The following is a 57,671-nucleotide window of genomic DNA, read 5'->3' as shown; positions in this document are numbered from 1 at the left end:
AGTCGAGCGACATGATCATCGACACGTCCGACCTCAACATCCACCAGCTCGCGACCACCATCTCCGAGACCTTCGCCACCGCGCAGGCCCCCGGACTGCACCTCACGCTGCTCAGCTTCGGGTTCAAATACGGACTGCCGGCCGATGCCGATTTGGTCGCCGACATGCGGTTTCTGCCCAACCCGTTCTGGGTGCCCGCGCTGCGCGGGCTGACCGGGCTCGACCCCGAGGTGAGCAACTATGTTCTCACCCAGGAGGGCGCCGAGGAATTCGTCGACAGCTACGCTCATGCCCTCGAGCCGGTCTTCGCCGGGTATCAGCGCGAGAACAAGAGACACGCTACGATCGCCATTGGATGTACTGGCGGAAAGCACCGATCGGTTGCGGTCGTCGAGAAGCTGGCCGGCATCCTTCGTCGCCAGCCGGGCGTCGCGGTAAGCATCAAACACCGCGATCTCGGTCGGGAGTAGTGTCTCGAGTCAGAACCACGCTCGAGCTCTGACCCGTTCTCCGTTGGCGCACCACACCGCACGATTCACAGGAAAGTAAGGACACGGATTGGCTCTCACCGCCGACGTCAAGGACGAACTCGCTCGCATCGACGTGAGCAAGACGACAGTGCGAGCAGCGGAGCTTGCGACCATCCTCCGCTTCTCCGGTGGACTGCACCTCATCTCCGGACGCATCGCCGTCGAGTCCGAACTCGACACGGCGCAGCTCGCCCGCCGGGTGCGCAAGGACCTCGCGGAGCTCTACGGCGTGAAGAGCGAGATCTCCGTGATCTCCGCCTCGGGCCTGCGCCGCACCAGCCACTATCTCGTGCGGGTGCTCGACGGCGGCGAGACCCTCGCCCGCCAGACCGGACTCCTGGATGCCCGGCGCCGGCCCATCCGCGGCCTGCCCAACAAGCTCACCACCGGCAGCCGCGAGGAGCTCGCCGCCGTCTGGCGCGGAGCCTTCCTCGCCCACGGCTCGCTCACCGACCCGGGCCGCTCGGCCGCCCTCGAGATCACCTGCCCCGGCAACGAATCGGCGATGGCCCTCGTCGGCGCGGCCGGCCGGCTGAAGATCTCCGCGAAGGCCCGCGAGGTGCGCGGCGTGCACCGCGTCGTTATCCGCGACGGCGAGGCGATCAGCGCGATGCTCGTGCACATGGGCGCCCACTCCACGGTTCTCAACTGGGAGGAGCTTCGCCAGCGCCGCGAGGTGCGCGCCACGGCCAACCGGCTGGTCAACTTCGATGATGCGAATCTGCGCCGCTCGGCCCAGGCGGCCGTCGCGGCCTGCGCCCGGGTGGAGCGCGCGCTCGAGATCCTCGACGGTCACGTTCCGGAGCACCTGCGCTACGCGGGGGAGCTGCGCCTGCGTTTCCGTGACTCCAGCCTCGACGAATTAGGCCACCACGCGGACCCGCCGATGACCAAGGATGCCGTGGCCGGACGCATCCGTCGACTGCTCGCGATGGCGGACAAGCGCGCCGTGGATCTCGGAATTCCGGGCACCGACGCTAATCTGCCGCCCGACTACGAAGACGCCTGAGCCGATCCCGCGTCGCTGGGAAGCATCTGGGAACCAGCCGAGTTGACGCTAGTAGACTGAAAATGTCACCCGGTTGCCGCGCCATCTGGTGCCCCGGGTTGGAGACAAGGAGATCGGAATATGGCTGATTACACGCTGCCCGAACTGGGTTACGACTATGGCGCCCTCGCGCCGAGCATCAGTGGAGCCATCATGGAGCTTCACCACTCGAAGCATCATCAGGCCTACGTCACCGGGGCCAACACCGCCCTCGCCCAGCTCGCCGAGGCACGCGACAAGGGCGACCTCACCTACGTGAACAAGCTGCAGAAGGACCTCGCGTTCAACCTCGGCGGTCACGTCAACCACTCCATCTTCTGGACGAATCTCTCGCCGGACGGCGGGGACAAGCCCACCGGCGAGCTCGCCTCGGCGCTCGACGACAACTTCGGGTCGTTCGACAAGTTCACGGCCCACTTCACCGCCGCCGCCCTCGGCGTGCAGGGCTCAGGATGGGCCGCGCTCGTCTGGGACTCGATCGGGCAGAAGCTCATCGTTCAGCAGTTCTTCGACCAGCAGTCGAACTTCGCCGCCGGCACCGTGCCGGTGCTGCTCCTCGACGTCTGGGAGCACGCGTACTACCTCGACTACAAGAACGTGCGCGCCGACTACGTCAAGGCGTTCTGGAACATCGCCAACTGGGCGAACGTGCAGCAGCGCTTCGAAGTAGCCCGCGAAAAGACGAACGGCCTGCTGGTACTGTCATAGCGCCAGCGTAAAACCACCGGTTGTGGCCGGGGCGACGCCCCGGCCACAACTCTGCACCAGCTTCACCACCCCCCCCCCGATAAAAGTCGCGCCGTTGGGCGCCTCAGCAACAGGAGTTCTCTTGACCGTGAAGATCGGCATCAATGGCTTCGGCCGCATCGGCCGCAACTACCTCCGCGCGGCTCTCGCGCAGGGCGCCGACCTCGAGGTGGTGGCCGTCAACGACCTCACCGACCCCAAGTCCCTCGCGCACCTGCTCAAGTACGACTCCGTTGCCGGCCGTCTGGCCGAAGACGTCTCGGTCGACGGTGACTTCATCGTCGTCGGGGGCAAGCGCATCAAGGTTCTCGCCGAGCGCGACCCCGCCAACCTCGGCTGGGGTGACCTGGGCGTCGACATCGTGATCGAGTCGACCGGACGCTTCACCCACGCCACCGACGCCATCAAGCACATCGAGGCCGGCGCCAAGAAGGTCATCATCTCCGCTCCGGCGACGGAGGACGACGGAACCTTCGTCATGGGCGTCAACGAGCACCTCTACGACCCCGCTACGCAGCACATCCTCTCCAACGCGTCCTGCACCACCAACTGCCTCGCGCCGTTGGCCAAGGTGTTCCTGGAGGCGTTCGGCATCGAGCGCGGCCTCATGACCACGGTTCACGCCTACACGGCCGACCAGAACCTGCAGGACGGACCGCACAGCGACCTGCGTCGCGCGCGCGCCGCCGCGATCAACATCATCCCCACCTCGACGGGCGCCGCCAAGGCTCTCGGCCTCGTGGTGCCGGAGCTCGTCGGCAAGCTCGACGGCTATGCGCTCCGCGTTCCCGTGCCCACCGGTTCGATCACCGACCTCACGGTCGAGGCGGGCCGTCCGGTCACCGTCGCCGAGGTCAACGCGGCCTACAAGGCGGCGGCGGAGAGCGGCGCACTCAAGGGCTTCCTCAGCTACACCGAGGACCCGATCGTCTCGAGCGACATCCAGGGCGACCCGCACTCCTGCATCTTCGACGCCGGACTCACCAAGGTGATCGGCACCCAGGTCAAGATCGCCGGCTGGTACGACAACGAGTGGGGCTACTCCAACCGCCTCGTCGACTTCACCGAGTACGTGGCCGAGCGCCTCTAAACGGCGCCGCAACCGGGTTCAGTAACCATGCCGCTTCGCACAATCGAGAGTCTCGGTTCGCTCGCGGGCAAGAAGGTCATCGTTCGCTGTGATCTGAACGTTCCCCTCGGGGACGGTCAGATCACAGACGACGGTCGCATTCGCGCCTCGCTGCCCACCATCAACGCGCTGCTCAACGCCGGCGCGCGCGTCGTCGTGATCTCCCACCTCGGCCGCCCGGACGGTGCACCGGAAGCGAAGTACAGCCTCGCTCCCGTGGCGCAGCGCCTGTGCGAACTCCTGGGCAAGGAGGTCACCTTCGCGACCGACACCGTGGGGGATGCCGCCCGCGAGGCGGTCGACGGTCTCACCGACGGCGGAGTGGTGCTGCTCGAGAACCTGCGGTTCAACCCGGGGGAGACCGCGAAGAACGAGGAGGAGCGTGCGGCGTTCGCCGCCCAGCTCGCCGCGTTCGGTGACGCCTTCGTCTCCGACGGCTTCGGCGTGGTGCACCGCAAGCAGGCGAGTGTCTATGAACTCGCGAAGCTCCTGCCGAGCGCGGCCGGCCACCTCATCGCGACCGAGCTCGACGTACTCGACCGGCTCACCGAGTCGCCGAAGAAGCCGTACACGGTGGTTCTCGGCGGGTCGAAGGTGTCGGACAAGCTCGGCGTTATCGCCCACCTGCTTCCGCGGGTGGATTCGCTGCTCATCGGCGGCGGGATGCTGTTCACCTTTCTCGCGGCCCAGGGCCACAAGGTCGGGTCGAGCCTGCTCGAGGCCGACCAGCTCGACACGGTGCGTGGCTACCTCGACAAGGCGAAGGAGCTCGGTGTCGACATCGTGCTTCCCACCGACGTCGTCGTCGCCTCGAAGTTCTCGGCCGACGCCGAACACGAGGTGCGCCCGGCCGACTCGATCGAGGACAGCCCGTGGGGCGCGTCCGGTCTCGGACTCGACATCGGGCCGGACACGGCCGCACGCTTCGCCGAGGTGATCCGGGCATCCGAGACGGTGTTCTGGAACGGTCCGATGGGCGTCTTCGAGCTTGCGCCGTTCGCGGCGGGCACGAAGACTGTCGCCGCTGCCCTCACCGAGGTCGCCGGGCTCTCCGTCGTCGGGGGCGGAGACTCCGCAGCCGCGGTTCGCGCCCTCGGATTCCACGACGAACAATTTGGGCACATTTCGACCGGCGGGGGTGCCAGCCTCGAATTCCTCGAGGGCAAGAGCCTGCCGGGACTTGAGGTTTTGGGATGGCAAGCATGACCGGCACGACTCGTACCCCGCTGATTGCGGGCAACTGGAAGATGAACCTCGATCACCTGCAGGCGATCGCGTTCGTGCAGAAGCTGGCCTGGAGCCTCAAGGACGCCCGGCACGACTTCGACGCGGTCGAGGTCGCGGTGTTCCCGCCGTTCACGGATCTTCGCTCGGTGCAGACTCTCATCTCGGCGGACAAGCTTCCGTTGAAGTTCGGCGGCCAGGACCTCTCGGCCTACGATTCTGGTGCATACACCGGCGAGATCTCCGGCGCATTCCTCTCCGCGCTCGATTGCCAGTACGTGATCGTCGGCCACTCCGAGCGACGGACCCTGCACAACGAGGGTGACGACGAGGTGGCGGCCAAGGTCGCCGCCGCCATCAAGCACGGCCTGGTGCCTGTGCTCTGCGTCGGCGAGACGGCGGAAGACCTCGAGAAGCACGGCCCGAGCGCGGTGCCCGTCGCTCAACTCAAGGCCGCCCTTGCCGGTGTGAAGGACGGCGCGAACATCGTGGTCGCCTACGAGCCGGTCTGGGCGATCGGCTCCGGCCAGGCGGCCACCCCCGAGCAGGCCGAACAGGTCGCCGCCCAGCTTCGCGCGGTTCTCGTGGAGCTCATCGGGCAGGAGTCGGCCGCGGCGACGCGCATCCTCTATGGCGGTTCGGTGAAGGCGGCGAACATCGCCGGCTTCATGCGCCAGCCCAATGTGGACGGCGCCCTTGTCGGCGGCGCGAGCCTCGACCTCACGGAGTTCTCGAGCATCGCGCAGTTCCAGAAGCACGTCGGCACCTAGCCGTCGTCCCCTTCGGGGGCCCACCCCTGTGCGCCAAGGCAAGTTATACTAAACAGCGGCCAGATGCACCCGACTCTGGCGCGCCCCAGAAAGGCTCTTCGTGGATATTCTTCAGGTCATCCTGCAGGTAGTGCTCGGTATCACCAGTCTCCTGCTGACTCTGCTCATCCTCCTTCACCGGGGGCGTGGCGGCGGTCTCTCCGACATGTTCGGTGGGGGTGTGACGAGCAATCTCGGAGCGTCAGGTGTTGCGGAGCGAAACCTCAACCGCATCACCGTGATTCTTGGGCTGGTGTGGGTCTCATCCATCATCGTGCTCGGGCTCATCACGAAATTCGAAGGGGCTTAGGACTCGACATGGCTTCAGGTGGTAGCGCTATCCGTGGTTCCCGTGTTGGTGCGGGACCCATGGGAGAACAGGATCGCGGTTTTCACGCCGAACGTCTCCAGGTGTTCTACTGGTGCGTCAACGGCCACGAGCAGAGCCCGTATTTTCTCGCCTCGATCGAGCCGGAAGAGATTCCGGTCACCCTGGACTGCCCCAATTGCGGGCTGCCGTCCGGGCGTGACAAGGAGAATCCTCCCTCGGTGACGAAGCTCGAACCGTACAAGACGCACCTCGCCTACGTGAAGGAGCGCCGCACCGAAGAAGAGGCGGCCAACCTTCTCGACGAGGCGCTCGAACAGCTTCGCACGCGCCGCTCGCGGCTCACGGCGCAGTAGCGCGTCTCGTCCCGCTGGCGGCGGGGGATACCGCGTCCCGGACCGCTAGGCGGGCCCGGCCCACGTGTCGCTCGGTCGCGCCCGCGTGGCGCGCCGCCCGCGCATGTGCCCCGCACGTGCCCGGGATCCGAAAACGCAGGACATTGTGCCTGAACGTGGCCGCGAAGCGCCGAATTCTGGCGTCCGGCATCGGATCTCCTGCGTTTTCGGAGAGAGCACGAGCGCAGTTTCGGAGGGCGCGAGCGCAGTGTCCGGCGAAAGCGCGGGTCCGCGGCGAAGAGCGGGTCAGTACTCGACAGCGATGAGGTCCGCCGGAACCTCGGCCGCGGCATCCCGGTCCACGAAGAACACGGTCCTCAGACGTCCCTCGACGCCCGCCGCCGGAACCTCGAGCGTGCTCGCGCCCGCGAGGGCGAGTCCGAGAGCGGATGCCTTGTCCGACCCGGCCAGGGCCAGCCAGACCCGGTCGGAGCTGTTGATCACCGGGAGGGTGAAGCTCAACCGCTCGGGCGGCGGCTTGGGCGAATTGCGCACCGCGACGACCGTGGCATCGGTGACACGCACGCCGGCGGATTCCGGAAACAGCGAGGCGACGTGCCCGTCGGGCCCGACGCCGAGGAAGGTGACGTCGAACCGAGGGAAGTCCGAGCCCTCAGGTGCCGCCGCCGCCAGTTCGGCCGCGTAGAGCGCTGCGGCCTCGTCGAGGGAGATGCCGTCATCCGGGGCGGGCAGCCAGTGGATGTTCTCTGGCCGCAGGTTCACGTGGTCGAGCAGAGCGGCGCGCGACTGGGTGTCGTTGCGTTCGGCGTCGCCGCGGGGGAGCCAACGTTCGTCTCCCCACCAGATCACGACACGGGACCAGTCGATGCTGTCCCTGGCCGGTGACGCGTTGATCGCCGACAGCACGGCGGCGCCGACGGTGCCGCCGGTGAGCACGACGTTCACCTCGGCCTGTTGGTCGAGCAGGTCCACGACCTTGGTGATGAACCGGGCGGCGAGGGAGCCCGCGAGCGTGTCCCTATCCTGATGAATGAGAACCCTGCGGGCGTTAGTCAATTCGAGGTGTCCCTTGCTGTGGTCGGCGACGACTTCGCTGGTGCCTGCCGAGATGGTTCATCCAGTTGGCCGAGACCGCTCTGGATGACCTCGCCGAACAGGTCGTCGGGGTCGAGCCTACGCAATTCCTCGGCCAGGCAGTCACGCAGGCTCCGGCGCGGCAGGGAGATGTCGTGCGCGGGCTGCTTCGGTTGCAGCAATCGCGCGATTCCGCCGTTCGTGCGCTCGAGTTCGATAACGCCGGACTCGCGGTGCAGCCGCACGCCCTGGATTCCGCTCGAACCGTGAGCCGGAGTGACGAGCTCGTGCTTCGCAGGCACGTCGAGCTGCAGTTGGAGCCACGCCGCGAGCAACGACGTGGACGGCGAGTCGGACGACCCATGAACCTCGACCCCGGTGATCGGCTCGTACGGCGGCTGGTCGAGCACGGCGGCGAGCTGGGCGCGCCACAGGGTGAGCCTCGTCCAGGCGAAGTCGGTGTCTCCGGGGGTGTAGCAGGTGGACAGGTGCGCCAGAAAACTGCGCGGGTCCGTCTGCGCCGCGGCATCCGTGATCCTGCGTTGGGCTATGCGTCCGATCGGGGACTGGGAGACGACGTCCGGCGCGTCGCCCGGCCACCAGGCGACGACGGGCGCGTCGGGCAGAAGCAGACCGGTGACGAGACCCTCCTCGTCGCTTGCCGTGTCGCCATACGCCCTGAGCACGATGACCTCACTCGCGCCGGCGTCCCCGCCCACGCGGATCTGGGCGTCGAGACGGGAGGCGTCGTTCGTGTCGGGGTGGTCAGAGCCGGACGAGATCACGATGACGCGCATCGGATGCTCGCGAGAGGCGTCGTTCGCCGCCTCGATCGCCTCCTCCTCGTGACCGAGACGCGTGGAGATCACCAGGGTGAGCACCCGCCCGAGGGCAACCGCCCCACCCTCCTCGCGGATCTTGACGAGCGTCTTGGAGATCTTGCTCGTGGTGGTGTCTGGCAGATCGACAATCATGGGCGTCTCCATACTCTGCCGTCGCGGGCAAGTAGTTCATCGGCTGAGCTCGGACCCCAGGTGCCCGGCTTGTACTGCTCGGGCTGGCCCTGGCCCGCCCAGTACTCTTCGATCGGGTCGAGGATCTTCCAGCTCAGCTCAACCTCTTCGTGCCGGGGGAAGAGCGGCGGATCGCCGAGCAGCACGTCGAGGATGAGGCGCTCGTAGGCCTCGGGGCTCGCCTCGGTGAAGGCGTGCCCGTAGCCGAAGTCCATGGTGACATCGCGCACCTGCATGCCTGCGCCCGGCACCTTCGAGCCGAAACGGATGGTGACACCCTCGTCGGGCTGCACGCGGATGACCAGGGCGTTCTGGCCGAGGGCCGAGGTCTGGCTGTCGGCGAAGAGGTACTGCGGAGCGCGCTTGAAGACGACCGCGATCTCGGTGACCCGTCGCCCCAGCCGCTTTCCGGCCCGGAGGTAGAAGGGCACGCCGGCCCACCGACGCGTGCCGATGTCGAGGCGGATCGCCGCGAACGTCTCGGTGAGGGACTCGGGGTTCATGCCGTCCTCGTCGAGGAAACCGACGACCTTCTCGCCGCCCTGCCATCCGCTCGCGTACTGTCCCCGTGCGGTCGAGTGGGAGAGGTCCTTCGGCAGCTTGATCGCCGACAGCACCTTCTCCTTCTCGGCGCGGAGGTCCTTCGCGTTGAACGACACCGGCTCCTCCATCGCCGTGAGGGCGAGGAGCTGAAGGAGGTGGTTCTGGATAACGTCGCGCGCGGCGCCAATGCCGTCGTAGTACCCGGCCCGCCCGCCGACGCCGATGTCCTCGGCCATCGTGATCTGCACGTGGTCGACGTAGTTGGCGTTCCAGATCGGTTCGTAGAGGTTGTTCGCGAACCGGAGAGCCAGGATGTTCTGAACCGTCTCCTTGCCGAGATAGTGGTCGATGCGGAATACGCTGTCGGGCGGGAAGACCGATTCGACGACGTTGTTCAGCTCGCGCGCCGTCTTCAGGTCACTGCCGAACGGCTTCTCGATGACCACGCGGCGCCAGGCACCATCCACCTCGTCCGCGAGCCCCGAGCGACGAAGCTGCTCGGTGACCTGCGGGAACGACTTCGGCGGAATCGACAGGTAGAACGCGTGGTTTCCCATGGTGCCGCGCGAGCGGTCCAGCTCGGCGAGGGTCGACTTGAGTTCGGCGAACGCGTTGTCGTCGTCGAATTCGCCCTGAACGAAGCGGATGCCCTCGGCGAGTTGCTTCCAGACGTCCTCATCGAAGGGCGTGCGCGCGTACTGCGCGACCGCGTCGTGCACGACCTGCGCGAAGTCCTGGTCGACCCAGTCGCGCCGGGCGAACCCGACGAGGCCGAAGCCGGGGGGCAGGAGTCCGCGGTTGGCCAGGTCATAGACCGCCGGCATGAGCTTCTTGCGAGCGAGGTCGCCGGTCACACCGAAGATGATGAGGGCGCTTGGTCCGGCGATTCTGTTGAGTCGTCGGTCTGAGGGCAACCGCAGCGGGTTGAACTCCGGGGTAATCTCCACCGGGGACATTCGGCTCCTTGGCGATCTAGCGGGCCGCGCTGAAGAGCGTGGCCTGGTTCTGAGCCGGGTTGGTCAGGTTGAGGGTGACGACGGGTCGACCGAGATCGGCGAGCACGCTCGCGTCACCGGCGGCCTGGGCCTTGATGAGGTACCCGAAGGAGAAGGGGCTGTCCGGGATGTCCAGGTCGGCAGGGGCATCCGCCGTGATCTGAAGGAACACACCCACGGCGGGTCCACCCTTGTGGAACTGGCCGGTGGAATGCAGGAAGCGCGGACCCCAGCCGAAGGTCACCGGTCGCCCGCTCTTCGCCGCGAGCAGGTCGCGGAGCTTGGCGAGTTCGTAGTTGGCGTGACGGTCGACATAGGCCTGCACGGCGATGTAACCGTCCGGGCCGACCTGGGCGAGGAGGGCGTCGACAGCGCCTTCGATCGTCGAGACGCCGGAGAGCACGGATTCCGGCCCGCTCACCTCGATGCCGTCGGCCACGAACAGCGGCGGAACGGGCTCCGGGCGGGCGTCGAGCAGCGCACGCGTGGCGATCTTCGCCGATTCGACGTCCGGCTGGTCGAAGGGGTCGATCCCGAGCAGGCGACCGGCCACGACGGTGGCGTATTCCCAGACGAGCATCTGCGCGCCGAGGGTGCCGCTGATCTCGATCTCGCCGTCGATCACGTCTTCGGTGGCCCGGGCGCTCTCCACGAGGCGCACGATCTGCACGTCGTCGAGGTTCTCGGTGAGCTCGGGGGACTTGAGGTCGAGCACGACGGGCAGAATGCCCTTGCCGAGCTTGCCTGTCGACTCCGCGATCAGCTGCTCGACCCAGTCGCCGAAGCCGACGATGTAGGTGCCGTCCGAGACGATGCCGAGCTTGTTCTTGAGCGGACGGGTGCCCGCGATCGCGGCGCCGAGGATCAGGCCGGGGTTGTCGGAGCGGTCGACCATGAGCTGGCCGGTCACCGCGGAGGCCTCATCGAGGAGCGCGCGGATGTCGACCCCGGCGAGACCGGACGGAACGAGTCCGAAGGCGGTCAGCGCCGAATATCGGCCGCCGACGTTCGGGTCGGCGTTGAAGACGCGGTAGCCGGCGGCCCGCGCGTCGACGTCGAGCGGGGAGCCCGGGTCGGTCACGACCACGATTCGCTCCAGCGGGTCGATGCCGATGTTGTGGAACGCCTGCTCATACGCCTTGCGCTGGCTCGCCGTCTCGAGGGTGGACCCCGACTTGGACGAGATGACGACGACCGTGGTGTCCAGTCGGTCGTTGAGTGCAGCGAGCACCTGGCCGGGATCGGTTGAGTCGAGAACGGTGAGTTCGACGCCGGCCGTACGGGTGATGACCTCCGGGGCGAGAGACGAGCCGCCCATTCCGCCGAGGACGACGTGGTTGACCCCCTCGGCGTGCAGGCGGTCGCGCAGGGCGATGATGTCGTCGATGAGGGGCTCGGAGATGACCACGGCCTCGGTCCAGCCGAGACGCTTCGCGGCCTCCTCTTCGGCATCCGGTCCCCAGAGCGACGGATCCTGGCCGGCGATCCTGGATGCGACCAGGTCGCTCACGAGCTGCGGAACTATGCGGTCGACGGCCTCGGCGGCCGCCCCGCTCACCGTGATGTCGAAGCTCATTTGGTGTCCCCGGTCTTCGCGGACTCGAGAGCGGCGGCGACGGTGTCGAGTAGCTCGTTCCAGGAGACGATGAACTTCTCCACGCCCTCCTTCTCGAGCAGCTCGGTGACCTCGACGTAAGAGACGCCCTGGGCCTCGAGAGCGTCGAGAACCACGTTCGCGTCGTCGTAGTGGTTGGTGACCTGGTCGCCGTCGATCACGCCGTGGTCGAAGGTGGCCTCGAGGGTCTTCTCCGGCATGGTGTTGACGACGTCGTTCACGGTGAGCTCGGTCACGTAGAGGGTGTCGGGGAGCTTGGGGTCCTTGACACCGGTCGAGGCCCAGAGCGGCCGCTGGCGGTTGGCGCCGGCCTCGAGCAGTACGGCGGCGCGCTCGCTCTCGAAGGCCTGCTCGAACACCTGGTAGGCGAGGCGCGCGTTGGCGATGCCGGCCTTGCTCTTGAGCGCGAGCGCCTCGGGCGTGCCGATCGCTTCGAGGCGCTTGTCGATCTCGGTGTCGACGCGGGAGACGAAGAACGAGGCGACCGAGTGGATTGTCGAGAGGTCGATGCCGGCGACCTTCGCCTTCTCGAGTCCGGTCAGGTAGGCGTTGATCACCTCGCGGTGACGCTCGAGGCTGAAGATGAGCGTCACGTTCACGCTGATGCCGGCGCCGATCGTCTCGGCGATGGCCTCGAGTCCGGCGATGGTGGCCGGGATCTTGATCATGGCGTTCGGGCGGTTGACCTTAGCCCACAGCTCCTTGGCCTCGGCGATCGTGCCGGCGGCGTCGTGCGCCAGCCCCGGCTCGACCTCGATCGACACGCGGCCGTCCTTGCCGCCGGTGGCGTCATAGACGGGACGGAAGATGTCGCTCGCGTTCGCGACGTCGTCGGTGGTGATCTCGAAGACCGCCTCGGTGACCGTCTTTCCGGCGGCGGCCAGTTCGGCCACCTGGGCGTCGTACGCCTCGCCCTTGGCGAGGGCGGTCGCGAAGATGGTCGGGTTGGTGGTGACGCCGACGACGTTGCGCTCGGCGATGAGGCGGGCGAGGCCGCCGGAGTTGATTCGTTCGCGGGAGAGGTCGTCGAGCCAGATGCTGACGCCGGCTGCTGACAGTGCCGCGGTGGGGGTGTTCTCAGTCATTGCGATGGTTCTTTCTGTAGAAAACGCTTGGGGTGGTGAGCGCGTGTGAAACGGCCGGAGTTCAGACGGCGGCCAGTGATTCCTTTGCGGCGGAGATCGCGTGCTCGGTGGTGATGCCGAACTCGCGGAACAGCGTCTTGTAGTCGGCGGAGGCGCCGAAGTGCTCGATCGACACGCTGCGGCCGGCATCGCCGACGTACGAGCGCCACGTGAGGTCGATCCCGGCCTCGATCGAGACGCGGGCCTTCACGGCCTTCGGCAGCACGGACTCGCGGTACTCCGCGCTCTGCTCCTCGAACCACTCGAGGCTCGGGGCGGACACGACTCGGGCGTTGATGCCCACTGCCTTGAGCTGTTCGCGGGCGTCGACGGCGATCTGTACCTCGGAACCGGTCGCGATGAAGATCACGTCCGGGGTGCCGTTCGGCGCCTCGGCGAGCACGTACGCCCCCTTCGCTACGTGCCGTGCGGAGGCGAAGGTATCGCCGCTCGCGACGTCGTCACCCCGCTCGAACACCGGGATGTTCTGGCGGGTGAGCGCGATTCCGGCCGGACCCTTGCGACGCTCGAGGATCGTCTTCCAGGCCCACGCGACCTCGTTGGCATCGCCCGGGCGCACGACATCCAGACCGGGGATCGCGCGCAGGCTGGCGAGCTGCTCCACCGGCTGGTGGGTGGGTCCGTCCTCGCCGAGCGCGACGGAGTCGTGGGTCCAAACGAAGATGGATGGCGCCTTCATCAGGGCGGCGAGTCGAACCGCCGGCCGCATGTAGTCGCTGAAGATGAGGAAGGTCCCGCCGAACGCGCGGGTGTTGCCGTGCAGCACGATGCCGTTGAGGATGGCGCCCATGGCGTGCTCGCGGATGCCGAAATGCAGCACGCGGCCGTAGGGGTTACCGGTCCATTCGTGGGTCGAGCGCTCGGCCGGGATGAACGACGGCGCGCCCTCGATCGTGGTGTTGTTCGACTCGGCGAGGTCCGCCGATCCACCCCACAGCTCGGGGATCACCGGTCCGAGGGCGGCGAGCACCTTGCCGGAGGCGGCGCGGGTCGAGAGCTCCTTGCCGGCGGCGAACACCGGGAGCGCCTCCTCGACGCCGTCCGGCAGGTCGCCGGAGAGGATGCGGTCGAGCAGCACCTTGCGGTCGGGGTTGGCGGCGGCCCACGCGTCGAGTTGCGTATTCCACTCGGCGTGCGCGGCCTGGCCCCGCTCCACGGCCTTGCGGGTGTGCTCGATGACGGCCGGGTCCACCTCGAAGTTCTGCTCGGGGTCGAAACCGAGGACTTCCTTGACGGCCCGCACCTCGTCGGCGCCGAGCGCCGATCCGTGGATCTTGCCCGAGTTCTGCTTCTTCGGGCTTGGCCAGCCGATGATCGTCTTGAGGATGATCAGCGACGGCTTGCTCGTCTCGGCCTTCGCGGCCTCGATCGCGTCGTTGAGGGCGGCGACGTCCTCGATGTACTGGCCGGTCTTCTTCCAGTCGACAACCTGCACGTGCCAGTGGTACGCCTCGTAGCGCGCCTTCACGTCCTCGGTGAAGGCGATGTTGGTGTCGTCCTCGATGGAGATCTGGTTGCTGTCATAAATCGCAATGAGGTTGCCGAGCTCCTGGTGACCGGCGAGCGAGGAGGCCTCACTCGTCACACCCTCCTGCATGTCGCCGTCGCCGGCGATCGTGTAGATGAAGTGGTCGAACGGGCTCGTGCCGGTGGGGGCATCCGGGTCGAAGAGGCCGCGCTCGTAGCGGGCGGCGTAGGCAAACCCGACGGCGGAGGAGAGTCCCTGACCCAGCGGGCCCGTCGTGATCTCGACCCCGTCGGTGTGGCCGTACTCGGGGTGACCCGGAGTCTTCGAGCCCCAGGTGCGCAGCGCCTTCAGGTCGTCGAGCTCGAGGCCGTAGCCGCCGAAGTAGAGCTGGATGTACTGGGTCAGCGAGGAGTGTCCGACCGAGAGGATGAAACGGTCACGGCCAATCCAGGTGCTGTCACTGGGGTCGCGGCGCATGACCTTCTGGAAGAGGAGGTACGCGGCGGGAGCGAGGCTCATCGCGGTACCCGGATGGCCGTTTCCCACCTTCTCCACGGCATCCACGGCAAGCACACGAGCCGTGTCCACTGCCTTGTTGTCGATGGGATCCCACTGGAGAGCTGCCACGAGATTGATGACCCTTCTGTTGCCGCGGACAACTCGGCTGAGCCGTGCCGCTGTGGAGGTTACACACTCGCCTGACGTCATCGGCACTACCGCGGGCACACCAGTTCGCAGCGAACAAGCGGCGGGGGACTGGTTGTGTGGCCTGCGGCTGGCAAGCACATCCAAGTATAGAGAAACACCGGCTGGCCCCGCGTATTCCCGTTCGGCCGGGCGATCACGCAGCCGACAACAGCCTAGAATCGGTGGCGAGGAACACCAGTCGTTAGAGGAGCAATGAACGTAGCGGTCGACACCCAGCTACCCGTGCAGCGCATCGGGTTCGCGCGCAAGTCGAAGGCCTACTTCGCTCTCACCAAACCGCGGGTGATCGAGCTGTTGCTCGTGACGACCGCTCCGGTGATGATTCTCGCGCAGGGCGGCATTCCCAACCTGTGGCTGGTGCTCTGGACCCTGGTCGGCGGTTCGCTGAGCGCGGGGTCCGCCGGCGCCTTCAACTGCTACATCGATCGCGACATCGACCGCGTGATGAAGCGCACGAGCAAGCGGCCCCTCGTCACGGGGGAACTCACGGATCGTGAGGCCCTCGTGTTCGCCTGGGTGCTCGGCGTGGCCTCCATCGTCTGGCTCGCCGTGCTGGTGAATCTCCTCGCCGCCGTGCTCTCCCTCGCGGCGATCCTCTTTTATGTGCTCGTGTACACGCTCGTGCTCAAGCGGCGCACCCCGCAGAACATCGTCTGGGGCGGGGCGGCCGGCTGCATGCCGGTGCTGATCGGATGGGCGGCGGTCACCGGTTCGCTCAGCTGGACCCCCGTGATCCTCTTCGGCATCGTCTTCCTTTGGACGCCCCCGCACTACTGGCCGCTCTCCATGCGCTATCGCGCGGACTACGCGTCGGTCAACGTGCCGATGCTCGCCGTCGTGCGCGGGCGCACCGTCGTCGGGCTGCAGGTCGTGTTGTACGCCTGGGCGACCGTCGCGTGCTCGCTGCTGCTCATCCCGGTCGCACCGATGGGAATCCTCTACTCGGTCGTGGCGGTGCTCGCCGGCGGGTGGTTCATCTTCGAGGCACACCGGCTCTACTCGATGGCGATCCGTCACGACGAGGTCAAGCCGATGCGCGTGTTCCACAGCTCGATCAGTTACCTCACGCTGCTGTTCGTCGCGGTCGGCATCGACCCGCTGCTGCACTTCTAGGTCGCGCGACCCCTCGTCACGGCTCCGCTCCCCGCGGCTCAGCCCGTCGCGGCGGGAGAAACGTGGCCGCGGCGGGAGGCACGTCCCCCTCCGCGAGGGAGTATTCCCGCCGCGGACGGTCACAACTCCCTCCGCGAGCGCGGCGAGGGACGCGGGAACGGGGTTCCGCTCAGCGCTGCAGTTCGCGGTCCTGCGGGCTGGTCGCCTCGGCGGCCGGCGACCCGTCGGCGGCCCGGAGGGTGAGCACCACGGTGGTGATGCCGGCGACGAGCACACAGGCGAGCACCATGTGGGTGGCCACCAGCAGTTCCGGCAGGCCGAGGCGCGCCTGACTCACGCCCACGATCACCTGCAGGGCCTCCACGGCGAGCAGCACGATCGCCGCCGCCCGCAGCCGCCCGAGCCGCAGCACGATCGCGGCGGCGAGGAGCGCCACGGTGAGCGCCACGGTGAGGTAGGCGGGCCAGCTGTGCACGTGCTGAAGAATCTCGGGGTTGAGCCCGTTCCTCGGCGCGAGGTGCTTGTCGTCCGAGTTGTCCCCGGCGTGCGGGCCCGATCCGGTGGTGAGAACCCCGACCACCACGGTGATCGCCACGACGGCGACGGTGACGAACGTGAGGCCGGTCAGCCAACGCGGTACCGTGCGGGCCGGCGGCCGCTCGCCGAACCGGATGCGGTAGACGAACACCGTGGCGATGGCCACCAGGCTGATCGAGACCACGAAGTGCATCCCCACGACGTAGGGGTTGAGCCCGGTGAGCACCGAAATGCCGCCGATGATCGCCTGAGCGGGGATGCCGAGCCCGAGCGAGAGGGACAGCCAGAACAGGTCGCGGCGCTCTTTTCGCATCCTGACCACCGAGAGGAATGCGGCGATCGCCACGAGTACGAGCACAAAGGTGAGCATGCGGTTGGTGAATTCGATGATGCCGTGGATCCCGAGCTCGGGTGTGGTCACGAAGGAATCTGCTGTGCACCGCGGCCAGGTGGGGCAGCCGAGACCGGAGGCGGTGAGTCGCACGGCGCCCCCCGTGCCCACCAGCACCACCTGGAACAGCAGCGAGAGCCAGCCCAGAACCCGCACCCGGCGATCGACAGTTCCCGGCAGCCAGCGGCGCGCGGCACGGACGATCGGTGAGGACTGCTGGGGGAGCGGCGATGCCTGATTCACGGGGTTCTGGATCCTCTCGGGACATGGGAAGCCGGACGGGTCTCTGTGACCTCGCCGCGTATCCCCAACTTGCGGGACGCGTCCCTGTAGAATTGCGTTGTTCGGGACCGCGCCGACGAGCGTGCTCGGCAGTTCGGTAGACGAGGGCGATGGGGCCCATGCCCTCGGACCAGTTTAGGTATGTGCTGTATTAGATAAATGCAGTGTGAGCCCTTCACGCTCTCCTCTCAGCTTGCATCAGCCGGATGCGGGGCCGGGGGAATGCGAAGCCCGCCAGCCGGGTTGTGGAGGGTGGAGAGAGGTTACGACATGTCAGACATCCTGATCGATCGCCCGGAGCTCGAGAGCCTCGGCATCTACGAGTTCGGCTGGTCCGACTCCGATGTCGCCGGGGCGTCAGCGAAACGCGGAATCTCCCCGGAGGTCGTCGCGGACATTTCGGCGCTCAAGGGCGAACCGGAGTGGATGCTCAAGAATCGTCTCAAGGCCCTCGCGCTGTTCTACAAGAAGCCCATGCCCGCCTGGGGCGCTGACCTCTCCGGCATCGACTTCGACAACATCAAGTACTTCGTGCGGTCGACCGAGAAGCAGGCCCAGACCTGGGACGACCTCCCGGACGACATCAAGAACACCTACGAGAAGCTCGGCATCCCCGAGGCGGAGCGCCAGCGACTCGTCTCCGGCGTCGCCGCGCAGTACGAGTCCGAGGTGGTGTACCACACGATCAACAAGGATCTCGAGGAGCAGGGCGTGCTCTTCCTCGACACCGACACCGCGCTCAAGGAGTACCCGGAGCTCTTCAAGGAGTACTTCGGCACCGTGATCCCGTCCGGCGACAACAAGTTCGCCGCGCTCAACACCTCCGTCTGGTCCGGCGGCTCGTTCGTCTACGTGCCGAAGGGCGTGCACGTTCAGATCCCACTGCAGGCCTACTTCCGCATCAACACCGAGAACATGGGCCAGTTCGAGCGCACGCTGATCATCGCCGACGAGGGGTCATACGTTCACTACATCGAGGGCTGCACCGCGCCGATCTACAAGTCGGACTCGCTGCACTCCGCGGTCGTCGAGATCATCGTGAAGAAGAACGCGCGCGTTCGGTACACGACCATCCAGAACTGGTCGAACAACGTCTACAACCTGGTCACGAAGCGCGCGATCGCCCATGAGGGCGCCACCATGGAGTGGATCGACGGCAACATCGGCTCCAAGGTCACCATGAAGTACCCCTCGATCTACCTCGTGGGCGAGCACGCCAAGGGCGAGACGCTTTCTGTCGCCTTCGCCGGCCCGGGCCAGCATCAGGATGCCGGAGCCAAGATGATCCACATGGCCCCGTACACGCAGTCGTCGATCGTCTCCAAGTCGATCGCCCGCGGCGGCGGACGCACCGGCTACCGCGGCGAGGTGCGGATCGCCGAGGGCGCCCATCACTCCGCCAACACGGTTCGCTGTGACGCACTGCTCGTCGACGCCATCTCGAGGTCGGACACCTATCCGACCACCGACGTCCGCGAGGACGACGTTCAGATGGGCCACGAGGCCACCGTGTCCCGCGTGAGCGCCGAACAGCTCTTCTACCTGCAGTCCCGTGGCCTGCCCGAAGACGAGGCGATGGCCATGATCGTGCGAGGATTCATCGAGCCCATCGCGCGCGAACTGCCGATGGAGTACGCCCTGGAACTCAACAAGCTCATCGAAATGGGCATGGAAGGCAGCGTCGGATGACCCGCCTCGTCACGTCGGAAGGAACCATCGGCTAGATGTCTGCCGTAGCTACACCCACCATCTCCCCGGCAGAACCCGATCACTCGAGACTTGGCTCGAAGCAGCACAGCGATGGCGGCTGGGGTCTCGTGCCCGTTCAGGTGCGCTCCGCCCGCTTCGGCTCGTTCGATGTCGGCGACTTCGAGGCCGTCACGGGCCGCGAGCTCGAGTGGAAGCACACCCCGATCGCGAAGATCCAGCCGCTGCTCGACGCCGGACTCGACGGATCGGCCCTGCCGATCGTCACGGATGTCGTCTCCACCGGTGACGCCGGTGCCGTCGTCGAGCCGATCGGCCGCGACGATGACCGCATCGGGCGCGCCGGAAGGCCGGAGGAGTTGGCCTCCGCGAACGCGTGGAGCAGCTTCGAGGAGGCGCTCGCGGTCACCATCACGGGCGAAGAGCCCGTGGAGGTCACCGTCACGCGTTCCGGACTCGGCACCGCTCCGCGCGCCGCACACACGGTCATCGTGGCCGAGAAGCACAGCCGCGGCATGGTCGTGCTGCAGAACTCCGGCCAGGCGATGCTCAGTGAGAACGTGGAGATCATCGTCGGCGACGGCGCGCAGCTCACGGTCGTCACCGTGCAGCAGTGGGACGACACCGCCGTGCATCTCGCGAGCCATTTCGCGCAGATCGGCCGCGACGCGAGGCTCCGGCACGTGGTCGTGTCGCTCGGCGGGGACGTCGTGCGTATCAACCCGTCCGCTCATCTCTCGAGCGAGGGCGCGGACGTCGAGCTCTTCGGCGTCTACTTCGCCGGCACGGGCCAGCACCTCGAACAGCAGGTCTTCGTCAACCACGACGCTCCGAACACCAAGTCGCGGGTGAGTTACAAGGGCGCCCTTCAGGGCGACGGAGCCCACACCGTGTGGGTGGGCGACGTGCTTATCCGCCCGTCCGCGGCCGGCACCGACAGCTACGAGCAGAACCGCAACCTCCTGCTCACCGACGGCACGCGAGCCGACTCCGTGCCGAACCTCGAAATCGAGACCGGCGACATCGCCGGCGCGGGACACGCGAGCGCGTCGGGACGTTTCGACGACGAGCAGCTTTTCTACCTGCAGGCCCGGGGCATCGAAGAACACGAGGCGCGACGCCTGGTGGTGCGCGGCTTCCTCTCCGAGATCGTGCAGAAGATCGGGTCCGCCGACCTGGAGGCACGCCTGGCGCAGGCGATCGAAGACGAACTGAAGGTGAGCGCGTAGTGGCCGTTCGGATTTGCGCCGAAGACGAGATCGAGCTCGGATCGGCGGTGCGTGTCGTGATCGACGGCATGCCCATCGCGCTCGTGCGGGACTCCGCCGGGGCGGTCCACGCCATCGGGGACACCTGCACGCACGGGGACATCTCGCTCGCCGAAGGGTTCGTCGAAGACGACACCCTCGAGTGCTGGGCGCACGGCTCCAAGTTCTCCCTCATCACCGGCAAGCCGATCACCCTCCCGGCCTATGAGCCGGTGCCGGTCTTCGCCGTCTCCATCGTCGACGGCGATGTCTTCATCGACCCGACGCCCGTCCTCAGCGCCTGACACCCGGCACGACGTACACCAGTTAGGAACCCCACAGACATGTCAGTACTAGAGATCAAAGACCTCCACGTGAGCGTCGAGACCGAGCAGGGCACGAAGCAGATCCTCAAGGGGGTCGACCTCACCGTGAACGAGGGCGAGATCCACGCGATCATGGGCCCGAACGGCTCCGGCAAGTCCACTCTCGCCTACACGATCGCCGGGCACCCGAAGTATCACGTGGACAGCGGATCGATCACCCTCGACGGGGAGGACCTGCTCGCCATGACGGTGGATGCGCGCGCCCGCGCTGGACTCTTCCTGGCTATGCAGTACCCGGTCGAGATTCCCGGCGTCGCGGTGACCAACTTCCTGCGCACCGCCAAGACGGCGATCGACGGCGTTCAGCCGTCCATCCGCACCTGGACCAAGCAGGTGACCGAGTCGATGAAGAACCTGCGGATGGATGCCTCGTTCAAGGACCGCAATGTGAATGAGGGCTTCTCCGGCGGCGAGAAGAAGCGGCACGAGATCCTGCAGCTCGAGCTGTTGGCCCCCAAGTTCGCAGTGCTCGACGAGACCGACTCCGGCCTCGACGTCGACGCGCTCAAGATTGTCGCGGAGGGTGTGAACCGGGCGAAGGCCAACACCGGCCTGGGCATCATGCTCATCACCCACTACACCCGCATCCTGCGTTACATCTCGCCGGACTTCGTGCACGTGTTCGTCGACGGCCGCATCGCCGAGCAGGGCGGACCCGAGCTGGCCGACCGACTCGAGAACGAGGGCTACGACCGGTTCCTGGCGAGCGACGCGCTGGCCACTGGCGGTCCGACCCCGACGAACCTAGGCTAGAAGTATGGCAGTCGCACTCGCACCGCAGCTCTTCGACCAGGTCGAAGAGGCGCTGAAAGACGTGATGGACCCCGAGCTCGGCGTCAACATCGTGGACCTCGGGCTCATCTACGACCTCACCTGGGACGATGAGAACAATGCCCTCATCATCAGCATGACGCTCACCTCGGCGGGTTGTCCTCTGACCGACGTGATCGAGGAGCAGACCGCGCAGGCTCTTGATGGCGTGGTCGAGCAGTTCCGCATCAACTGGGTGTGGATGCCGCCGTGGGGCCCGGAGAAGATCACCGATGACGGTCGCGACATGATGCGCGCCCTCGGCTTCTCGATGTAGTTCGACCCGAACACGATGAACGCCCCGACCGATGGCCGGGGCGTTCGTCGTTGGCATGGGCCCGCAGTGGACGTGCCGGCGGTGGGGCCTCTCAGCCCTCGTTCTCGCTCGCGGCCTTGTCTGCCCGGCCGGCGAGCCGCCAGCTCGCCGGAAGGATCGCCGCCGCGAGAAGCGCCTTGACGGTGTCCCCGACCAGGAACGGCAGGATGCCGGTCGTGATCGTCGCCCGCAGCAGGTTGGTCGTGCCGAAGAATCTGCTGAGTGAGGCGGGCGGGAAGGTGCCGAGCACCGTGTAGAGCCAGGGGAGTCCGAAGGCGTAGATCACGACGGTGCCCGCGGCGAAGGACAGGAACGTCCCAACGACCTTGCGGTCCCACTCGCGCTGGGCGAGCCAGCCGGTGAGGGCGGCGGCGAAGACGAATCCGATGACGAACCCGCCGGACGGCGAGGCGAGGAGGCTCCCGTGACCGCCGGCGGCGAACACCGGAAGGCCGGCCGCTCCCAGCACCAGGTAGAGCGTCATCGAGAGGGCGCCGCGCACCGCGCCGAGGGTCGAGCCGACGAGCAGCACCGCGAAGGTCTGGCCGGTGATCGGCACCGGCCAGAGCGGGATGATGAGCTGGGCGGCGATCGAGGTGAGGGCGGTGCCGGCCGCGATCAGGATCAGGTCGGTGACGAGACTCCGCGAAAAGAGCCGGTCGGCGAGCGTCGGACGACCGAATGCCAGGGTCAGATTGGACACGGGAGCTCCTCTGGGCGGTGGTGCGGGCCGCATCGGCGTCGAAGGCGAGCCCCACGATTTATACTAGAGGCCTACCCCCTCCCTCCCGTTGTTGTAAAACAACACAAAGAATTGGACTCTGCCTGTGCTCAGCGTGCACGACCTCGAACTGCGTGTTGGCGCACGCATGCTCATGGAGGACGTCACCTTCCGTGTGGAACGCGGCGACAAGATCGGCCTGGTCGGCCGAAACGGCGCGGGCAAGACCACCCTGACCAAGGTCCTGGCCGGCGAGGAACTCGCCACGGGCGGCACCATCGAGCGCACCGGCGAGGTCGGCTACCTCCCTCAGGACCCGCGCTCAGGCAACCCGGAGGATCTCGCCCGCACCCGCATCCTCGACGCCCGCGGGCTCGGGCAGATCATGATCGGCATGGAGAAGGCCGCCCAGGAGATGGGGGACCCGGATGCCAAGGTGAGCGCCTCGGCCATGAAGACCTACGGAAACCTGCAGGATCGCTTCACCGCGCTCGGCGGCTACGCGGCCGAGGCCGAGGCCGCATCGATCGCGAGCAACCTCAGCCTGCCGGATCGCATCCTCGACCAGCCGCTGTCGACGCTCTCCGGCGGCCAGCGCCGACGCATCGAGCTCGCCCGCATCCTGTTCTCCGGCGCCGAGACGATGCTCCTCGACGAGCCCACGAACCACCTCGACGCCGACTCGGTGGTCTGGCTGCGGGAGTTCCTCAAGAACTTCCAGGGCGGGCTGATCGTGATCAGCCATGACGTGGAACTCGTCGAGGAGACCGTGAACCGCGTCTTCTACCTGGATGCGAACCGCCAGGTGATCGATATCTACAACATGAGCTGGAAGAACTACCAGCGCCAGCGCGCGGCCGACGAGGAACGACGCAAGAAGGAACGCGTCAACGTGGAGAAGAAGGCCGGCGTGCTGCAGATGCAGGCGGCCAAGTTCGGCGCCAAGGCGTCCAAGGCGGCGGCCGCGCACCAGATGGTGCGCCGCGCCGAGAAGATGCTCTCCGGCCTCGACGAGGTACGCGCCGTTGACCGGGTCGCGAAGCTGCGCTTCCCGGAGCCCGCGCCGTGTGGTCGCACCCCGCTCATGGCGTCCAATCTCTCCAAGAGCTACGGCTCGCTCGAGATCTTCACCGCGGTGGACCTCGCGATCGACCGCGGTTCGAAGGTCGTCATCCTCGGCTTCAACGGCGCGGGCAAGACCACGTTGCTGCGCATCCTCGCGAGCGTCGACAAGCCGGATACCGGCCAGATCGAGCCCGGCCACGGCTTGCGCATCGGCTACTACGCGCAGGAGCACGAGACCATCGACGTGAAGCGCTCGGTGCTGCAGAACATGGTCTCGTCGTCGCCGAACATCACCGAGACCGAGGCGCGGCGCGTGCTCGGCTCGTTCCTCTTCTCGGGCGACGACGCGAACAAGCTCGCCGGGGTGCTTTCGGGTGGGGAGAAGACGCGGCTCGCACTCGCGATGATCGTGGTCTCCGGTGCCAATGTGCTGCTGCTCGACGAGCCCACCAACAACCTCGATCCGGCGAGCCGCCTCGAGATCCTGGATGCCCTGGCCAACTACTCGGGCGCCGTGGTGCTGGTCAGCCACGATGAGGGCGCCGTGGAGGCGCTCAATCCGGAGCGCGTGCTCATCCTGCCGGACGGCACAGAGGACCTCTGGAACCGCGACTACGCCGACCTGGTCGCCCTCGCCTGATAGCGGCGCTGGTTCAGCGGCGGGAGGATTCGAGGATCTCGTCCTCGATCTCGTCGTCCGTTCTTGGTCGCTCCGCCTTCCGGCGGGCGCGTTCGTCTGAGCGCTCCCGTTCCTCGGGATCGTCGGCGTTGCGCATCCGGTATTCCTGGCGGATCGCGTAGCCGAGTCCGAGGAACGCCATCACTCCGAACAGCACCCACTGGATAGCGTAGGAGATGTGCAGGCCCTCGTCGAGCACGGGCTTGGGCATGGCTGCCGGTCGCGTCTTCGCAGCCGGCGTCTCGGAGACCATGAGGCCGTAGGCGCCCGTGTAGGTGGGACGGTCGACGAGCTTCGCCAGCTCAGGCAGGTGGATGGTGGCGAGTTGACCGTTGGCGCCCGATCGACCGGCGAGCACCGGCTCGCTCGCCTGCAGGTGCACGACGACCGAGACCGTGCCGCTGCGTGGCTCCGGGATGCTGTCCGGGGCGTCGTGCTTGTTGCCCACCGGCACGTAGCCGCGATCGACGACGAACACGGTGCCATCGTCGAGCAGCAGCGGGTTGAGCACCTCGAATCCCGGCTGCCCGTTGAGCGGCCGGTTGCGCACGAGCATCTGTTCGTCGCGCAGGTAGCGACCGGTGAGCCTCACCTGCACCCACTGTTGGCTGGCCCGGAACGAGGTGAGCGTCGGCAGCACGGCCTTCACCGCGCGGGGCGCGCTCGCGTAGTTGCGGTCCACCAGGTCATTGGCCGCCGTGGTCTCCTTCAGCCGGTTGACCTGCCAGTTGGAGAGGCCGACGCACACGATGGAGAAGACGACAGCGAGCGCCAGGTAGCCGAACCAGCGGCGACTCACTGCGAACCGCCAGCCGTTCACGACACTGGGCTTTCGACATCCGGCACTCGCGCCACGGACTCGCCGAGCGGCGTGACCACCACGGGGAAGTCCCGGGCGGCGAGGTAGTCCCTCAAGAAGTCGCGATGGTCATCGCACGCCAGCCACACCTTCACTCGCTCCGGGCCGTGGATGCGCGGATTACGCCAGTTGATGTTCCAGGCGGCGGTTTCCCGGCACTCCGCCCTCGAACAGGTCGGCTCGAGCTCGGCTTCGTCGAAGCCGATCGTCATCGATCGTCGACCGGCAGTCGCTCGATCGCGCCCGGCCGCAGAACGACGGAAGTTGTCGCGCCCTTCGCGTTCGCGAGAACGACCGCGATGTAGGGCAGCACGATGGCACCGATCGCCGGCAGAAGCAGCCACCAGCCGGGGGTGAAGAGGCACGCGATGATGCACACGGTGCGGATTCCCATGGCCACCGAGTATTGGACCATGCGGCTTCGCCGGTCGTCCTGGGGAGACCGGGGGAGTGAGGTTATCGACTGCTGCTTAGCCATGATTAGGACTCAAGCCTACGTCTAAGATTGGGGGAGTTTGCCGAGTGCCCCGGATAGTTTTGCGCACAGGGCGCCGATTGGAAGAGAGTGACCCATGACCACTTCACGAACCGTGCTCGTAACGGGAGGCAACCGGGGAATCGGATTCGCCATCGCCGAGCAGTTCATCGCCCTCGGCCACCGCGTCGCCGTGACCGCGCGATCGGGCGAGGGTCCGGTGGGCAGCCTCACGGTGCGCGCGGATGTCACGGATGCGGCATCCGTCGACGCAGCGTTCACCGAGGTCGAGGCCGCCCTAGGTCCCGTGGAGATCCTGGTGGCGAACGCGGGCATCACCAAAGACACCCTGCTGCTGCGCATGACGGAGGAGGACTTCACCTCGGTGGTGGACACCAACCTGTCCGGCGCGTTCCGGGTGGTGAAGCGCGCCTCCAAGGGCATGCTGAAGGCCCGGTTCGGGCGGATCATCCTCGTCTCGAGCGTCGTCGGCCTGCTCGGATCCGCCGGCCAGGTGAACTATTCGGCATCGAAGAGCGGACTCGTCGGCCTCGCCCGCTCGGTGACCAGGGAGCTGGGCTCCCGCGGCATCACCGCCAACGTGATCGCGCCGGGGTTCATCGAGACGGACATGACGGCCGAACTGCCCGAGGCGCAGCAGGCCGAGTACAAGAAGGCGATACCGGCCGGGCGTTTCGCCACCGCCGAGGAGGTGGCGAAGGTCGTGACCTGGCTCGCCGGCGACGACGCGGGCTACATCTCCGGCGCCGTCATCCCGGTCGACGGCGGCCTGGGCATGGGCCACTAGCCGCCTCCCCTCCCCTTCCCTTCCCTTCCCTTCCCTTCCCTTCCCGCCCCTTCCGAAATCCATGCATTCCTCGGCGACACGCCGCCGGCGGTGACCAACACGCCGGTGGTGCAGCACGATTGCATGGATTTCGGAAGAGGGTGGAGGGGTCAGCCGCGCAGGCCTAGCAGCGGAAGCAACTGGCTGAGGTCGCGCACGTCCATGAGCACGTCGGCCAGGTCCCGCACCGGCGCCTTCGCGTCGAAGCCCACCGAGAGACCGGTGATCGCCATCATCGGCAGATCGTTTGCGCCATCGCCCACGGCGACCGTGCGGGAGAGCGGGATGCCGAAGTCGGCCGCCCACTGACGCAGGGTCGACGCCTTCGCCTCCGCATCGATGATGGGCCCGACGAGGCCGCCGGTGAGCACTCCTCCCACCACCTCAAGCCGATTGGCGCGCCAGTGGTCGAGGCCGAGCGTCGCCGCCACCGGGTCGATGAGCTCGTGGAACCCGCCGGACACGACCGCCACCCGTCCCCCTGCCGCGTGCACGCCCGAGATCATCTCCGGCACTCCCCGAGTGACGGTGATGAGCCTCGAGACCTCGGGGATGACCGACTCCGGCAGGCCGGCGAGCGTCCCGACCCGGGTGCGCAGGCTCTGCTCGAAGTCGAGCTCCCCGTTCATGGCGCGCGAGGTGATCTCGGCCACCGCCTCCCCGGAGCCCGCGGCATCCGCGAGAAGCTCGATCACCTCGTTCTCGATGAGGGTGGAATCGACGTCGAGCACGACAAGGAATCGGGGCATAGCGATGGTGGCCATCCTGTGAGGGCGGGAGGTTCGGTGAACGGCCGCCGCGGCGAGGCCAGTCGGCGGGACTAGGAGACCGTGACGCCCTTGCCGACGACGGTGATGCCGGAATCGGTGACGGTGAATCCGCGGGCCCGGTCGGCCTCTGCATCCACTCCAACGGTTGCGCCTGCTGTGACGACGACTTCCTTGTCCAGAATAGCCCGGCGGATGATCGAGTCCGGCCCGATGCGCACCCGGTCGAAGATGATCGAGTCGACAACCTGGGCACCGGACTCGATGATCGCCCACGGACCGAGCACGCTGCGCTCGATGTGCGCCCCGGAGAGCAGCGACCCGAGGGACACGATCGAGTCGATCGTGGTGCCGAGGTTGCCGCGCGAATCACGCACGAACTTGGCTGGCGGCGAGTTGAGCTGCTGGCTGAAGATCGGCCACTCGCTGTTGTAGAGGTTGAAGATCGGCAGTGCCGAGATGAGGTCCTGGTGGGCGTCGAAGAAGGACTCGATGGTTCCGACATCGCGCCAGTAGTAGCGGTCGCGATCGGTCGCCCCCGGCACCTCGTTGCGGTTGAGGTCGTAGACGGCCGCATCGCCGCGAGACACGAAGTCGGGAACGATGTCGCCGCCCATGTCGTGGTTGGACGTGGACAGTTCGCCGTCCCGCAGAACCGCGTCGATCAGGATGTCGGCGTCGAAGACGTAGTTGCCCATCGATGCGAGAACCTCGCCGGGGGAGTCAGCGAGGCCGACGGCGTTCTGCGGCTTCTCCAGGAACTGGGCGATGCGGGTGGGGTCGTCTTTGTCGAGCTCGATCACGCCGAACTGGTCGGCGAGGGCGATCGGCTGGCGGATGGCCGCCACGGTGACGCCGGCCCCGGACTCGATGTGGGCGGCGATCATCTGGCTGAAGTCCATGCGGTACACGTGGTCTGCACCCACGACGACCACGATGTCCGGCTTCTCGTCGCGCAGGAGGTTGAGGCTCTGCAGGATGGCGTCCGCCGAGCCCGCGAACCAGCGCTTGCCGAGTCGCTGCTGGGCCGGCACCGAGGCGACGTAGGAGTTGGTGAGGCCAGACAGGCGCCAGGTCTGCGAGACGTGGCGGTCGAGACTGTGGGACTTGTACTGGGTGAGAACCACGATCTGGCGCATGCCCGAGTTGATGAGGTTGGAGAGTGCGAAGTCGATGAGACGGTAGTTGCCACCGAACGGGACGGCCGGCTTGGCCCGATCCGCGGTGAGTGGCATCAGCCGCTTGCCTTCGCCGCCAGCCAGCACAATTCCGAAGATCTTCTTTGATGACATGGGACAACAGTAGAGGCACCTATGGGCGTGTACTAGCGTTCAACACGTGAGAGTCGATCTGATTACCCGTGAATATCCGCCTGAGGTCTACGGGGGTGCCGGGGTCCATGTGACCGAGCTCGTGCGCGCCCTCCGGTTGGACCTCGACGTCATCGTGCGCTGCTTCGGCCTGCCGCGGGACGAACCGAACGTGCACGGTTACCTCGTGCCTGCCCAGCTCGCCGCGGCGAACCCGTCGATCGCGACCCTCGGGGTCGATCTTGAGATCGCGCAGGATGTCGGCGGTGCCGATATCGTGCACTCGCACACCTGGTACGCCAACGCGGCCGGCCGAATCGCGCAGCTGCTGCACGGAGTGCCGCATGTCGTCACCGCGCACAGCCTCGAGCCCCTGCGCCCCTGGAAGGCCGAGCAGCTCGGCGGCGGATACCGCGTGTCGAGTTGGATCGAGCGGGACGCCTTCCTCGCCGCCGACGCCGTGATCGCGGTGAGCCACGGCATGAAGCGCGACATCCTGCGCTCCTACCCGACCCTCGACGAGCAGCGGGTCTCGGTCGTGCACAACGGCATCGACCTCGAGCGCTGGCACCCGGTCGAGGACGACGCCCTTCTGCGCAGCCTGGGGATCGACCCCGACCGCCCGTCGGTCGTTTTCGTGGGCAGAATCACCCGTCAGAAAGGCCTGCCGTACCTGTTGCGCGCGGCCGCCCAGCTGCCCAAGGAGGTGCAGCTCGTGCTCTGCGCCGGAGCACCGGACACCCCGGAGATCCTCGCCGAGGTGCGCGCCGGCGTCGCCGAGCTGCAGAAGGAGCGCACCGGAGTGGTCTGGATCGAGGAGCTGCTGAGCCAGCACGATCTCTCGGCCGTGCTCACCTCGGCGACCACCTTCGTCTGCCCGTCGGTGTACGAGCCCCTCGGCATCGTGAACCTCGAGGCCATGGCCTGCGGTGCGCCCGTCGTCGGCACGGCGACTGGGGGCATCCCCGAGGTCGTCGACGACGGCGTCACCGGCCGGCTCGTGCCCATCGATCAGGCCGACGACGGTACTGGTACGCCGCTCGATCCGCAGAAATTCGTGGACGATCTTGCGCGCATCCTCACCGAAGTCGTCTCGGATCCCGAGACGGCGAAGCGGATGGGTGCGGCCGGCCGCGAGTGGGCGGAACGGGACTTCGGCTGGCAGCAGATCTCCAAGCGCACGCAGGATGTCTATCGGTCGGTGCTCTCCTGATCGGCGCGCGGCGGCCATTCGTCTCGCTCCCGCGAAGGTAGGGTTGGGGCATGGCCAGCGTTCTCCAGCTTTCCGACGTATCGATCGTTCGGGATGGCAACCCCATCCTCAAATCCGTCGACTGGACGGTCAACGGTGACGAGCGTTGGGTGATCCTCGGCCCGAACGGCGCGGGCAAGACCACGCTGCTGCAGGTCGCGGCCGCGATGATCCACCCGAGTTCCGGCAAGGCGCGAATCCTCGACGACACCCTCGGCGCGGTCGACGTGTTCGAGCTGCGTCCGCGCATCGGCTTCGCCTCCACGGCCATGGCCCGCCGCATCCCGCAGAACGAGACGGTCTTGGATGTCGTGCTCACCGCCGCCTACTCCGTCACCGGGCGCTGGAACGAGACCTACGAAGACATCGACACGCGTCGCGCCCAGAGGGTGCTCGCGGAGTGGCGTCTCGGTGACCTGGCGAACCGCAAGTTCGGCGACCTGAGCGACGGCGAACAGAAGCGGGTGCAGATCGCCCGTTCGGTGATGACCGACCCGGAATTGCTGCTCCTGGATGAACCGGCCGCGAGCCTCGACCTCGGCGCGCGCGAGGAATTGCTCCAGCTGCTCGGCGGCTATGCGAGCGCACCCCAGGCCCCGGCGATCATCATGGTCACCCACCACGTGGAAGAGATCCCCGTGGGGTTCAACCGGGCGATGCTGCTGTCCCACGGCGCGATCACGGCCGCCGGTCCCATCGGCGAGGTAATCACGTCGCAGAACCTCAGCGACGCCTTCGGACTGCCCCTCGAGGTCGAGGAGATCAACGGTCGGTACACGGCCCGCGCTAGCTGAGACCCGAATGGCGACCCGGCGATGCGGTCGCACCCGAACGGCGCTTGTTCTGGTAAAGTAGCTAGCTGGCCCACGCGCCGGAATTTTTCCCTGAGATATTTTCCCCAATTACAACCAAGGAATCACGATGAAGTCTGACATCCACCCCACGTACGCCCCGGTCGTCTTTCGCGACCTCGCGTCTGGCGCCACGTTCCTGACCCGTTCGACGGTCTCGAGCGACAAGACGATCGATTGGGAAGACGGCAACAGCTACCCGGTCATCGACGTCGAGATCTCGTCGGCTTCGCACCCGTTCTACACAGGCAAGCAGCGCATCCTCGACAGCGCCGGCCGCGTCGAGAAGTTCAACTCGCGCTACAAGGGTTTCGGCGCGTAAGACTCCCGCTCATCGGGGATGGCGATCGGCTTCGGCCGGTCGCCATCCCTCGTTAAGGCGCAGCTCCAGCCCGGAGTTCCGAGGTTCGCGGGGCCTGCCGAGTGGTGGATGGCTGCCGATCCCTGCTCGGCGGCGGTGTCGCCCGTCAATGGGCTCGCGGGCTCGTCGGGGTTGCCTCGTCGGGCCCCTCTGGTCGGGCCCCTCGTCTGTCGTCCCCTGTTGCGTGTCCGTCGCGGAGGGAGTTACGCGCCGCTCCGGCTGGGAAACTCCCTCGCGGAGGGAGGCATGTCTCCCTCCGCGATGCGATATCCCCGCCGCGACGGCGCGGGGGCGCGTGCCATCCGGACTTCTCGGCTGAAATGCAGCACCGGGACTATGGCTGCCTCGCAGTCCCGCGTGGCCCGTAACAAGTTCTAAGTGTCCGTCGTGTCCGTCGTGTCCGTCGCGGAGGGAGTTACGCGCCGCTCCGGCTGGGAAACTCCCTCGCGGACGGAGGCATGTCTCCCTCCGCGAAGCGATATCCCCGCCGCGATGAAGAGTTCGTGGCGAGATGTCCCGCCGCGACGGGATTCCCCCCGCCGCGGAGGGTCAGGAAGCACGCGGCTCCGCGCAACAAGAAGCCGGGCATCTCGCGAAGTCGGCGCGGCAACGCCACGTGCCGCCACGCAGTGCCCGAGCCGCGTCAGCGCTCGGGCCAGCCTCGCGCGGCCGTGTAGGCGGGGTCCCTGGTGCGGCGCATGTAGTCCTCGAAGCTGGCGGCCTGATCGTCGCACCAGCTCGCCTGCTGCGCGTGCAACGCGGAGAGGTCGTCACCGAGCTCGGTCGCGAACTTGCGCGCGATCGCCTGGGCGACCCGCCCGGCCGCCACGGCATCCGCCCCGGCGTCGTGGGCGTCGGTGAGCGAGACGCCGTAGTTGAGCGCCGCCGCCTCGAGGGTGCGCTTGCCCTTGCGGTAGCGGTCGACCGCCTTGTCGATCACGAGCGGGTCGATGATCGGCGCGGGGCCGATGAGCGGCGACACCCCATAGCGCACCGCCTCCCGGTTGAGCAGGGTGAGGTCGTACGGCGCGTTGTAGATCGTGACCGGCACGCCGCGCTCGAGCAGCGCGCGCAGCGCGGCGACGATCTCGGCGACCACCTCAGCGGCCGGCCTGCCCTCCGCCCTGGCTCGCTCGGTGGTGATCCCGTGAACCGCGCTGGCCTGCTCGGGGATCTCAACCCCCGGATCGGCCAGCCACTCGGTGAGCTCGATGCTCGCCCCCGTCGCGTCGATCACGCCGACGTGCGCCGAAACGATGCGACTCGTCTCCACGTCGATGCCCGTTGTTTCGAGATCGAAGACCCCGAGATTTCCACTCCACCAATTGCTCACGATGTGAGACTACGACCGACCACCGGCATGCGTCGGCGTGCCGACGTGCAGCCAGTAGAAACTCTGCGTGCCGAGGGTGAGGGTGACCTCGCCGTTCTCGTCCAGGGACGGGAACTCGCCGCCGCCAAAGAGGTCGTAGAGGGCCGATCCACCGAACTCGCTCGCGCGGATCGACACGGAGACGGGATTGTGGGCGAAGCTGAAGACGCACAGCACAGTCTCGGGGGAGTCCCCGAACTGCGTTCCGGATCCCTCGTAGGTGCGCACGAAGGCGAGCACCGACTCGTGCGTCGTCTCGAGCACGGTGAGCGAGCCCAGACCGAAGGTGGGATGCGCCTTGCGCACGTGGATCACGTTGCGCACCCAGTGCAGAAGGGACCGGGACTGGGCGAGCTGCGATTCCACATTCGTGAGGGCGTAGTTGTAGACGAGCGACTGCACGACCGGCAGGTAGAGCTTACCCGGGTCGGCGGAGGAGAACCCGGCGTTGCGGTCGGGAGTCCACTGCATCGGCGTACGGGAGCTGTCCCGGTCTGGCAGCCAGATGTTGTCGCCCATGCCGATCTCATCGCCGTAGTAGAGGAACGGGCTCCCCGGCAGGCTGAAGAGCAGGGCGTGGGCGAGCTCGAGCTCGGCGCGCGAATTGTCGAGCAGGGGAGCGAGACGGCGCCGGATACCGATGTTGGAGCGCATCCGCGGGTCGTAGGCGTACCAGCCATACATCGCCTGGCGGTACTCCTCCGACACCATCTCGAGTGTGAGCTCGTCGTGGTTGCGCAGGAAGACACCCCACCCCGCGCCCTCCGGAATGTCCAGGGTCTCCGAGAGGATGCGGGTGAGCTCCCCGGCATTCTGCGACCGGAGGGAGTAGAAGATGCGCGGCATGACGGGGAAGTCGAACGCCATGTGGCACTCCGGCTCCTCTTCGGTACCGAGGAAGGCCGCGACCTCGCGCGGCCACTGGTTGGCCTCCGCGATCATGATGCGACCGGGGTAGTCCTCGTCGAGGATCGCCCGCACGCGCTTGATGAACTCGTGGGTCGGCGGCTCGCCCTCACCGTTGCCCTCCTCCGACTCGAAGAGGTACGGGATGGCGTCGAGCCGGATTCCGTCGACCCCGAGGTCGAGCCAGAAGCGGATGATGTCGATCACCGCCTCCTGCACCGCCGGGTTCTCGAAGTTGAGGTCCGGCTGGTGCGAGAAGAAGCGGTGGAAGAAGAACTGGCGTCGCACCGGGTCGAACGCCCAGTTGGAGTCCTCGGTGTCGACGAAGATGATGCGGATGTTGGGGTACGACTCGTCGGTGTCGCTCCAGACGTAGAAGTCCCCGTACGGGCCCTCCGGGTCCTGCCGCGACTGCTGGAACCATTCGTGCTGGTCGGACGTGTGGTTGAGGGGGAAGTCGATCACGATCCGCATGTTGCGCTCGTGCGCCTTCGTCACGAGGTCCTTGAACTCATCGAGGGTTCCGAACTCGGGGAGGATGCTCTTGAAGTCGGCGACGTCGTAGCCGCCGTCGCGCAGCGGCGACTGGTAGATCGGCGGAAGCCACAGGGCGTCGACGCCCAGCCACTGCAGGTAGTCGAGTTTGGAGAGCAGGCCCTGCAGGTCGCCCGCGCCGTCCCCGTTGCTGTCGACGAACGACCGCACCATGACCTCGTAGAACACCGATCGGCGGTACCACTGCGGATCCAGGGTGAGGCCGGGCAGTTGGATGGGTGCGGTGAAGCTCACAGTGCTCCTTCCGAGAACAAAATCTCGAGTGGCCAAGGGGATTGATACGAGTTTAGGTGCCGTGTGCAAGCGCTTGAGTATCCTCCCGTCCGTACACTAGACAGTGATGACCACTCACTCGCCCTACGCCGCGTTGCTCGACCAGATCCCCGTGGAGCGCCACGAAGTCAACGTGCTCGGAAGCACCACGCGCTACTGGGAATACGGCGACCCGAACGCCGAGGTGACCATCGTGGTCGCCCACGGCTACCGCGGCGAACACCACGGCCTCGAGCCGGTCATCGCGCAGCTCCCGCACATCCACTGGATCGGGCCGGACATGCCCGGTTTCGGCGAGTCGACGCCGCTCACCGATGTTCCCCACAGCATCGCGGGCTTCGCCCAGTGGCTCACCGAATTCATCGACGTGCTCGGCCTCACCGGCAAGGCGATCACCCTGGGCCACTCCTTCGGCACGATCATCTCGGCGCAGGCCGTGGCACTGGGCCTGAAGACCCCGGCGCTCATCCTCGTCAACCCGATCTCGACGTCCGGCCTCGAGGGGCCGAGCAAGCTGGCCACGATCATCACTGTGGCGTTCTACCGTACGGCGGGCAGGCTCCCGAGCCGGGTCGGTGCCTTCCTGCTCCGCCGTTGGCTTGTCGTGCAGTTCATGAGCTCGACCCTGGCCAAGACGAAGGACAAGAACCTTCGCCGCTGGATCCACGCCGAGCACCACAACTACTTCAACCGCTTCGCCAGCCGCGACTTCGTGGTCGAGGCCTTCGAGGCGTCGGTGAGCAAGAACGTGAGCGACTTCGCGGCCGACATCACGGTGCCGACGCTCCTGATCGCCGCGGAACTCGACGACATCACGCCCGTGCAGGCTCACTATGACGTCATCGAGACGATGCCGGACGCCAAGCTCGACCTGCTGCTCGGCGTCGGCCACCTCATCCACTACGAGGTTCCCGACCTTGCGGCGAAGGCGATCGAGGACTTCCTCGTGGACCGCGGATTCGCGCACCGGCCGATCGAGGAGCCCCGCACGACGTGAGAGTGATCTTCGACTGCCGCTACACGCGCCTCGTGCGCCATGATGGCATCAGCCGTTACACCGCGGGCCTCGTCGGCGCCTTCGCGAAGCTCCACCCCGTGACGATGCTCATCAGCGACGAGCGTCAGCTCACCATGCTGCCCGACCTGCCCTGGGTCAAGGGCCGGGCGGGCACGAGTGCCCTCGAACCGTTCATCGGCATGCTCTCCATCAACAAGTGGAAGCCGGATGTCGTGTTCAGCCCCATGCAGACGATGGGCGCGACCGGACGCAGGTACAAGCTCGTGCTCACGGTCCACGACATGGTGTTCTACCGCATCCGGCAGATCCCGGCCGGCTACAGCTGGTACGTGCGGGCGATCTGGCGCAGCTTCTACCTCACCTACTGGCCCCAGCGCGCGGTGCTCCATCGGGCAGACGCGGTGGTCACCGGTTCGTACAACTGCGAACGGGAGATGCGTGAGGCGCGGCTGACCAGTCGCCCGCTCACGGTCATCCGTCCCGGGGTGGACGACTCGGGACTTGCTCCGCGGGAGTACCCGGCCTCGAAGACCCTCGTCTACATGGGCACCTTTCAGCCGAACAAGAACGTGGAGACCCTGGCCAGCGGGATGCATCACCTGCCGGGTTACACCCTCCGCCTGCTCAGCCGGATCAGCGACGACGATCGCGCGAGGATCGCGGCCCTGGCTCCCGCCGGTTCGATCGTGTTCGACAATGGCGTGACCGACGACGAGTACCGCCAGGCGCTGCTCGAGGCGACGGCCATGGTGACGGCGTGTCGCGACGAGGGCTTCGGCATCCCGCTGATCGAGGCCGAGGCAGTGGGCACGCCCCTCGTGATCAGCGATATCCCGCTGTTCCACGAGGTGGGCGGCGATGCGGCCGTGTTCTTCGCCACGGACAGCCCGGAGGCCTTCGCCTCGGCCGTGCTCGCAATGGACAACCCCACCGACTGGCCGATGTGGAGCGCCAGGGTGCGCCAACAGGCCGCCGAATTCAGTTGGGACGAGTCCGCCAGGCGGCTGCTCGACCTGCTGACGGGACTCGTTCCCGAGGCCGCGAAGCAGCCCCAGCTCAGACGCCGCTGATCTCCCGGCGCTCCACCGCGTTCTGGTCCACGAAGTCCTCGGAGTCGTCGGTGACCGATTCCTCGTCGATGGGGTCGTCGAACGCCACGAGTTCGAGACCGCCGTCGGTGTGCCGGAAGCTGTGCACCGAGCCGTTTGTGATCGGGATGCCGCGGTGACGGTTCTCGTCCGGAGCGACGGCGTTGAGCACCGTGCGGATCACGCCACCGTGGGTGGTCACGACGATGTTGCCGCCCGGGTGGCTCTCCGCGAGAGCGACCAGCGCCGGAATCACGCGGCTGGCGACCTGCTCGCGCGTCTCGCGTCCGGGCACCGGGGTGTCGCCGGGGAAGAGGCGCGAGAGCTCGTGGTCGGCCAGCCCCTCCGCGGCCCCGTAGTGCCGTTCGACGATCGCATCCAGGGTCGTGACCGTGTCGAGGCCCACCTCCCGGGCGATGATGCGGCCGGTCTCGAGGGCGCGCGAGAGCGGGCTGGAGACGATCGCATCCCACCGGCGGCTGGCCAGGAGCCGGCCGGTGCGGGCGGCCTGGGCGCGCCCGGTGTCATTGAGCGGGATGTCCGTGCTGCCCTGGATGCGGCGGTCGAGATTCCAGTCGGTCTCGCCATGACGGACGAGGTAGAGGGAGGTCATTGCACGGCATCCTTCGCACGGTTGGAGCGCTCGCACCAGCGAGAGCGGCACCGCCGAGGTTACCGGCCGAGGCGCCCGGCCAGTTCGGTCAGGGTCTCCGAGGTGCCTGCATCGATCTTAACCGTTGCCCGGCTGTCGCCCTTGGTCACGCCACGGTTGATGATGACGACCGGAATCCGACGCTTGGCGGCCTGGTCGAGCAGCCGGATGCCGGAGTTGACCACGAGGGAGGAGCCGGCGATGAGCAGCGCGCCGGCCGATCGAACGAGCGCGCTCGCCTCGGTGAACTTCTCGGTGGGGATGAACTCGCCGAAGAAGACGATGTCCGGCTTGAGGATGCCGCCGCAGACCGTGCAGTCCGGCGTCACGAAGTCGTCGATCCGGCCGTACGCCACGTCGCCGTCCGGCCCGAGCTCGAAGGACTCCGGCTCGTCGAGCAGGGGATTGGCTCTCGTCATCCGCTCCGCCACGGCGGTGCGAGCGTAGGTCTGGCCGCAGGTGAGGCAACGTACGCGGTCCATCGTTCCGTGCAGGTCGACAACGCGCTGTGAACCCGCCCGCAGGTGGAGCCCGTCCACGTTCTGGGTGATGATGCCGTTGACGACTCCGGCGGCCTCGAGCTCAGCCAGGGTGCGGTGGCTCGAGTTCGGACTCGCCCCGTCGAACCGGCGCCAGCCGAGGTGGCTGCCCACCCAGTACCGCTTGCGGTAGTCCGGGTCGGCGAGGAACTGCTGGAAGGTCATGGGATTGCGTGGGGGAGCACCGTCGCCCCGGTAATCGGGGATGCCGGAATCCGTGCTGACCCCGGCGCCGGTGAGCACCGCGACCTCGCGCCCGCGCAGAACCTCGGCGGCTTCATCCAACTCGTCGTCGGTCGCACGAGGCCACTCGCGTACGCTCGCCTGTGTCAAGTGACCTCATCTCCCCGTGTGCCGTGCACTCCCCAGAGTAAACAACGCAGTTTTCGGATATGTTTCCGAATGCTGGCAGTGTCTGGCAGATGAATTACGCCGACAGGGGAAGCCATGCACATTGTTCGAATCGACGACCTGCAGCACGAGGGACTCGCCGACTACTCCAAACTCACCGATGTCGTGCTGCGCAGGCTGAGCGAACCGGCCGGCGGCCTGTACATCGCCGAGTCCAGCAAGGTGATCGCCCGGGCCATCGCCGCCGGCCACCGGCCGCGTTCTGTACTGCTGCAGGAGCAGTTCGTCGCCGAGATCGAACCCTTGCTCGAGGGCTTCGACGTGCCGGTGTACGTGGGCAGCTCCGAGTTGCTGCAGACTCTCACCGGATTCAACCTGCACCGCGGCGCACTCGCGGCGATGCACCGCCCGCCGCTCGAGTCTGTCGACCGGATCGTCGCCGGAGCGCGGCGGATCGTCGTGCTCGAGGACATCGTCGACCACACCAACGTCGGCGCGATCTTCCGCGCCGTCGCGGGGCTCGGCGCGGACGCGGTGCTCGTGACCCCGCGCTGCGCGGATCCGCTCTACCGTCGCAGCGTGCGGGTGAGCATGGGCACGGTGCTCCAGGTTCCGTGGACGAGGCTGCCCGAATGGCCGGCCGGGGCCGAGGCGCTCAAGGCGGAGGGCTTCCACCTGGCCGCGCTGGCCCTCGCGGACGACGCGATCTCGCTTGACGACTTTGCCGCGCAGCAGCACGACAAGATCGCCCTCGTGCTGGGCACCGAAGGGGACGGCCTGAGCCGGGCGGCACTGCGCAATGCGGACTCGGTGGTCACCATCCCCATGCTGCACGGCGTCGATTCTCTGAATGTCGCCGCCGCGAGTGCCGTTGCGCTCTGGGCGCTTCGGGTCGGGCGATAATGGGCAGGTGTCACTGAACCCGAGCCGCCGCAGACGCCGGATCGGCGTCGTCTGGGGGAGTCTCGCGGCCGCCGTTGCGACGGCGGTGGCGCTCTATCTGCCGCTCACCCTTCTCGCTCCGATCTCCACGGTCGCGGCGACCGCCGTGGCCTACACGGACCCTGCCCCGGCCCCGGCGAGCATCGCCTGGCCGGCTCACGGTTCGAGCGCGGTCGCCGCCGTCGGCTTCCCCGGAGTGCGAGCGACGAACGGGAGTACCGCGGCGCGTCCGATTGCGAGCATCAGCAAGATCATCACGAGCCTGGTGGTGCTCGAGGCCAAGCCCATCGCGCTCGAGTCGCCCGGCCCGACCGTCACCTTCAGCGCCGCCGACGCGGCGCTCGTGAAGAAGTACCAGTCGATGAACGGCCAGACGGTGCCGATGGCCGCCGGCGGCTCCCTGAGCGAGCGCGACATCATGAGCGTGGCGCTCGTCGCGTCGGCCAACAATTACGCGGCGGTGCTCGCCGACTGGGCCTTCGGATCTCAGGCTGCGTTCGCCGCGGCGGCGAAGGCCTGGCTGCTCGCGCACGGATTCGGCCAGACGACGATCGTCGAGCCGACAGGCATGAGCCCGTCCAACGTGAGCACCGCCACCGACCTGGTGGCGATCGGCCAACTCGCCCTCGCCAATCCCGTTATCGCGAAGATCGTGTCCACCCCGACGTTCAGTCTGCCCGGGGTGGGAATCCTCAAGAACAGCAATACTCTGCTCGGGCACGACGGCGTCGCGGGCATCAAGACCGGCACCCTCGACCAGGCCGGTGCGTGCCTACTCTTCGCTGCGCATTACTCCATCGGGGGCCAGACGATCACTGTCGTCGGAGCGGTGCTGGGGGCGGTGGACCATACGGCCCTCAATGCGGATGTCCGCGCGATGCTCGCCTCGGTGAAGGCGGGCTTCCACGAGGTGCGGCTCGCCTCCCAGGGCGAGCCGTTTGCGAGCTATGCGACCCCGTGGAAACAGAAGGCGCGGGCTATCGCCACCCGGGCGGCCTCGATCGTGGTGTGGAGCAATCCCCGGGTCAGCTCAGTGATCTCGGCCCGGAACGTCTCGCTGCCGACCAAGGGGGCCGCCGCCGGTCGGGTCACCTTCACGATCGGCGACCGGAAGATCACGGTGCCCCTCGCCCTGGACCACGGCTTTCAGGACCCCGGGGTGTGGTGGAGACTGACCAATCCCGGCACCCTGATGACCGCGTCGCGCTGAGGATGGAGCAGTGAGACTCGTCGCGGGCCGAAACACGCAGTATGCCGCTTTGGGAATAAATGCATCCGTCTCCCAGCCTTTGCCGTTAAGGTAAAAACATCCACGGAGCAACCGCTCAACCATATGGCTGGGAAGTCGTTCCGAATCGAGGTTTAGTGTCTGACTCCGTATCCGCCGCCCCGGTCGTGACCTTCACGAAGACCCGTCCCGGCGGCAGCCGCACCAATCCGACCACCGAGTACTCCGCACTTCTTCGCACCGTGCGCGACGCCGGCCTCCTGCGACGACGCACCGGCTTCTACGTCATGGTCTTCTCCCTGATCACGCTCGCCCTCGGCGGCGCGGTCACCGGCTTCGTACTTCTCGGCGACACCTGGTACCAGCTGCTCATCGCCGCCGTGCTCGGCGTCATCCTCACCCAGTACGCCTTTCTCGCCCACGAGGCGGCACATCGCCAGGTGTTCGAGTCCGGCAAGGCCAACGACATCGCCGGCCGCGCCCTCGCCAACCTCTTCGTCGGCATCAGCTACTCCTGGTGGATGACCAAGCACAGCCGCCACCACGCCAACCCGAACGTCATCGGCAAGGACCCGGACATCGAGCAGGACTTCGTCTCCTTCCTCGAGGAGGATGCGGCCAAGACCCGCGGTCTCTACGCCTGGGCCACGAAACGCCAGGGCTACCTCTTCTTTCCCGCCCTGGCCTTCGAGGGGCTCAACCTCCACATCCTCGGCTTCAAGACCGTGTTCGGCAAGGGCAAGGTCGACAAGCGCTGGCTGGAAATCAGCATGCTGGTCACGCGCATCAGCGCCTACCTCGCCGTGATCTTCCTCGCGCTGCCGCTCGGCATGGCCTTCGCCTTCATCGGTGTGCAGCTCGCCGTGTTCGGCATCTACATGGGCGCGTCGTTTGCTCCCAACCACAAGGGCATGCCGACCCTGCCGCACGACAGCAAGGTCGACTTCCTGCGACGCCAGGTGCTCACCAGCCGCAACATCTCGGGCCGCGGAACCACGACCTTCATGGGCGGGCTCAACTACCAGATCGAGCACCACCTCTTTCCGAACATGCCGCGGCCGCACCTCGCCAAGGCCCGGGAGATCGCCAAGGAGTACTGCGACACGCACAACATCGCGTACACCGAGACCACCTTGACCCAGTCCTACGGCATCGTCATCAAGTACCTGAACCGGGTGGGGCTCGCCGCCGGCGGGGACCCGTTCGACTGCCCGGCCGCCGCTCAGTTCGGTCGCTGACCCTTCGAACTGATCGGGGGTGATTCGTCGAAAGACGAATCGCCCCCGATTTTTCGTTGTCGGTCGTCGATTCCGAGTCACGACCGCCGCGCCCCTCGATAGTGAAGGCGCACCCGCCGGTTCCCGCCACTGTGCGGCACTCCCTTGCCCCTGGCACGCGTTGTGCAGGACGGTGCCGCCGGTCCACGGGTGCCCGCCCCGAAGACTCCAGTTGTGCAGGACGGCTCGGGCGGATGGCGAGGACGATAGGTGCGGAATCGACGGGAGAGTCCCGCAGACCGGGACCCTTCGGGTCGCCACCCCACCGCGTCCTGCACAAGCTGTCCTGCACAAACTGTCCTGCACAATCAGAGTCTGCGGGGTAGGCACCCACACCACCGGGGCCCGTCCTGCAGAACAGGGCCTGTTCTGCAGAACAGGGGCCCGTCCTGCAGAACAGGGCCCGTCCGACGCGGGCGGCACCGCCGGAGGGCCGCCGACGGGCACACGCGAGCGTCCTTAACGGTGTTTCGGAGTCACAGCGGCATTAGCGTGGGACACGAGGACCTCGCTCACGTTCACCCGACTGAAGCGAGTCGTCACACCCAATCAACCAACCCGCCTGGGCAGTAGACCTAGAGCGCGGTGCGCGAGTGGTACGGTCCGGCATCCGGCCGCTTGGGAGTGATGCCGTCGCCGGAGGACTGGTGCCGGATTCGCCGGACCACCCACGGCACGAGATACTCGCGCGCCCAGCCGATGTCCTCGACCCTGGCCTGCCGCCACGGTCGTCGCGGGAGCGGCTCGGGCGAATAGGGCTTGAGGTCGTTCTTCACGTTGAGGGCTTCGAGCACCATCCGGGCGATCGTGTTGTGGCCGATGGGGGAGAAGTGGAGTCGGTCAGCCGCCCACATCCTCGGGTCCTGCAACTCGCGAAGGGCCCACATGTCGGCAACGACGAGGTCGTGCCGCACGGCGATCGCGCGAAGGTTCTCGTTGTAGATCGCCACCTTGCCGCGGGCACGGTTGAGCACCGGAGTCATGCCGATGTCCGGTCCGTTGAAGAGCACGACGGTGGCGTCGTTCGACCTCAACCGGGTCACGGCCTTCTCCAACTGGGCGGCGAGCCGGTCCGGGTCGCCATTGGGGCGGATGAGGTCGTTGCCCCCCGCGGAAATCGTGATCAGGTCGGGGCGCAGCGCGAGCGCCGGCTCCACCTGCTCGTCCACGATCTGACGCAGCAGGCGCCCCCGGATCGCGAGATTTGCGTAGGCGAAGTCGTCGGTCTGCTCGCTCAACACCTCGGCCACGCGGTCGGCCCAGCCGCGATTACCGCCAGGGCTTCGCGGCTCGGGGTCGCCGATACCCTCGGTGAATGAATCCCCGAGCGCAACATAGCGGGACCACGGATGCTGCTGAGTCATGACTTAAGCGTGCCTCACAACTTCGCGCCGCGCCAACCGGTAGCAGCGCGAAGCGGCCTGGTCAACCCCTTGTCCCCCGAACGGGGGAGTGGCAAAGTATGCATGCGTTCGAGATTCGTAACGTGCAAGTCGACTATTGGAGCTATGACCATGGGTTTACTCGGATGGATCATTCTGGGGCTGCTGGCCGGCGCGATCGCTAAGGCCATTCTGCCCGGCAGACAAGGCGGGGGCTGGATTCTCACACTCCTTCTCGGGGTAGTGGGTGCGCTTCTCGGCGGGTGGATCGGATCCGCCATCTTCGGAGTGGGAATCAACAGTTTCTTCTCGCTGTCGACCTGGCTGCTCGCCATCCTCGGCTCGATCGTGGTGCTGCTGATCTTCGGCCTCATCACGCGCAACTCGCGCCGGGCATAACGCCGCTGCCGCGCAATGCGGCCCGAAGCTGTGGCCTCCTCGCCGTTGGGCGGGGAGGCCACAGTCGTTCTCACACTCGTCGGCGCTGATCGCCCCGTGCCTGAACACCGATGACGGCGGCTGCCGGTAGAGTCTTTTCAAGTGAGCACTCCACTGCCGTTCGGCCCCGTCGTGGGCAGATCTGCAGCCGAGCACCTTTCCCCGTCGTTCCCCGAACGGGCTGCCCGCGGAACCGCTGACAAGCTCCGCGCCTGGCAGGCCGAGGCCCTCGAGGCCTATTTCGTCAAGGAACCGCGGGACTTCCTCGTCGCCGCCACCCCGGGTGCCGGCAAGACCACGTTCGCCCTCCGTCTCGTCACCGAGCTCCTGGCCCAGCGCACGATCGACCGCGTGACCGTGGTCGCCCCCACCGAGCACCTCAAGCGCCAGTGGGCGGATGCCGCGCACCGCGTGGGCGTGCGGCTCGACCCGGGCTTCAAGAACGCGCACGGCTGGGCCGGCAAGCATTACCACGGCGTCGCGGTCACCTACGCGCAGGTCGCCATGCGCCCGGCTCTCCATCGCAGTCTCACCGAGGGCGGCCGATCGCTCGTGATTCTCGACGAGGTGCACCACGGCGGGGACGCCCTGAGCTGGGGCGACGCCATCCGCGAGGCCTTCGAACCGGCGACCCGACGGCTGAACCTCACCGGCACCCCGTTCCGCTCAGACACCTCTCCGATCCCCTTCGTCACCTACTACCCCGACGAGCGCGGCATCCGCACCTCGCAGGCCGACTACGGGTACGGCTACGGGCGCGCCCTCGCCGACGGCGTCGTGCGCCCGGTGATCTTCATGGCCTACGCGGGAAAGATGCGCTGGCGCACCCGCACGGGCGACGAGATGGAGGCACGGCTCGGCGAGGGCGACACGAAGGATGTGACGGCCCAGGCCTGGCGGACGGCACTGGACCCGGAGGGCGAATGGGTGCCCGCCGTGCTCAAGGCGGCCAACAGGCGGCTCACCGAGGTGCGTCACGGTGTTCCGGATGCCGGCGGCCTCGTCATCGCCACCGACCACTACGCCGCGCGCTCCTACGCCTCCATCCTCGAGACGATCACGGGGCAGGCGCCGACCGTGGTGTTGTCGGACGAGAAAGCGGCGAGCGACAAGATCGGCGAGTTCGCCGCCGGGGATTCGCGCTGGATGGTCGCGGTGCGCATGGTGTCGGAGGGCGTGGACATTCCGCGACTCGGCGTCGGGGTGTATGCGACCTCCGCCTCCACCCCGCTCTTCTTCGCTCAGGCGATCGGGCGCTTCGTGCGCACCCGACGTCGCGGCGAGACCGCATCCATCTTTCTGCCGAGCGTGCCGTCCCTCATGGCACTCGCGGCCCAGCTCGAACTCGAGCGGGACCACGCGCTCGACCGGGATCCCGGCGAGGGGCTCGAGGAGATCATGCTCGACGACGACGCGGCGGACGATGCCAACCGGGTCGAATCCGCCTCGGGGGACGCCCTGCTGTTCGACTTCAAGCCGCTGGAATCCGAGGCGGCGTTCGACCGCGTGCTCTTCGACGGCGGTGAATTCGGCGTCGGGGCGGCGGTCGACAGCCTCGAGGAGCTCGACTTCATCGGCATCCCGGGTCTGCTCGAACCCGACCAGGTGAAGGAACTGCTCCGCCACCGCCAGGCCCGCCAGGCGAGGCGCATCACCGACCGGCAGAGGCAGCCCGGCGAGCCCTCCGTTGCCGAGCCGGTGCCGCTGTACCGCAACCTCAAGGAGCAGCGGGCCCTGCTCAACAGCCTCGTCGGCATGCGCGCCAAGGCGACGGGCGAGCCGCACGGCATCATCCACGCCGAGCTGCGGCGCATCGCCGGCGGACCGTCGGTCGCCCAGGCGAGCGTCTCGCAGCTGCAGGCCCGCATCGACCTGCTGCGTCGCGGCCTGCGGAGCTAGTCGGTTCGCCCGTCTCGCCCGTCTCGGCGGCCCACCGTGCCGGTGACTGTGCCCGTTCGTCGCGATTGTGCCGCCTCGCGCAGTGCCACTCTCGACAAAGGGGAACACTCACGGATTGGACGCCGGGACGAGACCCAGGAATCGGCTGTGGAAGTGCCGGTGCCCCGGGCATCCAGCACGATGCTGGATGCCCGGGCACCGGGTACTGCAACTTCCTCTACTTGACGGGAATCGACTGCGCCTTGAGGGCGGCCTTGGTCTTGTCCTGGCCCCGGGTCGATTCCGGTGGTGCGGAATGGTCCGGCCGTCGCGTCGCGGAGCGGTGTTCTCGCCACTCGCTGCTCGTCGTTCGACTCGATCGCCGCCGGCGCGCTCGATGTGCTGCGCGAATCGAACCGGCGAGTACCGGAGGATGTCGGAGTGGTCGGTTTCGACGACAGCGCCTGGGCGCTGAGGTGCCGTCCTGCTCTGTCCATGGTGCGGCAGCCGGCCGACCAGCTCGGCCGCATGGCCGCCCAACGCGTGCTCGCCCAGTTGCGGGGCGACGACACCCCGGGCGAGGGCACCCTCCTCGAGACCTCGATAGTCTGGCGCGACTCGGCCTGAGCGTGCCCGGCGCGGGTGGTTCAGCGGAAGTCGCGGGATGCCGTTCTCGTCGCCATCGCGAGCGGCTCCAGACGGTCCGCCAGCAGGTTCGTCACCCCCTCGGGGGAGCGCTCGAGGATCCCGCGCACGATCAGCGCCGGGGAGTCCCTGGCGATCCTGCGGTACCGGTTCCAGACCCCGACGCTGCAGATCACGTTCACGAGACCGGTCTCGTCCTCGAGATTCATGAAGGTGATGCCGCTCGCGGTGGCCGGACGCTGCCGATGCGTCACCACCCCGCCCACCTCGATGCGGCGCCCGGATTCCGCCGTCGCGAGATCCGCCGAGCTCAGCACGCCCCGGCCGTTGAGCGCCGACCGCAGGTGGCTGATCGGGTGGTCGTCGGGGGAGATGCCGGTCGCCCAGAGGTCGGAGGCCAGCACCTCGGCCGGGTTGGGCATCGAGAACAGCGGTGGCTGCACGGAGACCATGCTGCTCGGCAGGTACTCCTCGCGGTCCTGCGCGGCGCCGCCGGCCGCCCAGAGCGCCTCCCGCATCGTGAGGCCGAGCGACTCGAAGGCCCCGGCGGCGGCCAGCGCCTCGAGCTGCGCGGTGGTGAGGCCGACCCGACGCACGAGGCTCGGCATGTCGACGTAGTCGCCGCCGGTCTCTCGTTCCGCGACGATGCTCTTCGCGAGATCCTTGCCGATGCCCTTGACCTCGGCAAGCCCGAGGCGCACCGCGAGGTTGCCGTCCCGGCGGTGGTCGTCGGTGTCGAAGTGGGCGCTGCGATCGAACGGCCCCACCGCCGGTTGCTCGTGCGCGAGACAGGCGCCGTCGCCCGTCGCCCTCTCAACGCCCCGATTGTTCCCGTTTGTCGGGTTTGTTCCCGCGCGACCATGCCCCAACCCGACAAACGGGAACACTTGCGGCGAATCGTCATGCCGGGAGCCGTCGACCGCCACACCCTCCAGGCCGGCATCCCAGCCCGACCTCAGGATGTCCGGCCGGCGCACCTCCACGCCGTGGCGCCGGGCATCCGCCACGAGCGAGAGCGGGGAGTAGAACCCCATCGGTTGCGCGCGCAGCAGGGACGCGAGGAACGCGGCCGGGTAGTGCAGCCGCAGCCAGGCGCTCGCGTAGACGAGCAGGCCGAAACTCAGCGAATGGCTCTCCGCGAAGCCGAAGTTCGCGAAGGCCTCGATGCGCGAATAGATGTCGTCGGCATCCGCCCCGGTGATGCCGTTGCCCGCCATGCCCTCGTAGAGCTTCGCCTTGAGCGACGCGATCTTCTCCTGCCCGCGCTTGGAGCCCATGGCCCGTCGCAGCAGGTCCGCGTCATCCGCGCTACAGCCGCCGACCGCCATCGCGACCTGCATGAGCTGCTCCTGGAAGAGAGGGATGCCCAGGGTGCGTTCGAGCACCGGCTCGAGCAGCGGATGCAGGTAGGTGACCTTCTCGGTGCCCATCTTGCGCCGGATGTACGGGTGCACAGCTCCGCCCTGGATCGGCCCGGGCCGCACCATCGCGATCTCGACCACGAGGTGATAGAACTCCCGCGGCTGCAACCGGGGGAGCATTCCCATCTGGGCGCGGCTCTCCACCTGGAACACCCCGATCGAGTCGGCGCGGCAGAGCTGGTCGTAGACGCCCTGCTCCTCGCGCGGAAGAGTGGCGAGGGTCCACTCCTCGCCGAGGTGCTCGCGTACGAGGTCGAAGGTGTGCTGCAGCGCGTTGAGCATGCCCAGGCCGAGCAGGTCGAACTTGACCAGGCCCATCCAGGCACAGTCGTCCTTGTCCCACTGCAGCACTGTGCGGCCGTCCATGCGTCCATGCTCGATCGGGCATACTTCTCCGACCGGGCGGTCGGTGAGCACCATTCCGCCGGAATGGATGCCGAGGTGGCGCGGAAATTTGAGCACCTCCATCGCGAGGTCGGTGACGGCCGTCGGGATGTCGTGGTCGACGCTCGAGAGCAGCGCCCCGTGCCGCTCCACCTGCTTCGACCACGCGTCCTGCTGGCCGGGACTCGCGCCGAGCGCCTTCGCCATGTCGCGAACGGCGAACTTGGGACGGTACTGGATCACGTTCGCCACCTGCGCAGCGTTGTGCCTGCCGTACCGCTCATAGACGTGCTGGATCACCTCCTCTCGCCGGTTGGAGTCGAAGTCGACGTCGATGTCCGGTTCCTCGTCGCGCATGCTCGACAGGAAGCGCTCGAACGGCAGCTTGTAGAAGATCGGGTCTACGGCCGTCACGTCGAGCAGGAAGCACACGGCGGAGTTCGCGGCGCTGCCCCGACCCTGGCAGAGGATGCCGCGGCCGCGGGCGAACGCCACGATCTCGTGCACGATGAGGAAGTAGCCGGGGAAGTCCTTCGCCTCGATGATGTCGAGCTCGTGGGCGATGCGCGCCCGGTTCTCGTCGCTCAGGTTCGGGTAGCGACGCGGCACGGCATCCCAGACCAGTGTGCGCAGCCAGCTCATGGGGGTGTGGCCGGGCGGAACCTCCTGCCGGGGGAGTCTGGGGCGGGCGCTGCGCAGCCGAAAGCCGACCTGCTCCGCCACCTCCACGGTGCGCTCGACCGCGCCGGGGTAGCGGGCGAACCGCGCCGCCATCTCGTCTCCCGAGCGCAGGTGCGCTGCCCCGGATGCCGGCAGCCAGCCGTCCATGTCGTCGAGGCTGCGGCGGGCGCGCACCGCGGCCAGGGCGGAGGCGAGCCGGTGCTGCTCCGGCCGGGCGTAGTGCACGTTGCCCGTGGCGACGACGGGCAGCCCCCGCCGCTCGGCGATCGCGGCGAGGGCGTCGTTGTGGTCGCTGTCGAGCGGGGTGCCGTGGTCGAACAGCTCCACGAGCACGTTGTTCCGGCCGAACAGGTCGACCAGGCGGTCGAGTTCCCTGGCCGCCGCCGGCTCGCCGCCGGTGGCGAGCGCCTGGCGAACCCAGCCCTTGCGGCATCCGGTGAGCACCACCCAGTGGCCGCCCGCCCGCTCGGCGAGGTCGTCGGTGTCGTAGAGCGGACGCCCCTTCTCCTGCCCCGCCAACTGGGCCGAGGTGAGAGCGCCGGCCAGACGGTGGTACCCCTCCTCCCTGCGGGCGAGCACGAGCAGGTGGCTGCCCTCGGGGTCCGCGGCGCCATTCTGCGGCTTGCTGAGACCGAGGGAGAGTTCGGCGCCGAAGACCGTTCCGATGCCGGGGTGGCTCTCCGCGGCCTCCGCCATGCGCACGATGCCGTAGAAGCCGTCGTGGTCGGTGATGGCGAGGGAGTGCAGGCCGAGGCGCGCCGCCTCCTCGAGCAGCTGCTCAGGCGAGGCGGCGCCGTCGAGGAAGCTGAAGTTGGAGTGGGCGTGCAGCTCCGCGTAGTGCACGCGGGAGCCGACCGTCTCCCGCGCGGGCGGCGGCGCGTAGGCCGGCCGCTTGTTCGACCAGGCCGGGCTGTCGCCGCCGTCGGCCCCCACCGGCGGAGTGCCGGGGCGGCGGCTGTCTGAGAGCTTGCGTTCGAACTCCGACCAGGGAATCGGCGGGTTGTTCCAGCCCATCAGTCGTACCTCGCCTCTGCCCACCAGTGGCCACCGTCGAGCATGAGCAGCCAGGCCACCCCTGCCCGGTCGACGAGCTGGAAGCGGCTGGCCCGCCGGGAGTCGTCGACGTCCCACCAGCGTTCGTCGATCGTCCACGGCCCGGTCCAGGCGCCCACCGGCAGCAGGGTCGTGCCGTCGGTGGAGAACTGCGCAGGAGCGCCGGAGAGTGTTCCCCGTTCGTCGACGTCGACCGTGGCCCCCTCCGCGTCGAGCACGATCGCCGGGCGAGGCGCCTCGAACACGCTCGACGGCGCCGGGGTCGGCAGCCGGCCGGGCCACGGCTGGCTCGACGGCTTGCCGCCGGTCGGGCGGTCGCCCCACGCCACGAGCGTGCGCCGGTCGAGCAGTGTTCGCCCGCCGCCCAGGACGGCGGTGAGCACCGCGCCGTGGCCGAGCATGCTCTGCACCCGGGAGAGCCCGTGGTGGATCCGCTCGTCGAGGCCGGTTCCCCAGAGGCCCTCCTCGTGGTTTCCGATCGCGTCGACGTTCTCGGGGATCACCCGCACCCGCGTGATGCCCGAGCCGAGGCCGCTGTCCACCGCCCCCGCGCCCTGCAGCTGCCAGCGCACGCGGTCGACGACGTCGGCCGCCGTGAAGGAACGCGGATGCAGCCAGCCCCGCTCGGACACGTCGCCAGACTCGGAATCAACCTCGATCCTGATCGCCGTGCAGACGAGTTTCGCGCACACGAGCTCGGCGATGAACTCGTCGGCTGCCGCCCGGAAACCGAAGGTCACCTGGTCGATGCGATCGAGCGGCGGTTCGAACTCCACCACCCGGTCGAGCTGTTCCGGGGGAGTCCTGGCGACGACCGGCCGGCTGTCCCGGCCGCTCGCGAGGGAGTGCAGCCACGCGCCGGACTCGCCGAAACGCGCGCCGACATCCGCGGCGGCCAGTCGCGAGAACTCGCCGAGGGTGTGGATGCCGAGCCTGCGCAGCAGGGTCGCGAGGGCAGGCTGGCCGAGCAGCCCGACAGGCATGGGCGCGAGAAACTCGGCGGACTCGCCCTCCGGCACTATCCGGATGCGTTGCCGCCCCGGGAGACGGGCGGCATGCTCCGCGGTGAACGGCCCGTCGGCCACACCGACGCGCGACCCGTGGATTCCCAGGGCGTCGAGGGCGTCCAGCAGCCAGAGCGCCGCCTCCTCCTCTCCGCCGTAGTACCTGGCCGGCCCGCGGGCGCGAACGGCGCAGGTGCCGGGTCGCAGCAGCTGCACGCCAGGCATCGTCTGCTCGATGGCCTCCAGCACCGGTTCGAACGAGCGGATGTCGAGCGCCTGTTCGTAGGGGAAAACGAGCAGTTGGGGGCAGCGCGCCTGTGCCTCACGCACTCGCATGCCGCGCCTGACCCCCTCGACCCGGGCGGCGGCCGAGCAGGCGAAGACGACGCTGCCGTCGATGAGGACGACCGGGGCATCCGCGGCGAGCCCCCTCACGCGTGCCACCGCGGTGATCGGCCAGTCCGGGCACCACAGCACAATCGTGCGGGTGGCGTTCATCCGGCGGCCTCCTGCCGGTACGCCTCGCGCTGCACGTTAACCGCGCGGAACTGCTCGTGCGGGTCCGGCAGCCACAACCTCGCGCTGCGCGGTCGGCCCGCCCGGCTCGTGACCGTCACGGTGACCTGCCGTGCGTTCAGGTGCCCGTTGCCCTGGCCGATCCCGCTCCAGCTGCTCTCGGAGAGGCTCAGCATCGCCTCGCTCTGCGGCCATGGGCCGAGCACGAGGAGGGTGGTTCCCCGCTGCCGAAGCCTGGCGGTGAGCCTCGAGACGCTCGCGTCGCTCGCCCGCCTGGGCGGTCGGGTCACGACGACCCCAAGCACGTCGGCGACCGCCGCGGTGACGGCGAGCCACTGGCCGCCGGGATGCGGCACGAGAACGAGGCGGTCGAGGTCGATGCCGAAGCCCGCCGCCGCCTCGACGCCGAACTCGGGCACCCCCACCACCCCGCACCAGGTTCCGGCGGCCGACGGGGCGGCGAGCAGCGCCATGAGGAGGGTCGCCGATCGGTCGACCGAGTATGCGACCCCCTGCTTGAGCCCGCCGCCGGGGAGCAGCCCGGCGATCGCGGGGTGGGTGGGGATGGTGCGGGTGTCGAGCCTGGTGGCCTGCATCTGGCGGATGCGCGCCTGCAGACTCTCGACGGACTCCCGCTCCGTCGCGCGCGCACCGGAGCGCGCCCCGGAGGGGGCGAGCGTGGCGGCGGAGTGGTTCATCTCCCCATATTCGAACATACATTCGAATATGTCAATTGCCACCGACACCGGGTCGGCGAGTCGCCGGACCGCGCGTGGGCACGGGCAAGAGCAGCCGCCGTCAACCGGGCGTAGGCGATCAGCCCCCAGGGCTGGAAGGCGGCGGGATCCAGAGTCCGCGCGCCTCCGCCAGGGGGTGCATGCTGCTCATTGCGAGCCTTCCTTCCGCGCCGACGGGCGCACGGCAGCCCGGAGTCTGGTCAGCCACCGGGCGGTGAAGCCGCGAACGCTTCGTGCCGCCCGGAACGGTCCGAAGAGCCAGGCTGCGACGGCGGTGATGCTTGCGAACACGGCCACCGCGACGATCGTGCCGGACAGCCCAGCGACGAACTGGTCGTAGAGCGGACCGGCCGTGGAGACCGGGACGGGCCTGACCGCGACGAGAAACGTGTAGCGCCCCCAGACGACGGCCAGGCCGAGCAGGATCATCACGACGGCAAGCGTCACCGCCGTCCACACGATGGTGCGCACGCGGCGCTGGGCCACGAGCACGGCGGCGACCAGGAGGAGCAGGGCCAGCCAGGGCAACCAGGTTCCGGTGACGGCCACGACCGTGTAGGAGAACCTCGCGACGGGCACGACGTCGGAATTCGCAATCACGATGGTTCGGTCGACGGCGGGGATCCGCTCCGCGAAGCCGAGTCCCTTCGCCACGAGCACCGTCTTGAGCCGCTCGACGATCGGCCCGAGCTCGATGCCGATGGTGCCCCGCTGGTCGGCCGAGATTACCGCATTCGGGTCGGCACTCAGCGTCGCCATGAGCTGGGTGTGGGACAGCCGGAGGGTCTTGGCCCAGGTGACCGCGAAGGCGTCCGATGCCACGAAGCGCGAGACCTGGTTCTCGATGACGTCCCGCACGGCCTGGGCGGCCGCGCCCTTGAGCGAATCGAGCGCGGCGGTGGCCAGCGGGCCAGCGCCGAGCCCGGCGAGGCCGTCGATCGCGTCCGAGGTGATCTTGGGAATGTCGATCGAGCGATTGATCGCGGCGACCGCCTGCTCCGAGAGATAGGACTGCACGGCCGGATCGTCGGCGAGCGGCGCGAAGGTCGCGACGAAGGTGTTCGTGTCGAGTACTTCGATTCGCGCCCAGGCAGCCACGGTCGAGACGGGGGCAAGCAGGATACCGAGGGTCACGAGGATCACCGCGAGGGTCGTCCGCCCGCGCGGTCGCCTCGGTGATCCCGAGGAGTCGTTCGTCATGGTCGCCCTCAGGCTGTGATCCTGCGGCGGGAAAGCAACCAGTCGATGAGGAACAGCAGGCCGATCAGGATTGGCGGTCCGGAGACCAGCGGGGCGTAAGCCCATTCGGGGGCGTAGCTGAAGACGGTCGCAACCGCGTAGCCGAGAAACCCGATGGCGCCAACCAATGGCCACGACCAACCCAACACGACGGCGGCGATCAGTACGAGGCCGGGAATCACGTGGGTGATCACCGCCCACTGCTCGAGCCAGGTGCCGCGGCCTCCCCGGGCCTGGACTTCATCCCACCAGCCGTAGGCCATCACCACGACCAACAGGATGCCCAGAACGCGAGCAACCCAACCCACCGCGCTTGCTTTCCGCATCGCCATGGCCAGAACCCTTCCAGCATCTGCGGTGCCGCAACCGGGTGAGGCGGATCCGCAGTCGTCGCCACCATCATCCACCCTCGCCACCCGAAAGGGGAGAATATCTCTCAGCTAGCTGTTCTGCCCAGGCACTCCCTTGCCCCTGGCACGCGTTGTGCAGGACGGCTCGGGCGTCCACGGGTGCCCACCCCACAGACTCCAGTTGTGCAGGACGGGTGGTGCAGGACAGTGCCGCCGTCCACGGGTGCCCACCCCACAGACTCCAGTTGTGCAGGACGGGTGGTGCAGGACAGTGCCGCCGTCCACGGGTGCCCACCCCACAGACTCCAGTTGTGCAGGACGGGTCAAACTGTCTTGCACTGGCTGTCTTGCACTGGCTGTCTTGCACTGGCTGTCTTGCACTGGCTGTCTTGCACAAGCTGTCTTGCACAAGCTGTCTTGAACACACTGTCCTGCACAACCAGAGTCTGCGGGGGGAGGCACCCAAACCTCCGGGGCCCGTCCTGCAGAACGCGGTCAGACCGACGCGGGCGGCACAACTAGGCGGCACAACTAGGCGGCACCGCCAGAGGGCCGAGAAGGTCCAGCTTCCGGCGCACGAGATCCGCAACGTCGCCGATGGCCATACGCGAACGTCCGTAACGGGGCTTGGAGTCACAGCAGCATCAGCGTGGGACACGAGGACCTCCAGGTTCGTGACATGGTCCGCCTTTGACAGCTCCACATTCACGCCAGGAGTTCCTCGCTCACGCTCACCGACTGAAGCGCGTCGTCACACCCAATCGACCACCCTGCCTGGGCAGCTCAGCTAGCGGGCCGCGATCTTTGGCTCTCTCAGCGGGGCGAGCTGGGCGACCGGGTTCCTGCGTCGAGCGGAGTACACCCACCAGCGGTAGGCCACGAAGCGGAACGCCGTTCCGAGCGCGAGGCCGACGACGTTCGTCGCGATGTTGTCGGCGATGATCGACGTGTAGCCGAGCAGGTAGTGCGACACCCAGAGGCAGCCGAGGGCGATGACCATGCCTGCGGCGCTCACCACGGCGAACTCGATGCCTTCACGCAGCACGTCGGTGCGGCGCTGGGAGCGGAAGGTCCAGAGCCGGTTGCCGGTCCAGTTGACGAGAATGGCGAGGGAGGTGGAGATCGCCTTGGCAATCACCGGCCCTCCGTGCACGAGGCTCGGCTCGAGCACGGTCGTGCGGAGCGCATTGAACACGGCGATGTCCACGACGAGCCCGACCCCGCCGACGAGGATGAAGCTGAGCAGTTGTCTGCCCAGCGCGACCCTAGACTCGCGCGACATGGTGCTCCCTCGTGCTCGGCCGGTACTCGAGGGGAGTGACGCCCCTCAGTCTGGCCGGAAGGCCCATGATGCCCCAGAGGCCCACGCGCAGGATGGCCTCGCGCACGATCCCGCCGCTCATCTTGGACTCTCCGTGAACGCGCTCGATGAAGGTGATGGGCACCTCGGCGATGCGCAGCCCCGCGGTGTGGGCGTGCCAGAGCATATCGATCTGGAAGCAGTAGCCCTGGCTCACGATTTTCTCGTAGCCGATGGTCTCGAGGGCGAACGCCGTGAACGCTCGGTAGCCGCCGGTGATGTCCCGGAACGGCAGTCCGAGGGCGATCCGGGCGTACAGGCTCCCGCCGCGCGAGAGAACCGCCCGGCGCAGGGGCCAGTTCTGCACGCTTCCGCCGTCGACCCAGCGCGAGCCGAGCGCGACATCCGCGCCGTCGAGGGCGTGGAGGATCCCCCTCAACTGCTCCGGCTGGTGCGAACCGTCGGCGTCCATCTCCACGAACCGCTCATACCCGCGTTCGAGTCCCCAGGCGAAACCGGCGCGATAGGCGGCGCCGATGCCCTCCTTGCCCGCGCGGTGCAGAACGTGCATCCTGTCGTGGCCCGAGGCGAGGGCGGAGGCGAGGGCCCCTGTGCCGTCCGGAGAGTTGTCGTCCACGACCAGCACATCCACGTCCGGGGTGCTGCGGAGCACCCGGGCGGCGATCTCGGCGAGGTTCTCGCGCTCATTGTAGGTCGGGATGACGACGAGCGTGCCGTTGGTGCGATGGGTCTGGGTCATGGTGTCTCCCTCGTGAGTTCGTAGACGACGGTCCGATGGACGGGGATCTCACGAATGACGGTGAATCCGAGCCGCTGGAGCTCGATGATGTTCGCCGGCGTGCCGTGGGCCGCGAGTTCGAGATCCCACACGGTGTTCTTCGAGGCGAGCGCGCCACTCGACTGGCCGACGGAGTCCGCCTTGTCCCACAGGGCCGGCAGTTGCGCGTACGGGGTCGCGAGGGTCACGTCCGCCAGGCCGACATACGCCGTCGGGTAGAGGTGGATGCCGATTCGCGGCGCCCGGGAGGGCCTGGTCGTCTCGTCGAAGACGATGGCATCGCCGGGGTGGGCGTTCGCCGCCACCACCTCCGACACCTGCCGGAAGTCGCTTCCGCCGTCCTTGGCGAACGGGGTGCGTTGCTGCAGGTCGGTGTGGGCGGCGAGGGCCGCGACAAGGATCACGAGAGCGGCGGGGATCGCCGTACGCAACACCGGCGCCGCGGCCTGGAGCGAGCGAACCGTCGTCAGCGTGCGGGCGACCGCGTCGATGCCGATAGCGACGAAGAGCGCGGCGATCGGCGCACAGAACGAGAGATAGCGCACGGTGTACATCGGTGCGACGAAGGTGTTGCCGATGAGCAGCGCGAGCGTCGGCAGAAGCAACCATCCGATGAGCAGCACTCGATGCTCGGACCGGGAGCGCAGGAGGGCGACGACGCCGACGACGATGAGCGCCCAGCCGGCCGTCGCGAGCCAGGGGTTGCCGAACCACTGCACGATCACGATGCGATCGAAGGTGGCGTAGCCCCGATGCGCGAGAAAGGTGATCTGTCCATGCTGGGCGAGGCCGTAGATCAGGATCGGCGCCGCCGCGAACACGGTGACCCCCAGGGCGGCGAACCACCGGCGAAGCAGCACGCGCCGGGCGGGGGAGGCGAGAAGCGCGATGCCGTGAACGCCACCGATGAGCACGAAGTAGAAGAACACGTAGATCGAGAGGGCGAGCGCCAGGCCGTAGGCGATCCACGGCAGCAGCCTCGTCACCCGGCGCGAGAGCAGGGTGACGAAGAAGATCGTGAGCCAGACGGCGATGGCCGTGCCCATGGCGTACGAGCGCCCCTCCGCCGACATGTAGCTGATGCGGGGCAGCACCACGCAGACGAGGCCGGCCAGAATCGCGACCCGGCGGTTGATCAGTCGGTCGCCGAGCACGACGATTCCGGCAACCGCGACGCCGACGGCGATGGTGCTCGGGAATCGAACGGACAGCTCGGACGCCCCGAACAGGCTGATCCAGAAGTGCAGGAACACGTAGTACGCACCATGAACGGCATCGATCCTGCCGAGCTCGCCCCAGAGCGTTGCGAGCGGGCGTTCGGCCGACATGACGCTCGCCGCCTCGTCCCCCCAGAAGGAGGGAATCCACGAGCCGGCGAAGTTGACCATCCAGCCGAGCAGTCCGAGTCCGGCGGCGAGCGGACCGATGCCGCGCCCGAAACGCCGGGCCAACACCCGACCGGGGGCAACCGGTCGTTCTGCCAGGACGTTGCTCACGGAAATCGCCTCTCGCCGCCGGTATGCGAATCCGACAGTCGCCGACTCGCCTCTTCATCGTGACGAGTGTGCCCTGAGGTTTACCCCGGATCGGGGCGGGCGGATGTGAGAGTTCACACAGGTTTATCGGGGCGACCAGCGGGTCAGGCGATCGTCGGCAGGGACACGGTGACCGTGAATCCCGCTCCGTTCGCCAGGGTGATCTCGCCGTGTGCCCTCGAGACGATCGCGTGCACGATCGCGAGGCCAAGACCGCTGCCGCCGTCCCGCTTGGCGCGGGCGTCATCCGGTCGGGAGAAGCGGTCGAAGGCCACCGGCAGAAAGTCGTCTGGCATGCCCGGGCCGGAGTCGACCACGGTAAGGATGAGATTCGACTTCGCGTGGCGCAGGGCGATCCGCACGCTCCCGCCGTTCGGCACGGCCGAGATCGCATTGCTGGTGAGATTGCCCACGATCCGCCCAAAGTTGGCGACCGCGATGCGGTAGACGGCCTCCGTCGGTTCTCCGGCCACGTCGAAGTCCACCGTGACGCCCTTGGGCGCCGCGAGCAGCCTGGCGCGGTCGGCCGCGGCGGCGACCTCGACGGCCAGCTCATCCCAGGTGCTCACCCCCTCCGGCGTCTTCGCCTCGATCTGGGACAGCTCGAGCAGCCCGGTCGCGAGCGCGGACAGCCGGGCGACCGAGTGCTGCGCCGAGGTGATTTCCGCCTCGAGGGCCTGGGCGTCTCCGGTGGAGAGGTGCGCGAGCTCGAGCTGGGTCATGAGGATCGCGAGGGGGGTGCGCAACTCGTGGCTCGCATCGGAGACCAGTTGCCTCTCCCGATCGACCGACTGCCGCACCTCGGAGATGAACTCGTTGAGCGTGGTGGCGAGGGCCGACAGCTCGTCCGTCGCCGGTCCGATCGGCAGCGGCTCGGTCGATCCCTGGGCGACGAGCGCCTCGGCCTGCTGGCGCATCCGGTTCACCGGGCGAAGTGCCGCGCCCGTGAGCAGCCACGACGCGACGCCGAACCCGGAGACGAGCAGGAGCGCCACGGTGACGAGCGCCTCGGTGATCCGGTCGAGGGAGAGGATGGCGGAGTCCTGGTTGCGGGCACTGACCACGTGCCAGTCCCCGGTCGCTGTCGTGACCGTCTTGGTGAAGACCCGGTAGGTGTCGTCGGAGGCCACGACGGTGTGGGCGTCTCCGGTGAGCGCGGTCAGGGTCGGCAGTCGGCTCTCGAGACGATCGGGCAGGCTCGACACCACGACCCTGCCGGCCGGGTTGACCACGGCGACGAGTTGGCCGGTGCCCGGATCATCGATAGTGCCGGAGGCGGTCTGGATCTCGGTGACGTACGGGGCGGCATCGTGGTGCAGCAGGGTCGTCGTCGTCGTGCTGAGGATGTGCTCCACCTGGGCGCGAAACGCCACCACGGCCACCGCCGAGAGCAGAAGGGC

At 67.8% G+C, this 57,671-nt stretch carries 54 protein-coding genes (2 of these 54 running past the window's edge); 27 read left to right on the top strand and 27 right to left on the bottom strand.

The features are described from left to right. From rapZ to FVP33_RS03635, 8 genes are all read left to right on the top strand, one after another. On the top strand, positions 1-470 hold the 3' portion of the coding sequence (rapZ, locus tag FVP33_RS03670) for an RNase adapter RapZ (RefSeq protein ID WP_147782280.1). 406 nt of this gene lie to the left of the window's left edge; 470 of the gene's 876 nt are visible here — the last part of the coding sequence; its start codon lies off the left edge, out of view; the stop codon is at positions 468-470. 88 nt (positions 471-558) lie between these two features. Beyond that, positions 559-1,539 (top strand): DNA-binding protein WhiA, encoded by a 981-nt coding sequence (whiA, locus tag FVP33_RS03665; protein WP_147782279.1) that lies wholly within the window; start codon positions 559-561, stop codon positions 1,537-1,539. Between the two features lie 120 nt (positions 1,540-1,659). Further along, complete coding sequence (locus FVP33_RS03660; protein ID WP_147782278.1) at positions 1,660-2,286, top strand: superoxide dismutase; 627 nt, start codon at positions 1,660-1,662, stop codon at positions 2,284-2,286. Between the two features lie 121 nt (positions 2,287-2,407). Beyond that, the gene (gap, locus tag FVP33_RS03655; protein ID WP_147782277.1) at positions 2,408-3,415 is read left to right on the top strand and encodes a type I glyceraldehyde-3-phosphate dehydrogenase; all 1,008 of its coding nucleotides are present in this window, start codon (positions 2,408-2,410) and stop codon (positions 3,413-3,415) included. 27 nt (positions 3,416-3,442) lie between these two features. Continuing rightward, positions 3,443-4,660: a phosphoglycerate kinase gene (locus FVP33_RS03650; RefSeq protein WP_147782276.1), complete on the top strand. Its 1,218-nt coding sequence runs from the start codon at positions 3,443-3,445 to the stop codon at positions 4,658-4,660. After that, positions 4,657-5,448: a triose-phosphate isomerase gene (gene tpiA / locus FVP33_RS03645; protein ID WP_147782275.1), complete on the top strand. Its 792-nt coding sequence runs from the start codon at positions 4,657-4,659 to the stop codon at positions 5,446-5,448. Before FVP33_RS03650 ends, tpiA begins: the two co-directional genes overlap by 4 nt. Before the next feature lie 100 nt (positions 5,449-5,548). After that, positions 5,549-5,797, top strand: a complete 249-nt coding sequence (gene secG, locus FVP33_RS03640) for a preprotein translocase subunit SecG (protein ID WP_147782274.1) — start codon at positions 5,549-5,551, stop codon at positions 5,795-5,797. An 8-nt stretch (positions 5,798-5,805) separates the two neighbouring features. Continuing rightward, on the top strand, positions 5,806-6,171 hold the full coding sequence (locus FVP33_RS03635) for an RNA polymerase-binding protein RbpA (protein ID WP_147782273.1): 366 nt from the start codon (positions 5,806-5,808) through the stop codon (positions 6,169-6,171). 285 nt (positions 6,172-6,456) lie between these two features. On the opposite strand, the gene pgl is transcribed toward FVP33_RS03635, so the two are convergent. From pgl to tkt, 6 genes are all read right to left on the bottom strand, one after another. After that, complete coding sequence (gene pgl, locus FVP33_RS03630; protein WP_147782272.1) at positions 6,457-7,227, bottom strand: 6-phosphogluconolactonase; 771 nt, start codon at positions 7,225-7,227, stop codon at positions 6,457-6,459. Continuing rightward, the gene (locus tag FVP33_RS03625) at positions 7,224-8,219 is read right to left on the bottom strand and encodes a glucose-6-phosphate dehydrogenase assembly protein OpcA (protein WP_147782271.1); all 996 of its coding nucleotides are present in this window, start codon (positions 8,217-8,219) and stop codon (positions 7,224-7,226) included. Before FVP33_RS03625 ends, pgl begins: the two co-directional genes overlap by 4 nt. Then, entirely contained in the window at positions 8,216-9,757 is a 1,542-nt protein-coding gene (gene zwf / locus FVP33_RS03620; protein WP_147782270.1) for a glucose-6-phosphate dehydrogenase, read from the bottom strand. The genes FVP33_RS03625 and zwf overlap by 4 nt, the downstream gene beginning before the upstream one ends. A gap of 16 nt (positions 9,758-9,773) precedes the next feature. Continuing rightward, a complete protein-coding gene (locus FVP33_RS03615; RefSeq protein WP_147782269.1) occupies positions 9,774-11,372 on the bottom strand; it encodes a glucose-6-phosphate isomerase in 1,599 nt (532 codons plus the stop codon). Then, a complete protein-coding gene (gene tal / locus FVP33_RS03610; RefSeq protein ID WP_147782268.1) occupies positions 11,369-12,496 on the bottom strand; it encodes a transaldolase in 1,128 nt (375 codons plus the stop codon). The genes FVP33_RS03615 and tal overlap by 4 nt, the downstream gene beginning before the upstream one ends. Before the next feature lie 61 nt (positions 12,497-12,557). Next, positions 12,558-14,651 (bottom strand): transketolase, encoded by a 2,094-nt coding sequence (gene tkt / locus FVP33_RS03605; RefSeq protein WP_147782267.1) that lies wholly within the window; start codon positions 14,649-14,651, stop codon positions 12,558-12,560. A 273-nt stretch (positions 14,652-14,924) separates the two neighbouring features. On the opposite strand from tkt, the gene FVP33_RS03600 reads away from it, so the two are divergent. Continuing rightward, entirely contained in the window at positions 14,925-15,845 is a 921-nt protein-coding gene (locus FVP33_RS03600) for a heme o synthase (protein ID WP_147782266.1), read from the top strand. A 169-nt stretch (positions 15,846-16,014) separates the two neighbouring features. Here the strand turns inward: FVP33_RS03600 and FVP33_RS03595 are convergent, their stop codons facing one another. After that, entirely contained in the window at positions 16,015-17,016 is a 1,002-nt protein-coding gene (locus FVP33_RS03595; protein ID WP_147782265.1) for a COX15/CtaA family protein, read from the bottom strand. Between the two features lie 309 nt (positions 17,017-17,325). Between FVP33_RS03595 and sufB the strand changes: the two genes are divergently transcribed. The 5 genes from sufB to FVP33_RS03570 are packed head-to-tail and all read left to right on the top strand — an operon-like array spanning position 17,326 to position 21,482. Continuing rightward, on the top strand, positions 17,326-18,744 hold the full coding sequence (gene sufB, locus FVP33_RS03590; RefSeq protein WP_147782264.1) for a Fe-S cluster assembly protein SufB: 1,419 nt from the start codon (positions 17,326-17,328) through the stop codon (positions 18,742-18,744). Positions 18,745-18,779: 35 nt separating this feature from the next. Beyond that, positions 18,780-19,991 carry a Fe-S cluster assembly protein SufD gene (sufD, locus tag FVP33_RS03585; protein WP_147782263.1) on the top strand — a complete coding sequence of 404 codons (1,212 nt, stop codon included), beginning with the start codon at positions 18,780-18,782 and terminating at the stop codon, positions 19,989-19,991. Further along, positions 19,991-20,314, top strand: coding sequence for a non-heme iron oxygenase ferredoxin subunit (locus FVP33_RS03580; RefSeq protein WP_147782262.1), 324 nt, complete (start codon positions 19,991-19,993; stop codon positions 20,312-20,314). Before sufD ends, FVP33_RS03580 begins: the two co-directional genes overlap by 1 nt. 39 nt (positions 20,315-20,353) lie before the next feature. Continuing rightward, the gene (gene sufC / locus FVP33_RS03575; RefSeq protein ID WP_147782261.1) at positions 20,354-21,148 is read left to right on the top strand and encodes a Fe-S cluster assembly ATPase SufC; all 795 of its coding nucleotides are present in this window, start codon (positions 20,354-20,356) and stop codon (positions 21,146-21,148) included. A 4-nt stretch (positions 21,149-21,152) separates the two neighbouring features. Further along, on the top strand, positions 21,153-21,482 hold the full coding sequence (locus FVP33_RS03570) for a metal-sulfur cluster assembly factor (protein WP_147782260.1): 330 nt from the start codon (positions 21,153-21,155) through the stop codon (positions 21,480-21,482). A gap of 91 nt (positions 21,483-21,573) precedes the next feature. Here FVP33_RS03570 and FVP33_RS03565 read toward each other — a convergent pair whose 3' ends face one another. Next, positions 21,574-22,224, bottom strand: coding sequence for a biotin transporter BioY (locus tag FVP33_RS03565; RefSeq protein WP_147782259.1), 651 nt, complete (start codon positions 22,222-22,224; stop codon positions 21,574-21,576). 124 nt (positions 22,225-22,348) lie between these two features. Here FVP33_RS03565 and FVP33_RS03560 point away from each other — a divergent pair, with 124 nt between their 5' ends. Then, a complete protein-coding gene (locus tag FVP33_RS03560) occupies positions 22,349-23,947 on the top strand; it encodes an ABC-F family ATP-binding cassette domain-containing protein (protein WP_147782258.1) in 1,599 nt (532 codons plus the stop codon). Between the two features lie 13 nt (positions 23,948-23,960). Here the strand turns inward: FVP33_RS03560 and FVP33_RS03555 are convergent, their stop codons facing one another. Genes FVP33_RS03555 through FVP33_RS03545 form a run of 3 tightly spaced genes read right to left on the bottom strand, consistent with a single transcriptional unit; the run spans position 23,961 to position 25,323 of the window. After that, on the bottom strand, positions 23,961-24,806 hold the full coding sequence (locus FVP33_RS03555; protein WP_147782257.1) for an SURF1 family cytochrome oxidase biogenesis protein: 846 nt from the start codon (positions 24,804-24,806) through the stop codon (positions 23,961-23,963). Beyond that, positions 24,803-25,057 carry a hypothetical protein gene (locus tag FVP33_RS03550; RefSeq protein ID WP_147782256.1) on the bottom strand — a complete coding sequence of 85 codons (255 nt, stop codon included), beginning with the start codon at positions 25,055-25,057 and terminating at the stop codon, positions 24,803-24,805. Before FVP33_RS03550 ends, FVP33_RS03555 begins: the two co-directional genes overlap by 4 nt. Continuing rightward, entirely contained in the window at positions 25,054-25,323 is a 270-nt protein-coding gene (locus tag FVP33_RS03545) for a DUF3099 domain-containing protein (protein WP_147782255.1), read from the bottom strand. Before FVP33_RS03545 ends, FVP33_RS03550 begins: the two co-directional genes overlap by 4 nt. Positions 25,324-25,417: 94 nt before the next feature. Between FVP33_RS03545 and fabG the strand changes: the two genes are divergently transcribed. Next, on the top strand, positions 25,418-26,128 hold the full coding sequence (gene fabG / locus FVP33_RS03540) for a 3-oxoacyl-ACP reductase FabG (RefSeq protein WP_147782254.1): 711 nt from the start codon (positions 25,418-25,420) through the stop codon (positions 26,126-26,128). Between the two features lie 149 nt (positions 26,129-26,277). Here fabG and serB read toward each other — a convergent pair whose 3' ends face one another. Beyond that, positions 26,278-26,931, bottom strand: coding sequence for a phosphoserine phosphatase SerB (gene serB / locus FVP33_RS03535; RefSeq protein WP_246142157.1), 654 nt, complete (start codon positions 26,929-26,931; stop codon positions 26,278-26,280). Positions 26,932-26,987: 56 nt separating this feature from the next. Next, on the bottom strand, positions 26,988-28,226 hold the full coding sequence (locus FVP33_RS03530; protein ID WP_147782253.1) for a glucose-1-phosphate adenylyltransferase: 1,239 nt from the start codon (positions 28,224-28,226) through the stop codon (positions 26,988-26,990). 46 nt (positions 28,227-28,272) lie between these two features. Between FVP33_RS03530 and glgA the strand changes: the two genes are divergently transcribed. The 3 genes from glgA to FVP33_RS03515 all read left to right on the top strand — a co-directional run bounded on the left by glgA (position 28,273) and on the right by FVP33_RS03515 (position 30,669). Then, positions 28,273-29,457: a glycogen synthase gene (glgA, locus tag FVP33_RS03525; protein ID WP_147782252.1), complete on the top strand. Its 1,185-nt coding sequence runs from the start codon at positions 28,273-28,275 to the stop codon at positions 29,455-29,457. 50 nt (positions 29,458-29,507) lie between these two features. Next, positions 29,508-30,290: an ABC transporter ATP-binding protein gene (locus FVP33_RS03520; protein ID WP_147782251.1), complete on the top strand. Its 783-nt coding sequence runs from the start codon at positions 29,508-29,510 to the stop codon at positions 30,288-30,290. 127 nt (positions 30,291-30,417) lie between these two features. Further along, positions 30,418-30,669 carry a type B 50S ribosomal protein L31 gene (locus tag FVP33_RS03515; protein WP_147782250.1) on the top strand — a complete coding sequence of 84 codons (252 nt, stop codon included), beginning with the start codon at positions 30,418-30,420 and terminating at the stop codon, positions 30,667-30,669. A gap of 682 nt (positions 30,670-31,351) precedes the next feature. On the opposite strand, the gene FVP33_RS03510 is transcribed toward FVP33_RS03515, so the two are convergent. Together FVP33_RS03510 and treS are read right to left on the bottom strand one after the other, a co-directional pair. After that, entirely contained in the window at positions 31,352-32,041 is a 690-nt protein-coding gene (locus FVP33_RS03510; RefSeq protein ID WP_147782249.1) for a 3'-5' exonuclease, read from the bottom strand. 9 nt (positions 32,042-32,050) lie between these two features. Beyond that, positions 32,051-33,775, bottom strand: a complete 1,725-nt coding sequence (treS, locus tag FVP33_RS03505) for a maltose alpha-D-glucosyltransferase (protein ID WP_147782248.1) — start codon at positions 33,773-33,775, stop codon at positions 32,051-32,053. 106 nt (positions 33,776-33,881) lie between these two features. On the opposite strand from treS, the gene FVP33_RS03500 reads away from it, so the two are divergent. Further along, the gene (locus tag FVP33_RS03500; RefSeq protein WP_147782247.1) at positions 33,882-34,811 is read left to right on the top strand and encodes an alpha/beta fold hydrolase; all 930 of its coding nucleotides are present in this window, start codon (positions 33,882-33,884) and stop codon (positions 34,809-34,811) included. Next, entirely contained in the window at positions 34,808-35,902 is a 1,095-nt protein-coding gene (locus FVP33_RS03495; RefSeq protein ID WP_147782246.1) for a glycosyltransferase family 4 protein, read from the top strand. The genes FVP33_RS03500 and FVP33_RS03495 overlap by 4 nt, the downstream gene beginning before the upstream one ends. On the opposite strand, the gene FVP33_RS03490 is transcribed toward FVP33_RS03495, so the two are convergent. Next, on the bottom strand, positions 35,889-36,533 hold the full coding sequence (locus FVP33_RS03490) for a histidine phosphatase family protein (RefSeq protein ID WP_147782245.1): 645 nt from the start codon (positions 36,531-36,533) through the stop codon (positions 35,889-35,891). The genes FVP33_RS03495 and FVP33_RS03490 overlap by 14 nt on opposite strands. 59 nt (positions 36,534-36,592) lie before the next feature. After that, positions 36,593-37,444 (bottom strand): Sir2 family NAD-dependent protein deacetylase, encoded by an 852-nt coding sequence (locus FVP33_RS03485; protein WP_147782244.1) that lies wholly within the window; start codon positions 37,442-37,444, stop codon positions 36,593-36,595. Between the two features lie 114 nt (positions 37,445-37,558). On the opposite strand from FVP33_RS03485, the gene FVP33_RS03480 reads away from it, so the two are divergent. The 3 genes from FVP33_RS03480 to FVP33_RS03470 all read left to right on the top strand — a co-directional run bounded on the left by FVP33_RS03480 (position 37,559) and on the right by FVP33_RS03470 (position 40,870). Then, positions 37,559-38,365, top strand: coding sequence for a TrmH family RNA methyltransferase (locus FVP33_RS03480; RefSeq protein WP_147782243.1), 807 nt, complete (start codon positions 37,559-37,561; stop codon positions 38,363-38,365). A gap of 7 nt (positions 38,366-38,372) precedes the next feature. Continuing rightward, a complete protein-coding gene (locus FVP33_RS03475; RefSeq protein WP_187270563.1) occupies positions 38,373-39,614 on the top strand; it encodes a D-alanyl-D-alanine carboxypeptidase family protein in 1,242 nt (413 codons plus the stop codon). 155 nt (positions 39,615-39,769) lie between these two features. Continuing rightward, a complete protein-coding gene (locus tag FVP33_RS03470) occupies positions 39,770-40,870 on the top strand; it encodes a fatty acid desaturase family protein (protein ID WP_425460931.1) in 1,101 nt (366 codons plus the stop codon). Positions 40,871-41,484: 614 nt separating this feature from the next. On the opposite strand, the gene FVP33_RS03465 is transcribed toward FVP33_RS03470, so the two are convergent. Beyond that, positions 41,485-42,273, bottom strand: a complete 789-nt coding sequence (locus tag FVP33_RS03465; RefSeq protein ID WP_147782241.1) for an SGNH/GDSL hydrolase family protein — start codon at positions 42,271-42,273, stop codon at positions 41,485-41,487. 150 nt (positions 42,274-42,423) lie between these two features. Between FVP33_RS03465 and FVP33_RS03460 the strand changes: the two genes are divergently transcribed. The 3 genes from FVP33_RS03460 (at position 42,424) to FVP33_RS03450 (ending at position 45,234) form a co-directional block, all read left to right on the top strand. Further along, positions 42,424-42,690, top strand: a complete 267-nt coding sequence (locus FVP33_RS03460; protein WP_147782452.1) for a GlsB/YeaQ/YmgE family stress response membrane protein — start codon at positions 42,424-42,426, stop codon at positions 42,688-42,690. Between the two features lie 141 nt (positions 42,691-42,831). Then, on the top strand, positions 42,832-44,628 hold the full coding sequence (locus FVP33_RS03455) for a DEAD/DEAH box helicase (RefSeq protein ID WP_147782240.1): 1,797 nt from the start codon (positions 42,832-42,834) through the stop codon (positions 44,626-44,628). 288 nt (positions 44,629-44,916) lie between these two features. Then, positions 44,917-45,234 carry a substrate-binding domain-containing protein gene (locus FVP33_RS03450; RefSeq protein ID WP_246142156.1) on the top strand — a complete coding sequence of 106 codons (318 nt, stop codon included), beginning with the start codon at positions 44,917-44,919 and terminating at the stop codon, positions 45,232-45,234. Between the two features lie 20 nt (positions 45,235-45,254). Here FVP33_RS03450 and FVP33_RS03445 read toward each other — a convergent pair whose 3' ends face one another. The 9 genes from FVP33_RS03445 to FVP33_RS03405 form a co-directional block, all read right to left on the bottom strand. Then, entirely contained in the window at positions 45,255-48,752 is a 3,498-nt protein-coding gene (locus FVP33_RS03445) for an error-prone DNA polymerase (protein ID WP_147782238.1), read from the bottom strand. Beyond that, complete coding sequence (locus FVP33_RS03440) at positions 48,752-50,293, bottom strand: DNA polymerase Y family protein (RefSeq protein ID WP_147782237.1); 1,542 nt, start codon at positions 50,291-50,293, stop codon at positions 48,752-48,754. Before FVP33_RS03440 ends, FVP33_RS03445 begins: the two co-directional genes overlap by 1 nt. Further along, positions 50,290-51,009, bottom strand: coding sequence for a hypothetical protein (locus FVP33_RS03435; protein ID WP_246142155.1), 720 nt, complete (start codon positions 51,007-51,009; stop codon positions 50,290-50,292). Before FVP33_RS03435 ends, FVP33_RS03440 begins: the two co-directional genes overlap by 4 nt. A 186-nt stretch (positions 51,010-51,195) precedes the next feature. Then, positions 51,196-52,248: a hypothetical protein gene (locus FVP33_RS03430; RefSeq protein ID WP_147782236.1), complete on the bottom strand. Its 1,053-nt coding sequence runs from the start codon at positions 52,246-52,248 to the stop codon at positions 51,196-51,198. 8 nt (positions 52,249-52,256) lie between these two features. Next, positions 52,257-52,619: a DUF7670 domain-containing protein gene (locus FVP33_RS03425; RefSeq protein ID WP_147782235.1), complete on the bottom strand. Its 363-nt coding sequence runs from the start codon at positions 52,617-52,619 to the stop codon at positions 52,257-52,259. 805 nt (positions 52,620-53,424) lie between these two features. Continuing rightward, complete coding sequence (locus FVP33_RS03420) at positions 53,425-53,919, bottom strand: GtrA family protein (protein WP_147782234.1); 495 nt, start codon at positions 53,917-53,919, stop codon at positions 53,425-53,427. Next, complete coding sequence (locus FVP33_RS03415; protein ID WP_147782233.1) at positions 53,903-54,697, bottom strand: polyprenol monophosphomannose synthase; 795 nt, start codon at positions 54,695-54,697, stop codon at positions 53,903-53,905. Before FVP33_RS03415 ends, FVP33_RS03420 begins: the two co-directional genes overlap by 17 nt. Next, positions 54,694-56,232 (bottom strand): glycosyltransferase family 39 protein, encoded by a 1,539-nt coding sequence (locus tag FVP33_RS03410; RefSeq protein WP_147782232.1) that lies wholly within the window; start codon positions 56,230-56,232, stop codon positions 54,694-54,696. Before FVP33_RS03410 ends, FVP33_RS03415 begins: the two co-directional genes overlap by 4 nt. 143 nt (positions 56,233-56,375) lie before the next feature. After that, positions 56,376-57,671: the 3' portion of a sensor histidine kinase gene (locus tag FVP33_RS03405; protein ID WP_147782231.1), read on the bottom strand. It continues 60 nt past the right edge of the window; 1,296 of the gene's 1,356 nt are visible here — the last part of the coding sequence; its start codon lies off the right edge, out of view; the stop codon is at positions 56,376-56,378.

The sequence above is a fragment of the Lacisediminihabitans profunda genome (assembly GCF_008040105.1).
Lineage (GTDB): Bacteria > Actinomycetota > Actinomycetes > Actinomycetales > Microbacteriaceae > Lacisediminihabitans > Lacisediminihabitans profunda.
Note: the sequence above shows the minus strand (reverse complement) of the source record. Positions and strands in the feature narration are given on the sequence as shown.

Coding starts and splice junctions, on each gene's coding strand:
- FVP33_RS03660 (WP_147782278.1), top strand. CDS start 1,660: ATGGCTGATTACACGCTGCCCGAACTGGGTTACGACTATGGCGCCCTC.
- FVP33_RS03650 (WP_147782276.1), top strand. CDS start 3,443: ATGCCGCTTCGCACAATCGAGAGTCTCGGTTCGCTCGCGGGCAAGAAG.
- tpiA (WP_147782275.1), top strand. CDS start 4,657: ATGACCGGCACGACTCGTACCCCGCTGATTGCGGGCAACTGGAAGATG.
- FVP33_RS03635 (WP_147782273.1), top strand. CDS start 5,806: ATGGCTTCAGGTGGTAGCGCTATCCGTGGTTCCCGTGTTGGTGCGGGA.
- FVP33_RS03625 (WP_147782271.1), bottom strand. CDS start 8,219: ATGATTGTCGATCTGCCAGACACCACCACGAGCAAGATCTCCAAGACG.
- zwf (WP_147782270.1), bottom strand. CDS start 9,757: ATGTCCCCGGTGGAGATTACCCCGGAGTTCAACCCGCTGCGGTTGCCC.
- FVP33_RS03615 (WP_147782269.1), bottom strand. CDS start 11,372: ATGAGCTTCGACATCACGGTGAGCGGGGCGGCCGCCGAGGCCGTCGAC.
- tal (WP_147782268.1), bottom strand. CDS start 12,496: ATGACTGAGAACACCCCCACCGCGGCACTGTCAGCAGCCGGCGTCAGC.
- FVP33_RS03600 (WP_147782266.1), top strand. CDS start 14,925: ATGAACGTAGCGGTCGACACCCAGCTACCCGTGCAGCGCATCGGGTTC.
- sufB (WP_147782264.1), top strand. CDS start 17,326: ATGTCAGACATCCTGATCGATCGCCCGGAGCTCGAGAGCCTCGGCATC.
- sufD (WP_147782263.1), top strand. CDS start 18,780: ATGTCTGCCGTAGCTACACCCACCATCTCCCCGGCAGAACCCGATCAC.
- sufC (WP_147782261.1), top strand. CDS start 20,354: ATGTCAGTACTAGAGATCAAAGACCTCCACGTGAGCGTCGAGACCGAG.
- FVP33_RS03570 (WP_147782260.1), top strand. CDS start 21,153: ATGGCAGTCGCACTCGCACCGCAGCTCTTCGACCAGGTCGAAGAGGCG.
- FVP33_RS03550 (WP_147782256.1), bottom strand. CDS start 25,057: ATGACGATCGGCTTCGACGAAGCCGAGCTCGAGCCGACCTGTTCGAGG.
- FVP33_RS03545 (WP_147782255.1), bottom strand. CDS start 25,323: ATGGCTAAGCAGCAGTCGATAACCTCACTCCCCCGGTCTCCCCAGGAC.
- fabG (WP_147782254.1), top strand. CDS start 25,418: ATGACCACTTCACGAACCGTGCTCGTAACGGGAGGCAACCGGGGAATC.
- serB (WP_246142157.1), bottom strand. CDS start 26,931: ATGGCCACCATCGCTATGCCCCGATTCCTTGTCGTGCTCGACGTCGAT.
- FVP33_RS03530 (WP_147782253.1), bottom strand. CDS start 28,226: ATGTCATCAAAGAAGATCTTCGGAATTGTGCTGGCTGGCGGCGAAGGC.
- FVP33_RS03520 (WP_147782251.1), top strand. CDS start 29,508: ATGGCCAGCGTTCTCCAGCTTTCCGACGTATCGATCGTTCGGGATGGC.
- FVP33_RS03515 (WP_147782250.1), top strand. CDS start 30,418: ATGAAGTCTGACATCCACCCCACGTACGCCCCGGTCGTCTTTCGCGAC.
- FVP33_RS03500 (WP_147782247.1), top strand. CDS start 33,882: ATGACCACTCACTCGCCCTACGCCGCGTTGCTCGACCAGATCCCCGTG.
- FVP33_RS03490 (WP_147782245.1), bottom strand. CDS start 36,533: ATGACCTCCCTCTACCTCGTCCGTCATGGCGAGACCGACTGGAATCTC.
- FVP33_RS03480 (WP_147782243.1), top strand. CDS start 37,559: ATGCACATTGTTCGAATCGACGACCTGCAGCACGAGGGACTCGCCGAC.
- FVP33_RS03465 (WP_147782241.1), bottom strand. CDS start 42,273: ATGACTCAGCAGCATCCGTGGTCCCGCTATGTTGCGCTCGGGGATTCA.
- FVP33_RS03460 (WP_147782452.1), top strand. CDS start 42,424: ATGGGTTTACTCGGATGGATCATTCTGGGGCTGCTGGCCGGCGCGATC.
- FVP33_RS03445 (WP_147782238.1), bottom strand. CDS start 48,752: ATGGGCTGGAACAACCCGCCGATTCCCTGGTCGGAGTTCGAACGCAAG.
- FVP33_RS03440 (WP_147782237.1), bottom strand. CDS start 50,293: ATGAACGCCACCCGCACGATTGTGCTGTGGTGCCCGGACTGGCCGATC.
- FVP33_RS03435 (WP_246142155.1), bottom strand. CDS start 51,009: ATGAACCACTCCGCCGCCACGCTCGCCCCCTCCGGGGCGCGCTCCGGT.
- FVP33_RS03430 (WP_147782236.1), bottom strand. CDS start 52,248: ATGACGAACGACTCCTCGGGATCACCGAGGCGACCGCGCGGGCGGACG.
- FVP33_RS03425 (WP_147782235.1), bottom strand. CDS start 52,619: ATGGCGATGCGGAAAGCAAGCGCGGTGGGTTGGGTTGCTCGCGTTCTG.
- FVP33_RS03420 (WP_147782234.1), bottom strand. CDS start 53,919: ATGTCGCGCGAGTCTAGGGTCGCGCTGGGCAGACAACTGCTCAGCTTC.
- FVP33_RS03415 (WP_147782233.1), bottom strand. CDS start 54,697: ATGACCCAGACCCATCGCACCAACGGCACGCTCGTCGTCATCCCGACC.